49 protein-coding genes and 1 riboswitch (2 of these 50 cut by a window edge) are annotated in these 57,671 nt (G+C 38.6%); of the genes, 31 read left to right on the forward strand and 18 right to left on the reverse strand.

All coding sequences use genetic code 11. The features are described 5' to 3' along the window. From ABR854_RS19445 to ABR854_RS19460, 4 genes are all read right to left on the reverse strand, one after another. Positions 1–1,357, reverse strand: the start of a protein-coding gene (locus tag ABR854_RS19445) for a PVC-type heme-binding CxxCH protein (protein ID WP_350267515.1). Its footprint begins 1,649 nt before the window's first position; only the first 1,357 of its 3,006 coding nucleotides appear in the window; the start codon lies at positions 1,355–1,357; its stop codon lies off the left edge, out of view. 130 nt (positions 1,358–1,487) lie between these two features. Further along, positions 1,488–2,684 carry a C40 family peptidase gene (locus tag ABR854_RS19450; RefSeq protein ID WP_350267516.1) on the reverse strand — a complete coding sequence of 399 codons (1,197 nt, stop codon included), beginning with the start codon at positions 2,682–2,684 and terminating at the stop codon, positions 1,488–1,490. A gap of 187 nt (positions 2,685–2,871) precedes the next feature. Further along, positions 2,872–4,149, reverse strand: coding sequence for a methionine adenosyltransferase (metK, locus tag ABR854_RS19455; protein ID WP_350267517.1), 1,278 nt, complete (start codon positions 4,147–4,149; stop codon positions 2,872–2,874). Positions 4,150–4,226: 77 nt separating this feature from the next. Next, positions 4,227–4,332, reverse strand: a riboswitch (SAM-I-IV-variant riboswitch). Between the two features lie 141 nt (positions 4,333–4,473). Then, on the reverse strand, positions 4,474–5,487 hold the full coding sequence (locus ABR854_RS19460; RefSeq protein ID WP_350267518.1) for an ABC transporter ATP-binding protein: 1,014 nt from the start codon (positions 5,485–5,487) through the stop codon (positions 4,474–4,476). A gap of 131 nt (positions 5,488–5,618) precedes the next feature. Here ABR854_RS19460 and ABR854_RS19465 point away from each other — a divergent pair, with 131 nt between their 5' ends. The 4 genes from ABR854_RS19465 (at position 5,619) to ABR854_RS19480 (ending at position 11,017) form a co-directional block, all read left to right on the forward strand. Continuing rightward, positions 5,619–6,326 carry an NUDIX hydrolase gene (locus tag ABR854_RS19465; protein ID WP_350267519.1) on the forward strand — a complete coding sequence of 236 codons (708 nt, stop codon included), beginning with the start codon at positions 5,619–5,621 and terminating at the stop codon, positions 6,324–6,326. A 70-nt stretch (positions 6,327–6,396) separates the two neighbouring features. Next, positions 6,397–7,053 (forward strand): Uma2 family endonuclease, encoded by a 657-nt coding sequence (locus ABR854_RS19470; protein WP_350267520.1) that lies wholly within the window; start codon positions 6,397–6,399, stop codon positions 7,051–7,053. A gap of 34 nt (positions 7,054–7,087) precedes the next feature. Next, on the forward strand, positions 7,088–9,373 hold the full coding sequence (locus ABR854_RS19475; RefSeq protein WP_350267521.1) for a GH92 family glycosyl hydrolase: 2,286 nt from the start codon (positions 7,088–7,090) through the stop codon (positions 9,371–9,373). A gap of 114 nt (positions 9,374–9,487) precedes the next feature. Then, positions 9,488–11,017 (forward strand): cryptochrome/photolyase family protein, encoded by a 1,530-nt coding sequence (locus ABR854_RS19480; protein WP_350267522.1) that lies wholly within the window; start codon positions 9,488–9,490, stop codon positions 11,015–11,017. A gap of 29 nt (positions 11,018–11,046) precedes the next feature. Here the strand turns inward: ABR854_RS19480 and ABR854_RS19485 are convergent, their stop codons facing one another. Then, entirely contained in the window at positions 11,047–12,567 is a 1,521-nt protein-coding gene (locus tag ABR854_RS19485) for an AAA family ATPase (RefSeq protein ID WP_350267523.1), read from the reverse strand. Positions 12,568–12,629: 62 nt separating this feature from the next. Here ABR854_RS19485 and hemN point away from each other — a divergent pair, with 62 nt between their 5' ends. The 8 genes from hemN (at position 12,630) to ABR854_RS19525 (ending at position 18,476) form a co-directional block, all read left to right on the forward strand. Then, positions 12,630–13,997, forward strand: a complete 1,368-nt coding sequence (gene hemN, locus ABR854_RS19490) for an oxygen-independent coproporphyrinogen III oxidase (protein ID WP_350267524.1) — start codon at positions 12,630–12,632, stop codon at positions 13,995–13,997. Positions 13,998–14,211: 214 nt separating this feature from the next. Then, the gene (gene spt / locus ABR854_RS19495; RefSeq protein ID WP_350267525.1) at positions 14,212–15,426 is read left to right on the forward strand and encodes a serine palmitoyltransferase; all 1,215 of its coding nucleotides are present in this window, start codon (positions 14,212–14,214) and stop codon (positions 15,424–15,426) included. Positions 15,427–15,535: 109 nt separating this feature from the next. Further along, complete coding sequence (locus ABR854_RS19500; protein WP_350267526.1) at positions 15,536–15,994, forward strand: nuclear transport factor 2 family protein; 459 nt, start codon at positions 15,536–15,538, stop codon at positions 15,992–15,994. An 86-nt stretch (positions 15,995–16,080) separates the two neighbouring features. After that, the gene (locus tag ABR854_RS19505; protein ID WP_350267527.1) at positions 16,081–16,794 is read left to right on the forward strand and encodes an endonuclease/exonuclease/phosphatase family protein; all 714 of its coding nucleotides are present in this window, start codon (positions 16,081–16,083) and stop codon (positions 16,792–16,794) included. A 239-nt stretch (positions 16,795–17,033) separates the two neighbouring features. Then, a complete protein-coding gene (locus ABR854_RS19510; protein ID WP_350267528.1) occupies positions 17,034–17,360 on the forward strand; it encodes an ArsR/SmtB family transcription factor in 327 nt (108 codons plus the stop codon). Further along, a complete protein-coding gene (locus ABR854_RS19515) occupies positions 17,350–17,847 on the forward strand; it encodes an SRPBCC family protein (protein ID WP_350267529.1) in 498 nt (165 codons plus the stop codon). The genes ABR854_RS19510 and ABR854_RS19515 overlap by 11 nt, the downstream gene beginning before the upstream one ends. Beyond that, positions 17,844–18,053, forward strand: a complete 210-nt coding sequence (locus ABR854_RS19520; RefSeq protein WP_350267531.1) for a hypothetical protein — start codon at positions 17,844–17,846, stop codon at positions 18,051–18,053. The genes ABR854_RS19515 and ABR854_RS19520 overlap by 4 nt, the downstream gene beginning before the upstream one ends. Before the next feature lie 3 nt (positions 18,054–18,056). Beyond that, complete coding sequence (locus tag ABR854_RS19525) at positions 18,057–18,476, forward strand: DUF1801 domain-containing protein (RefSeq protein ID WP_350267532.1); 420 nt, start codon at positions 18,057–18,059, stop codon at positions 18,474–18,476. Between the two features lie 7 nt (positions 18,477–18,483). Here ABR854_RS19525 and ABR854_RS19530 read toward each other — a convergent pair whose 3' ends face one another. Further along, positions 18,484–20,751, reverse strand: coding sequence for a purple acid phosphatase family protein (locus ABR854_RS19530; protein ID WP_350267533.1), 2,268 nt, complete (start codon positions 20,749–20,751; stop codon positions 18,484–18,486). A gap of 304 nt (positions 20,752–21,055) precedes the next feature. On the opposite strand from ABR854_RS19530, the gene ABR854_RS19535 reads away from it, so the two are divergent. Next, positions 21,056–23,062 (forward strand): DNA/RNA helicase domain-containing protein, encoded by a 2,007-nt coding sequence (locus tag ABR854_RS19535; protein WP_350267534.1) that lies wholly within the window; start codon positions 21,056–21,058, stop codon positions 23,060–23,062. 321 nt (positions 23,063–23,383) lie between these two features. Here the strand turns inward: ABR854_RS19535 and ABR854_RS19540 are convergent, their stop codons facing one another. Further along, complete coding sequence (locus tag ABR854_RS19540; protein WP_350267535.1) at positions 23,384–24,334, reverse strand: alpha/beta hydrolase fold domain-containing protein; 951 nt, start codon at positions 24,332–24,334, stop codon at positions 23,384–23,386. A gap of 404 nt (positions 24,335–24,738) precedes the next feature. Here ABR854_RS19540 and ABR854_RS19545 point away from each other — a divergent pair, with 404 nt between their 5' ends. The 3 genes from ABR854_RS19545 to ABR854_RS19555 all read left to right on the forward strand — a co-directional run bounded on the left by ABR854_RS19545 (position 24,739) and on the right by ABR854_RS19555 (position 27,498). Further along, positions 24,739–26,052, forward strand: a complete 1,314-nt coding sequence (locus ABR854_RS19545; RefSeq protein WP_350267536.1) for a M20/M25/M40 family metallo-hydrolase — start codon at positions 24,739–24,741, stop codon at positions 26,050–26,052. A 132-nt stretch (positions 26,053–26,184) separates the two neighbouring features. Then, the gene (locus ABR854_RS19550; RefSeq protein ID WP_350267537.1) at positions 26,185–26,730 is read left to right on the forward strand and encodes a hypothetical protein; all 546 of its coding nucleotides are present in this window, start codon (positions 26,185–26,187) and stop codon (positions 26,728–26,730) included. A 165-nt stretch (positions 26,731–26,895) separates the two neighbouring features. Continuing rightward, positions 26,896–27,498: a hypothetical protein gene (locus ABR854_RS19555; protein ID WP_350267538.1), complete on the forward strand. Its 603-nt coding sequence runs from the start codon at positions 26,896–26,898 to the stop codon at positions 27,496–27,498. 5 nt (positions 27,499–27,503) lie between these two features. Here ABR854_RS19555 and ABR854_RS19560 read toward each other — a convergent pair whose 3' ends face one another. Further along, positions 27,504–28,427 (reverse strand): winged helix-turn-helix domain-containing protein, encoded by a 924-nt coding sequence (locus ABR854_RS19560; protein WP_350267539.1) that lies wholly within the window; start codon positions 28,425–28,427, stop codon positions 27,504–27,506. Positions 28,428–28,585: 158 nt separating this feature from the next. On the opposite strand from ABR854_RS19560, the gene ABR854_RS19565 reads away from it, so the two are divergent. The 4 genes from ABR854_RS19565 (at position 28,586) to arr (ending at position 31,962) form a co-directional block, all read left to right on the forward strand. Continuing rightward, on the forward strand, positions 28,586–29,128 hold the full coding sequence (locus tag ABR854_RS19565) for a hypothetical protein (protein ID WP_350267540.1): 543 nt from the start codon (positions 28,586–28,588) through the stop codon (positions 29,126–29,128). Positions 29,129–29,140: 12 nt separating this feature from the next. Continuing rightward, on the forward strand, positions 29,141–30,223 hold the full coding sequence (locus ABR854_RS19570) for a ligand-binding sensor domain-containing protein (RefSeq protein ID WP_350267541.1): 1,083 nt from the start codon (positions 29,141–29,143) through the stop codon (positions 30,221–30,223). Positions 30,224–30,257: 34 nt separating this feature from the next. Then, positions 30,258–31,394 carry a ligand-binding sensor domain-containing protein gene (locus tag ABR854_RS19575; RefSeq protein WP_350267542.1) on the forward strand — a complete coding sequence of 379 codons (1,137 nt, stop codon included), beginning with the start codon at positions 30,258–30,260 and terminating at the stop codon, positions 31,392–31,394. A 151-nt stretch (positions 31,395–31,545) separates the two neighbouring features. Continuing rightward, complete coding sequence (gene arr / locus ABR854_RS19580; RefSeq protein WP_350267543.1) at positions 31,546–31,962, forward strand: NAD(+)--rifampin ADP-ribosyltransferase; 417 nt, start codon at positions 31,546–31,548, stop codon at positions 31,960–31,962. A 74-nt stretch (positions 31,963–32,036) separates the two neighbouring features. Here the strand turns inward: arr and ABR854_RS19585 are convergent, their stop codons facing one another. Next, on the reverse strand, positions 32,037–33,926 hold the full coding sequence (locus ABR854_RS19585) for a peptidase U32 family protein (protein WP_350267544.1): 1,890 nt from the start codon (positions 33,924–33,926) through the stop codon (positions 32,037–32,039). Between the two features lie 165 nt (positions 33,927–34,091). On the opposite strand from ABR854_RS19585, the gene ABR854_RS19590 reads away from it, so the two are divergent. The 7 genes from ABR854_RS19590 (at position 34,092) to ABR854_RS19620 (ending at position 41,931) form a co-directional block, all read left to right on the forward strand. Continuing rightward, positions 34,092–34,337, forward strand: coding sequence for a hypothetical protein (locus ABR854_RS19590; protein WP_350267545.1), 246 nt, complete (start codon positions 34,092–34,094; stop codon positions 34,335–34,337). Positions 34,338–34,441: 104 nt separating this feature from the next. Further along, on the forward strand, positions 34,442–34,807 hold the full coding sequence (locus ABR854_RS19595) for an iron chaperone (protein ID WP_350267546.1): 366 nt from the start codon (positions 34,442–34,444) through the stop codon (positions 34,805–34,807). Positions 34,808–34,877: 70 nt separating this feature from the next. Further along, positions 34,878–35,702: an SGNH/GDSL hydrolase family protein gene (locus tag ABR854_RS19600; RefSeq protein WP_350267547.1), complete on the forward strand. Its 825-nt coding sequence runs from the start codon at positions 34,878–34,880 to the stop codon at positions 35,700–35,702. 148 nt (positions 35,703–35,850) lie between these two features. Next, a complete protein-coding gene (locus tag ABR854_RS19605) occupies positions 35,851–36,282 on the forward strand; it encodes a MarR family winged helix-turn-helix transcriptional regulator (RefSeq protein WP_350267548.1) in 432 nt (143 codons plus the stop codon). A gap of 77 nt (positions 36,283–36,359) precedes the next feature. Continuing rightward, a complete protein-coding gene (locus tag ABR854_RS19610) occupies positions 36,360–37,700 on the forward strand; it encodes a TolC family protein (protein WP_350267549.1) in 1,341 nt (446 codons plus the stop codon). A gap of 12 nt (positions 37,701–37,712) precedes the next feature. Beyond that, positions 37,713–38,768: an efflux RND transporter periplasmic adaptor subunit gene (locus tag ABR854_RS19615; RefSeq protein ID WP_350267550.1), complete on the forward strand. Its 1,056-nt coding sequence runs from the start codon at positions 37,713–37,715 to the stop codon at positions 38,766–38,768. Between the two features lie 31 nt (positions 38,769–38,799). Beyond that, positions 38,800–41,931: an efflux RND transporter permease subunit gene (locus ABR854_RS19620; RefSeq protein ID WP_350267551.1), complete on the forward strand. Its 3,132-nt coding sequence runs from the start codon at positions 38,800–38,802 to the stop codon at positions 41,929–41,931. A gap of 78 nt (positions 41,932–42,009) precedes the next feature. Here ABR854_RS19620 and ABR854_RS19625 read toward each other — a convergent pair whose 3' ends face one another. Continuing rightward, complete coding sequence (locus ABR854_RS19625; RefSeq protein ID WP_350267552.1) at positions 42,010–42,903, reverse strand: dioxygenase family protein; 894 nt, start codon at positions 42,901–42,903, stop codon at positions 42,010–42,012. Positions 42,904–43,004: 101 nt separating this feature from the next. Next, a complete protein-coding gene (locus tag ABR854_RS19630; RefSeq protein ID WP_350267553.1) occupies positions 43,005–43,868 on the reverse strand; it encodes an SDR family oxidoreductase in 864 nt (287 codons plus the stop codon). 129 nt (positions 43,869–43,997) lie between these two features. Here ABR854_RS19630 and ABR854_RS19635 point away from each other — a divergent pair, with 129 nt between their 5' ends. Further along, positions 43,998–44,393 carry a winged helix-turn-helix transcriptional regulator gene (locus ABR854_RS19635; RefSeq protein WP_350267554.1) on the forward strand — a complete coding sequence of 132 codons (396 nt, stop codon included), beginning with the start codon at positions 43,998–44,000 and terminating at the stop codon, positions 44,391–44,393. A gap of 170 nt (positions 44,394–44,563) precedes the next feature. On the opposite strand, the gene ABR854_RS19640 is transcribed toward ABR854_RS19635, so the two are convergent. The 4 genes from ABR854_RS19640 to ABR854_RS19655 form a co-directional block, all read right to left on the reverse strand. Next, positions 44,564–45,634, reverse strand: a complete 1,071-nt coding sequence (locus ABR854_RS19640) for a M48 family metallopeptidase (RefSeq protein WP_350267555.1) — start codon at positions 45,632–45,634, stop codon at positions 44,564–44,566. A gap of 150 nt (positions 45,635–45,784) precedes the next feature. Further along, positions 45,785–47,068, reverse strand: coding sequence for a YjgN family protein (locus ABR854_RS19645; protein ID WP_350267556.1), 1,284 nt, complete (start codon positions 47,066–47,068; stop codon positions 45,785–45,787). 172 nt (positions 47,069–47,240) lie between these two features. Beyond that, entirely contained in the window at positions 47,241–47,744 is a 504-nt protein-coding gene (locus tag ABR854_RS19650; RefSeq protein ID WP_350267557.1) for a hypothetical protein, read from the reverse strand. A gap of 58 nt (positions 47,745–47,802) precedes the next feature. Next, positions 47,803–48,777 carry a KpsF/GutQ family sugar-phosphate isomerase gene (locus tag ABR854_RS19655; protein WP_350267558.1) on the reverse strand — a complete coding sequence of 325 codons (975 nt, stop codon included), beginning with the start codon at positions 48,775–48,777 and terminating at the stop codon, positions 47,803–47,805. Positions 48,778–49,009: 232 nt separating this feature from the next. On the opposite strand from ABR854_RS19655, the gene ABR854_RS19660 reads away from it, so the two are divergent. From ABR854_RS19660 to ABR854_RS19670, 3 genes are all read left to right on the forward strand, one after another. Further along, positions 49,010–51,385, forward strand: a complete 2,376-nt coding sequence (locus ABR854_RS19660) for a RecQ family ATP-dependent DNA helicase (RefSeq protein ID WP_350267559.1) — start codon at positions 49,010–49,012, stop codon at positions 51,383–51,385. 198 nt (positions 51,386–51,583) lie between these two features. Beyond that, a complete protein-coding gene (gene rbp / locus ABR854_RS19665; RefSeq protein WP_350267560.1) occupies positions 51,584–51,967 on the forward strand; it encodes an RNA-binding regulator in 384 nt (127 codons plus the stop codon). Positions 51,968–52,110: 143 nt separating this feature from the next. Beyond that, positions 52,111–52,668: a Uma2 family endonuclease gene (locus ABR854_RS19670; protein WP_350267561.1), complete on the forward strand. Its 558-nt coding sequence runs from the start codon at positions 52,111–52,113 to the stop codon at positions 52,666–52,668. A 55-nt stretch (positions 52,669–52,723) separates the two neighbouring features. Here ABR854_RS19670 and ABR854_RS19675 read toward each other — a convergent pair whose 3' ends face one another. The 3 genes in view from ABR854_RS19675 to ABR854_RS19685 are tightly spaced (at most 54 nt apart) and all read right to left on the reverse strand, a layout consistent with a single transcriptional unit that may run on beyond the window. Further along, positions 52,724–53,197, reverse strand: coding sequence for a DUF4843 domain-containing protein (locus ABR854_RS19675; RefSeq protein WP_350267562.1), 474 nt, complete (start codon positions 53,195–53,197; stop codon positions 52,724–52,726). Between the two features lie 54 nt (positions 53,198–53,251). Continuing rightward, a complete protein-coding gene (locus ABR854_RS19680) occupies positions 53,252–54,715 on the reverse strand; it encodes a RagB/SusD family nutrient uptake outer membrane protein (protein WP_350267563.1) in 1,464 nt (487 codons plus the stop codon). Between the two features lie 34 nt (positions 54,716–54,749). Further along, positions 54,750–57,671: the 3' portion of a SusC/RagA family TonB-linked outer membrane protein gene (locus tag ABR854_RS19685; protein ID WP_350267564.1), read on the reverse strand. 153 nt of this gene lie beyond the right edge of the window; the window shows 2,922 of its 3,075 coding nt (coding positions 154–3,075); its start codon lies beyond the right edge, outside the window; its stop codon occupies positions 54,750–54,752.

A 57,671-nucleotide genomic window follows, 5' to 3' on the forward strand; every position in this document is an offset into this window, starting at 1 on the left:
TGGCATTTTGGAGAGCTTCAACGCAACCCTCGGCAGTTTCAAAATCAAATTTTGGCACAGAATAAGCCTCGCCTTTTGGAGCGATTCTATAAATACGTCCACGAAGTGAATCTCCCATGGCGTGCCCACCCACACCTGGGTCATACCAGTCAGCTACGAAAATCGAACCATCGGGAGCAGTCGTAATATCTGATGGGCGGAACCACTGGTCACGCTTCGAGCCATCTAAAATATTATTGATTGTTGCTGTAAAACCAGCACCATTTTTAGTAACTGGATATGAACGCACAATACTCGGCCCAGCATCGCAGTGAATAACTTGATTACGATATTTTTCGGGTAAAAGCTTTCCTTCATACACAATCATACCCGTTGGCGAGCCAGCACCTGTTTGGAGTAAATTTGGCACAACGCCTGGGTCGTTTAAGTGCCAATGACGAAGTGGAATTTCAGACTCCCAATTAGTGCGGCGTTCCTGCCAGCTTGCACCAGTCATTTCATCTTTATAGCCATAATTGCCATAGTCCATCACGTAGTTGATACGCACACCTTTGTTGCCATCATCATCATTATCTGACTGCCACATACGGCCGTAAGAATCAAGAGCTACTTCGTAGTTATTACGGAAATTATGCCCTAAAATCTCCACATTTGAGCCATCAATATCACATCTGAAAACTTTTCCTTGTTTATACGTAGAGAAAGGTCGGCCTAAATCATCGGTTAGTTCTTTACCGTTTTTATCGCTTAATGTTTGTACTTCGTTTCCACCGTTGAAATAGAGTTTTCCGTCAGGTCCAAACGTAAAAGCGTGAATGGCATGGTCGTGCTGAACTCCTTTCAAGCCAGTGAAAATAATTTCTTTTTTATCAGCTTTGCCATCATTGTTTTCATCGGTAAATAAAAATACATTTGGCGAGCAAGAAACGATTGCTTTATTGCCCAAAACCGAGATTCCGAGAGCAGAGTTGATGTCTTCGCCTTGATAAAAAACCGTGCTTTTATCGGCTTTTCCATCTTGATTAGTATCTTCCATAATCAAGATTCTATCACCCTTTTTGTTGTATGGATTCTTTGGATTTAGTTTATTTCTATAATTATATCCTTCACAAATCCAGACTCTTCCCTTGGCATCAATATCCATATTGGTTGGGTTCATCATCATTGGCTCTGACGCAAAAAGCGTTACTTCCAAATCTGGGTCGGCCAACTGGATTCCATCAATTGCGTGTTCTACTTTGCGTTTTTCGTCGTCGGTTAGCTTAGAATAACTTTCGTCAGAAAGCGTTTTCTGGGTTTGCTTACAGGCCAAAACCACAAGGAGCGTAAAGACTGAAAAAATGATTGATTTTTTCATTTTTATATAATTAGTTGAATATTTTTAAGAATGTACGAATTTATGCAATAAGTGTAAGTTTGACAAATAACTTTTACTTGTTTTAGCGTTGGCAAGGCTTCGAGCCTTGCCAACGCTTATCATGAGGAAATTATTTCTTTAACGAAACGATTCCTTTATCCGTGCCTAAAATGCGTCTGGCTCTTAAATATCGGCCTGCATTGTGGGCGTCGTAGCGTGGAGAACGCTCATCAAAACTACTGATTCTTACCATTCCCGATGAATGAATAAATTCTTTATTACCCAACCACATTCCTACGTGTACGACACGTTCTGATTTTTCGGGCGTAGCTTTTTCGCCAAAAAACAATAAATCTCCTACTTGAAGGCTATCGAAAGGCACTTCTTCACCCGCCCAAACTTGCTGCGAAGCATCACGTGGTAGTAAAATTCCGTTCGATTGATAAACCATACGAGTAAAACCGCTACAATCAACACCTTTCCACGAAGTTCCACCCCATAAATAAGGCAAACCTTGCATTCTGAAAGCAGCATTGACCAAGTTTTGTTCGGAAGCCGTGACAGACTGTTTCCATTCTTGGTGTCCGATGACTTCTTTTTTCAATATAAAAGCATTGCGACCGTCGGGGTAAATTACTTCATAAAAATCTTGTAGTGTATCTTTTACGGCCAAAACATTTCCCCAAGTAAGGTCAGAAATAGTCTGAGAATTTTCGTCGGCTTTGGCATATGAAAAACCGTAAGGTTTGGCAAACATCAAAAATTTATTGGCTTGGTAGCGGTCGAATTGGTATTGAGTAATGCGAGCGAAAGTCGATCCATCGGCCCAACCAATGTAATTATCGGGGGTTTGAATCATGTACCAATTGCGTTCACGGTCAAGCACTTTGAGTGGTGTTCCGAGCAAGGCTTGTGAAGCCAATTCGGCAGACTCTTTGGGTTGGCTACGTAAGTTTAGCACCGAAATATTAGCAACCCCACAATTACGGTTTTCGAGCAATTCGTTATCGGGCAATAGTTTTACGGCATCGAGCAATGTATAACCATTTGATTTTAAGCGATTTAATAAATCTTTCTTGGCGGCTGGCAAATTGGTTTTACCCACAATTCGGTTAGAGTCAAGTTCGGCTTGAAAAAATGCTACTCGCTTATCAGGAGCGTGTTTTTTACGCACTTGCTCGATGATGGCATAAACGGTTGGTTTGGTTGGTTGAGGAGTTGAAGTTTGAGGAACGCTTGCAGGTTTAGCAATCTGAGCCATTGTCGAGAGCGATAGCAGACAAAGCATACTCAGAATGATACCTCTATTTTGTTTGTTGAGTTTCATTCAGTTTGATAGTTTTTGCTGCGAAATTACTCATTCTTTTTCAGATTGAACAAAGTGTTTTTTGGGAATGTTTTAAACGCAAAACATAACTTAGAAACTTGTGCTACCATAAACAAAAAACGGAAGCCTTTCGACTTCCGTTCTTTTATATTTAGCCGTTGTCAGTGTTCGCACTGACTACACTTTTTTACAAACCGAATTTTGCTTTTACAGCATCAACGTAATCCAATTTTTCCCAAGTGAAAAGTTCTACTTCTTTCGTAACGGTTGTGCCATCTGGCCCTTTGAAAGTTTTAGTTACGATTTCGTTTTTACGTCCCATGTGTCCGTAAGCGGCTGTTTCTGAGTAGATTGGGTTACGTAATTTCAAACGTTGCTCGATTGCGTACGGACGCATATCGAAGATTTCGCCAACTTTTTGAGCGATTTCACCGTCAGTCAAATCAACTTTGGCAGTTCCGTAGGTATCAATAAACAAACCACATGGTTTTGCAACACCGATAGCGTAAGAAACTTGTACAAGTACTTCGTCGCAAAGACCAGCCGCTACTAAGTTTTTAGCTACGTGGCGAGTGGCATAAGCTGCCGAACGGTCAACTTTTGAAGGGTCTTTTCCAGAGAAAGCACCACCACCATGAGCACCTTTACCACCGTAGGTATCAACGATAATTTTACGACCTGTTAAACCTGTATCTCCGTGTGGTCCACCGATTACAAATTTACCAGTTGGATTGATGTGGTACGTGATTTGGTCGTTGAATAAAGCTTGTAAATCAGCTTTCAACTTAGCTTGTACACGTGGGATAACGATATTGATAACATCAGCCTTGATTTTCGCTAACATTTCTTCATCAGCAGCAAAATCATCATGCTGTGTAGAAACTACGATTGTATCAATTCTTTGTGGAACGTTATCGTCAGAATATTCGATTGTTACCTGAGATTTTGCATCTGGACGTAAATAAGGAATCAAATTTGGCTCATTATTACGGATATATGACATTTCTTGGAGAATAGTATGAGCTAAATCCAAAGCCAATGGCATGTAGTTGTCAGTTTCACGGGTGGCATAGCCAAACATCATACCTTGGTCACCAGCACCTTGAGCATTTGCTTTTGATTCAAAATCATCAGCCGTTTTACGGTCAACACCTTGATTGATGTCAGCCGATTGGTCGTGAATAGCCGAGATAATTCCGCAAGAATTTGCTTCAAACATATACTCCGACTTCGTGTAACCGATTTTACGGATTACTTCACGAGCAATAGATTGTACGTCGAGATACGTTTGTGTTTTTACTTCTCCTGCCAAAACTACTAAACCTGTCGTTACCAAAGTTTCGCAAGCTACTTTAGAAGAAGGGTCAAACGCCATAAAATTATCAATGAGGGCATCTGAGATTTGGTCCGATACTTTATCTGGGTGGCCTTCCGATACAGATTCAGAAGTGAATAAATAAGGCATAAATGCTATGTTTTGTTAATGATTTTAAAATAAATTGGCGGTTTACAAGAAATTGAAGAAGGCTTTTTTGAAGAGAAAAACAAAAACATTTTTGACTTTAGAACAGCCCGCATCTTTTGACCACCGTAGCGTTTGCGACTCGGTTGGTTTTCTAAAATTAATTAGAAATTCTTGATACCGATACAAAGTTGAGAATTTAGCTAAACAAAACCAAAAGAATAGAATAAATTTTTATCTAAATTTTATTCAACGTAAACAGAAAATATCTGCTTTGGTTTTTGAGAATAGATTTTTTATCTATTTCTCGTTACTTGAAAAGATATTTTAACTTAAAGATTTTATCTCAATTCCAATCTTCTCACCTACGTTAAGTCTATCAAAACTATACATTTTCAGAGTAGATTTATCCACTTGTAAAGCCACTTCATAGTATGCTCCCAAAAATTTGACTGACAAGATAGTAGCTATAATATCTGATTTTTCAGAAACTCGAATCTGTTCGGGACGGAGAAAAGTTCTGAGTTCTGAGTGCTGAGTGCTGATTGGTTTGCAGAACTTGCTCAAATTTTCTGTATGGTTATACAACTCAGAACTTAGAACTCCTAACTCAGAACCCAACGAAGTTTCCCCCGTAATCTCAGCCACATACTGATTGATTGGGTTTTGATAGATTTCTTCGGGCGAACCGAGTTGCAGAGCATTACCATTTTGCATGATTAGCAATTCATCGGCCATTCCGTAGGCATCAGTAACATCGTGCGTCACAAAAATACAACTGACTTCTTCGGCCTTGATGAGGTTTGAAACTTCGCTCTTCAACCTACGTTTATTCACTGCATCTAAATGACTAAAAGGCTCATCAAGTAATAACAGTTTGGGTTCTTCGGCAATGGCTTTTACTATGGTGGCTCGCTGCTGTTCACCACCCGAAACTTGTCGAGGTACATGATTTTGTACATGAGATAGGCCACTTATTTCAAGGAGTTTATCTACTCTTTCATTTCTGTAATTTTCTTCATAATAACGCAATTCATAAGCAATGTTTGCTCGAATTGACATATTTGGAAAAAGTCCGTAATCTTGCCTGACCAACTTAATATCGGGATGCCCAGCAATCAATTTTTCTGAAGGCGGCGTAATACGTTCATTATCAAGTAGAAGCGTTCCAGAGTCTGGTTCGTATAGAGCTGCAATCAAGTGCAGAAGTGTGGTTTTTCCTGAGCCGCTTTCACCTAAAATTGCTAAAACCTTACCTTTTTCGAGTGTAATTGAAATATCGTTAACTGCCTTTACTCCCTCGAAAGACTTATGTAAATGATTGATTTTTAGCAATGACATTTAGGCTTTTTTGTGCAAAAATACGAGTTTTTTAGAGAAAATACCTACTTTTGTTGTGCATGGATGGCTACTTCCTTATATTGCTGATAATTCATGACACTGACCTACAATTATAATCTATAAAACCCTGAATGTTAGAACTTTATAAACAACAGACCAAATGTTTGGTGGCCCTCGACTCCATCATTTTTGGTTTTGATGGCGAAGAATTAAAACTTTTGTTGGTAAAACGTGGTGTGCAAACTGACCACGATACTTGGTCGTTGATGGGTGGTTGGCTCAAACCCAACGAAAGCCTCGACCAAGCAGCCGAGCGAATTTTGTTTGAATTAACGGGCGTAACTGGCATTTTTTTGGAACAACTCAATGCCTTTGGCGACCCTACTCGTGACCCCGTTGAGCGTACGGTTGCAGTGGCATACTATGCGTTGGTTAATGTAAAAGACTACGAAACAAAGATTTCGGATACGCACCATGCTCAGTGGTTTTCGATGCAAGATTTACCCGAATTGCTTTTCGACCATCGAGAAATGATAAAAATTGCCATCGAACGCCTGCGTTATAAAGCCGCTTTTCACCCGATTGGCTTTGAATTAATGCCCGAAAAATTTACGATTCCGCAAATATTGAATCTCTACGAAGCAATTTATGGAAGCAATTTCGATAAACGAAATTTCAGCAGAAAAATCCTTTCGACAGGACTCTTGGTTAAGTTGAAAGAAAAACAAAAAGGTTTCTCGAAAAAAGGGGCGTTTCTTTATACACTCGACACCGAAAAATATAAAAAACACAGCGATTCATTTTTGAATTTTATTCCAAATCCAGAGGGGTTGGTTTAAGAAACTTTTACAACTTTTGTGGAATTTTGACTATTTTAGTAACGTTATTAGTTTTAAACGATAAAAGCTCATGTTTCAAGAAGATTTATTGGATAAAATAATGGACTTGCCCGATGCTCCCGACTTAGTTAGGAAAGTAGCTGACAAGCTAAATGATGAAACTCAACGCCGCCACAAGTTTTATAACGACATTGACGAGCAGATGAAAATTGAGTTTATCAATGGCGAAATCATTACGCACTCACCCGTGCGTAGAGAGCATAATGAAGCTACAGGACTGCTTTATCAATTGATAAATGTGTATGTCCGTAAGAATAAATTAGGTTTTGTTGGTTTCGAGAAAATCATGACAACTTTTACTCGTAACGACTATGAACCCGATATTGTGTTTTTTAATACCGAAAAGTCAAAATCATTCACAAAAAAACAAGTTTTATTTCCAGTACCCGATTTTATTGTAGAGGTTTTATCCGATGGCACAAAAGACAAAGACCGAGGCGTAAAATTTACTGACTATGAAAACCACAAAGTTGGCGAATATTGGATAATTGATGCCGAAAAAGAAGTTTTAGAGCAATATTTGATAGTAAATGGTCAATATGAACTAAATCTAAAATCATCAAATGGGTTCGTGAAAAGCCAAGTCATTGAAGGATTTGAGATTCCAATCAAAGCTATTTTTGATGAAGAACATAACCTTGAAGCCATGCAAAATCTCTTAAAATAAACTTTTCAACTCAACTACGATTTAAAATCTCTCAATGAAAAAATCCTTTCTTTCAATCCTACTTATTTTTGTAGGTTACATTTCTTTTGGCCAAACCCAAGAAAATTTAGTAAAATACGTCAACCCCTTGGTTGGGAGCGATTCAAAATTTGAATTCTCAAACGGCAATACCTACCCTGCTATTGCACTACCATGGGGCATGAATTTCTGGACGCCACAAACCAATAAAATGGGCGATGGCTGGTGCTATCAGTATGCCAGCAATAAAATTAGAGGCTTCAAACAAACTCACCAACCTTCACCATGGATAAATGATTACGGTGCTTTTTCGATTTTTGCTACTACCGAGAAGCTCGTTTTTGACGAAAACAAACGAGAATCTTGGTTTTCGCACAAGGCCGAAGTTTCAAAGCCGCATTACTACCGAGCCTATCTTTCAGATTATAACACGACCGTCGAAATTACGCCTACTGAGCGTGCTGCACGCTTCCGTATCACCTATCCACAAACCGATAAAGCATATTTGATTATAGATGGTTTTTTCAAGAATTCTTACATCAAAGTTTTCCCGAAAGAACGGAAAATCGTTGGCTATGCACGAAATTCTTCGGGTGGTGTACCCGAAAACTTCAAAAACTATTTTGTGATTTATGTCGATAAAGATTTTGAAGAAGTTTATGGTGTAAAGGAGGGCGAAATCATGCCGAATAATCTCGAAATCGAAAGTAAACACTCGGGTAGCATTATCCGATTTAAGACCAAAGCTAACGAGCAAGTAAACTTAAAAATTGCTTCGTCGTTTATTAGTCCAGAACAAGCAGAACTAAACCTCCAAAACGAAATTGGAGAGCAAAATTTCGACCAACTCGTAGCTAAAGCTGCTGCTTCTTGGAATTCGCAACTCAACAGAATTAAAGTTGAAGGCGGCTCAGACGACGAAATGCGTACATTTTATACGGCTCTGTACCATACAATGCTTTTTCCACGTAAGTTTTATGAGATAAATAAGGAAAATAAAATCGTGCATTACAGCCCTTACAATGGTCAAGTTGCCGATGGATATATGTTTACTGACAATGGTTTTTGGGATACTTTCCGTGCGGTTTTTCCTTTCTTTAATTTGATGTTTCCCGAAATGAATGCACAAATTATGGAGGGTTTATCTAATACTTACAAAGAAAGTGGCTGGCTACCCGAATGGGCAAGTCCGGGGCATAGAGATTGTATGGTTGGCTCAAATTCGGCTTCGATTATTGCCGATGCTTATCTGAAAGGTGTAAAAGTGCAGGAAATTGAAAAACTTTACGAAGCTATCACCAAAAATGCCAATCAAGCGGGGCCTTTGAGTTCGGTTGGGCGTTTGGGCGTGCAGTACTACAACACCCTCGGTTATGTGCCTTATGATGTAGGTATCAACGAAAACACTGCTCGAACACTCGAATATGCCTACGATGATTTTACGATTTGGAAATTAGCCAAACTTTTGAAACGCCCTCAAGCCGAAATTGATTTATACGCTAAAAGAGCCCAAAATTACCGCAATGTTTTTGACAAATCGACCAATTTTGTGCGTGGAAAGAACCAAAATGGCACTTTTCAGTCGCCGTTCAGACCCGATAAATGGGGTGATGCTTTCACCGAAGGCTGCTCTTGGCACTGGACTTGGTGTGTGTTTCATGACATTCAGGGACTTTCTGACTTGATGGGTGGTAAGAAAAATTTTGTGGCCAAATTAGACTCGGTATTTTCGGCTCCGCCAACTTTTGATTTTTCGTATTACGGTATTCAGATTCACGAGATTACCGAAATGTTGGTGATGAATATGGGGCAATATGCCCACGGAAATCAGCCGATTCAGCACATGCCGTATCTATACAATTATGCGGGCGAGCCGTGGAAAACACAATATCATGTAAGAAATATCATGAAAAAACTCTACACGCCACAACCCGACGGCCTCTGTGGTGATGAAGACAATGGACAAACCTCGGCTTGGTACGTTTTTTCCGCACTCGGAATGTACCCCGTTGCCCCAGGTACTGACCAATATGTTTTAGGTTCACCGTTATTCCAGAAAGCGACCATTAAGTTGCAAAATGGCAAGACTTTCACGATAAACGCTCCTGCCAATAACAGCGAAAATGTATATGTGAGCGGTGCGAGTCTGAACAATGTAAATTACACAAAAAATTACCTCAACTACGCCGATATTATGAAAGGAGGCTCATTTACGCTAAAAATGTCAGCTACACCAAATAAAAGTAAAGGTATCAACGAATCAGATTTTCCGTATTCGATGAGTAATGAGTTGAAGAAATAAATTTCGCAGGAATTTCAAAAATCCCATTCAAGAATTTTCTCGAATGGGATTTTTTTATTTCAAAACAAATTGGAGCTATAAGAGTTAAAACCATGAAACATTGATAAAAAACGCATGGTTCTTCGACTAATTTTGGGCGACCAGCTCAATCATAATCATTCTTGGTTTAAAGAAAAAAGCAATAATATTTTATACGTAATGATGGAAATGCGGCAGGAAACTGACTACGTTCGGCATCATATACAAAAGGTCATTGGCTTCTTTTCGGCCATGCGTTTATTTGCTCAAAACATTGAAAATCAAGGGCATGACATAATCTACTTACACCTGGACGATGAGCAAAATACACAATCGCTGACCAAAAACCTTACACAGATTATTGAGCAAAACCAAATTACGCAATTTGAATACCAAATCCCTGACGAATATCGACTTGATGAACAATTAAAAGCTTTTTCGGCTACGCTCAATATTCCTACCAAGACTTATGACACCGAACATTTCTTGAGCAAAAGAAACGAACTGGGCGATTTTTTCAAAGGAAAAAAGACTTTTCTGATGGAGAGTTTTTACCGTATGATGCGAAAAAAATACGGAATTCTGATGGATGGAAACGAGCCGCTCACAGGCCAATGGAATTACGATGCCGATAACCGCAAAAAACTCCCGAAAGGCCACCGCCCAGTCGAACCTTTGATTTTCAGCCGAGACGTTTCCGATATTTATGAACTTATACAAAACCAAGAAATAAAAACCATCGGTAGCGTAAACGCCAAGAACTTTCTTTGGCCAGTTACTCGACAAGAATCTTTACAATTATTGGAGTTTTTTGTGAGAAATTGCTTACCGAATTTTGGTACTTATGAAGATGCCATGGCGATGCAATATTGGTCGATTTATCACTCACGCTTATCGTTTTCGATGAATATAAAATTACTTTCACCTTTAGAAGTAGTTGAACGAGCAGTTGAGCATTGGCAACAAAATCAAGATGATATTTCAATTGCTCAAATTGAAGGTTTTGTGCGTCAGATTATCGGCTGGAGAGAATACATGAGGGGCATTTATTGGAACAAAATGCCTGATTTTCAGAAACTTAATTATTTTGAACACCAATTAAAACTCCCCGATTTCTTTTGGACTGGCCGCACCAAAATGAATTGCATGAAACACTCCGTTGGTCAATCATTGAATTTGGCTTATGCCCACCATATTCAGCGATTGATGGTTATTGGGAATTTTTGTTTGCTGGCAGGCATCAACCCCGATGAGATTGATGAGTGGTATTTGGGCATTTACATTGATGCCATTGAATGGGTCGAAATCACGAATACTCGTGGCATGAGCCAATATGCTGATGGCGGCATTGTTGGTTCAAAACCTTACGTTGCTTCAGCCAATTATATTGATAAAATGAGTGATTATTGCAGCTCGTGTTTTTATGATAAAAGCAAGAAAGTTGGTCATAAATCTTGTCCGCTCAATTCGTTTTACTGGCATTTTTATGAACGAAACCGAGCAAAACTGGAGCGAAATCCACGTATTGGCATGGCTTACGTAACACTCAATAAAATGCCAGAAACTCAAAGAAATGAAGTTTTAAGGCAAGCTGAAATTTATCTAAAAAGTATAGAAGAATTGTAGTCCCGTAGGAACGTCCAAACTGGATGCTCCTACACATCCATCACAGGAATATCCTCTTCTTTTATCAGGCTAATATTGGCATTTTCAATGCCCTCATTCACCAAGCGATTGGCTTGTTTTTCATAAGTTTTTTCAAAAATATTACGAGCCAGACGACCATTTCCGAAAGACGAATCTCGGTCTTCGTAGAGTTCCTTGAATAACTTATAAACCTTTTCTTGGGCATCTTCCTCTACTTTTAGTTGCACTTTGGCAGTTTGCAACAAGAAAATATCGACCAATTCTTCGGGTGTATAATCTTTGAAAGCAATGTATTTATTAAATCTCGAATGTAAACCGGGGTTTGAGTTGATAAATTCTGTCATTTTTTCTTCATAACCCGCCACAATCACCACAAAATCATCACGATTATCTTCCATAAATTTCACAATTGTATTCACGGCTTCGGGACCATACGTATCTTCGGTATTAAGGGCGTAGGCTTCGTCAATAAACAAAATTCCGCCCATTGCTTTCTGACAAACTTCACGCACTTTTAGCGAGGTTTGTCCAGTATAACCCGCCACCAAACCACTGCGGTCGGTTTCATAAAGGGTTCCTTTGCTCAAAATACCTAAGGATTTAAAAATCTTTGCCAGTAATCGTGCGATAGTTGTTTTTCCCGTACCGGGATTTCCATGAAAAACCATGTGCAGCGAGCGGTCGGGCAGCGTAATGCCTTGTTCTTTTCTGATTTTCTCAATTTTCAGCACATTTACCAAACTTTTCACTTCTTCTTTTACATTCTCCAAACCCACCAAAGCGTTTAATTCTGCCAAAAGTTCATCCAATGTTTTTTCTGTTTCGGTTGATTGTTTTGTACCTTTCACAGTTGCTTGCGAATCTTGGGTGAGCGACTGTGGTTTGTTTTCTTCCGCTTGCGGAACTATCATTTTTGACAGCCCATCGAGTCCACGTAAAATCACATGAAATGGGTTGCTCGCTTGTTGCTCGGCTTCACCAGTTTGTTCTTCTTGTGCGTAAATATCTCTTTCTCGATACAATTTCGGTTCTTTTCCTGCCAATCTATCTTGCACAACTGCGTAGAAAGCCGCAATGTATTCTTCGAGCGTATTATCAACTTTTACCTTACGTTCGGCCGTACCAAAAACGACAGAATCAGCCGTTGGGCAACGCACCGTAACGGTCTTATCATAAGGAAATTCGATGACTTCAACATCACCGTAGTTATCGCTATCAACTAATAAAATGCGTTGCGTTGTAGCCAAAAGCAACACATGTCGAGTATTCCAATAGCCATGCACCGAGGCATCAATGTATTCGTTTTCGTGAATAATGCTTGGTAAAGCCTTTAGTTCATTCCGTAGCATTAATTCAGCAAAAGGGTTCAAATCTATTTGGCGTTTGATTTGGTTGTAGGTTGGCATTGATAAAAATATTTGAATAAAATCTTTCGATAAATATAAGCGATTCTTGATTGAAACTTGCTTATTTTTTTGACCAAAGGCTGTTTTTGAGTTCTGTATCTTAGTTTCTGATTTTGGAAACATGACATTCCTCATCATTTTTCCGAAACTTGGCCTTTAGTTTTGCATGAAAATTACGTAAACGCATGGCCGATTCTTCGCTTATAAAAAAATATGATGTAGCTGGTCCCAGATACACCAGTTATCCAACTGTGCCACATTGGCAAACCGAAACTTTCGATGCTCAACAATGGCAAAATAATTTAGTCGAAACCTTTTCCGCAACTAATACAACTTCTGGCATAAGCCTCTATATTCATTTACCGTATTGCGAAAGTCTGTGTACGTTTTGTGCTTGCCACAAGCGAATCACCAAAAATCATGCGGTCGAAGAGCCTTATATTCAAGCAGTTTTGAAAGAGTGGGCTTTGTATTTGGCTATTTTTCCCGAAAAACCACAGATTGCCGAAATACATTTGGGAGGTGGAACGCCCAGTTTTTTTGCTCCCGAAACCCTCCGAACGCTTATTGAAGGCATTTTGAAAGACGCCATCGTAAGTCCCGAACACGAATTTAGTTTTGAAGGACACCCCAACAATACAAGTGCCGAACACCTCCAAACACTCTATGATTTAGGTTTCCGTAGAGTAAGTTTTGGTGTGCAAGATTATGACCCCAAAGTGCAGTTGGCTATTCACCGCATTCAGCCTTTCGAGAATGTCAAAAAAGTAACTGAACTCGCCCGTGCGATTGGCTATACATCCATCAGTCACGATTTGGTTTTTGGGTTGCCATTTCAGCAACTTTCTTCCATCGAAGACACAATTCAGAAAACGTTGACTCTGAAACCCGACCGTATTGCATTTTATTCGTACGCACACGTGCCGTGGATAAAAGGCAATGGTCAACGTGGATTTGATGAAAGTAATTTACCAAGTGGCGAAGAAAAACGAGCTTTGTATGAGCGTGGACGAGCAATTTTTGAGGCAAACAATTATGCCGAAATTGGTATGGACCATTTTTCGCTTCCGCACGATAGTTTATATAAAGCCCAAGAAAATGGCACACTTCACCGCAACTTCATGGGTTATACCACTACTCAGTCGAAAGTTTTGTTGGGACTCGGGGCATCGTCAATAAGCGATAGCTGGACGGCTTTTGCACAAAATATCAAAGAAATTGAACCTTACATCGAAAAAGTAAACGGTGGAGAGCTTCCTGTGTTCAAAGGACACATTCTCAGCAAAAAAGATTTATTTATTCGTGAACAAATTTTGAATATTATTTGTAATTTAGTAACTTCATGGAAAATTTCAGATTGGACGGCAGAAGAGAAAGAAATACTCCTCGAAAAACTGGAAAATTTCGCTGATGATAAACTCATCATTTTCAATGAGTTTGGCCTAAAAGTGTTGCCAGCAGGAAAAGCCTTTATTAGGAATATTTGTATGGCGTTTGATAAGCATTTAGTTCAAACAAATTCGACAGAAAAATTGTTTTCAAAGACAATATAAAAACCTTTACTACGTAACCCAAAAAGCCTTTACAGATTCTTGTGAGGGCTTTTTTTGTACTTTTAAGTCTGCTTTGTATTCATAAAATCCACTTTTCGGTATCTTTTAGCGAATAAGTATTTCTTTCAGATACAAACACACGTATAATTTTTTGAGGAAAGGATTCCCATCCGATTCTCAATATTGATGTCCCATCCCAAAATTCCAAATTACAATGAAAAACCAACATGCAACACAACGATTGCAGTTAAACGCTCGTATTACGGGCATGAAAAATGCGGGTATTTACCCCTATTTCCGACCAATTACGTCTGACCAAGACACCGCCGTAAGAATCAACGGTAAAGACGTTTTAATGTTTGGCTCAAATAGCTACTTGGGCTTAACCAATCACCCGTACGTACAAGACGCCGCCAAAGCCGCCATCGACAAGTATGGTACAGGCTGTGCGGGTTCGAGGTTTCTGAATGGTACGCTCGACATCCACGTTGAGCTGGAGCAGAAACTGGCAAGATTTCTGGGCAAAGAATCTGCACTGATTTTTAGTACTGGTTTTCAGGCAAATCTGGGTGTTGTGTCGTCAATTACTGGCCGACACGACTACATCATCATTGATGAAGCAGACCACGCTTCTATCTATGAAGGTACACGACTTTCGTTTTCGAAGGTGCTAAAATTTAAGCATAATAACCTTGAGAGTCTCGAACGCATCCTTGCATCACTTCCCGAAGAGGCTATCAAACTTGTGATTGTTGATGGCGTTTTTAGTATGGAAGGTGATATTGTAAAACTGCCCGCAATGATTGAGTTATGCCGCAGATACGAGGCAATGATTATGATTGATGATGCTCATGGACTGGGCGTTTTGGGCGAACAAGGCAGAGGAACTGCCGACCATTTTGGTTTGACTAACGAAACCGACTTAATCGTGGGTACATTTAGCAAATCGTTGGCTTCGTTGGGTGGCTTTGTGGCTGCTGATGCCAAAGTGATTGACCACATCAAGCATACGGCCCGTTCGCTTATTTTTAGTGCAAGTGCTACTCCTGCTTCTATTGCCAGTGCTTCCGCAGCTTTAGATGTGATGCAAAACGAATCGTGGCGAATAGATGCCCTTTGGGAGAATACTCGCTATGCGATGGACTATTTACAATATTTAGGTTTTGATATTGGTGAAACGCAATCGCCAATTATACCAATTTATATCAGAGATGATAACAAGACTTATTTGATGACTAAAATGTTGATGGAGGAACAAGTTTTTGTGAATCCAGTGGTTACGCCAGCCGTACGACCAGAAGATAGTCTAATTAGACTTTCGTTGATGGCAACGCACAGCTATGACCAAATAGAAACAGCCATCAATAAGATTTATAAGATTGCACAACAACTTGATGTGCCGCTCTACGAATATGCAACAGCCGTATAGTACATTTTTGAGTTAGTATTTTATTGCCAAAATGCTTTGAATTTTCAGGGCGTTTTGGCAATTTTGGTTTAATTCACCTCTTAAAGTTCCAACCAATAAATTACAACGCATGAAAAAGCTACTTTTCAACCTCCTTCTGCTCGCAACTGTTATTTCTTGCACAAAAAAAGAAGAAACCTCCGAAAAACAAACTGCCTCACCAAATCCAAACGAAGCTTTGGTAAAGCAATATTATGAATACTTCAATGCCCACGAATGGACAAAAATGGCAGAAATGTATGCCGATACTGCCGATTTTAAAGACCCATCGCTCGGAGCGGGAATTGTGAAGCAAACTCGCCAACAAACCAGCACAAAATATGCCGAACTAAACAAGATTTTTCCGAATCTGCACGATGAAGTGGTAGCAACGTATCTTTCGGGCGAAAAGTACATTACGGTAGAATTTATTTCGACAGGAACGGCCCCTGATGGCTCAAAGTTTGTGCTACCCATCTGCACGATTTTCACTATTGAAAATGGAAAAATCACTAAAGACTTTACTTATTATGATAATTTTGAGGAGTGACGTTATTGATTTTATAACAATACTGAAAGTTTCATGAAACTTTTGGATATTTGACAGTTGTGTCACTCTAAAAGACATCCCAATAAATGAAAATCATCACTTGGAATTGCAATATGGCTTACAGGAAAAAGGCTGAATTTATTTTGACAGAACAACCTGACATTTTAATTGTACCTGAATGCGAAAATCAAGAACGCCTTTTATTTAGACTTGACACAAAGCAACCAGCAGACATTTTTTGGTATGGCAACAACCCTCATAAAGGAATTGGAGTTTTTTCATATAGCGACTTCAAAATCAAACTGCTTGATATACACAATCCGAATTTTAAATATGTTTTACCTTTATCCGTTTACAACGACAAAATTAATTTGACAGTTTTCGCAATCTGGTCACAGAAACCCGAAAAACACGATTGTTATACAGAGCAAATTTGGAACGCTGTTCATTTTTATAGTAACTTATTAAACAATGAATATGTAATTCTTGCAGGAGATTTCAATAGCAATTCCATTTGGGACCGACCAAACAGAATTTACAACCATACAAACCTTGTTGAATATTTAAAGACTAAAGATATTTTAAGTACTTATCATCATTTCCATAATCAGACCCAAGGAAAGGAAAAAGACAAAACGCTTTTTATGCAACGTAGAATTGACAGACCATATCATATTGACTTTTGTTTTGCATCTCGAAACCTAATTGATAAATTAGAAAATGTTGAAGTTGGTACTTACGAAAAATGGACAAAACACAGCGACCATAAACCATTAATTGTAAATTTTGACATTGACTAAATGCTCGGTTAGGCTGAATTTACATCTGTAATAGAAGTATCAGTCTATGCGTCAGCCGTTGTTACAACGGCATTTGCCTATACAATACATTTATGTATAACTGAAAAAAAATTAGCCAAACTGAGGGCAAGACCTTATCTTTTCAATTTCAATCATCAGAAAAAAATCAAAACAAATTTGCGAAACCGAAAAGTTGCACATAAATTCGCAACCAATTAGTTTCGTAAACAATAAAACCTATGAGAAGAGATATTTTTCAAGCAATTGCCGACCCAACTCGCCGAGGCATTATTGCTCTAATTGCCTTACAGGCTATGACACCCAACGCCATTGCCGAAAACTTCAACACAACCCGCCAAGCGGTGTCGAAGCATTTACGTATTCTTACCGAATGTGAGCTCGTAAAGCAAGAGCATCATGGCCGAGAAATTTATTATACGCTCGAAATCGAAAAAATGAAAGAGATAGACCAATGGCTGGAGCAATACCGCAAGATTTGGGAAATTCGATTCAACCAACTTGATAATCTATTAGCAACAATAAAAAGCACAAAAAATGAAAAATGACTTACTTTTTGATTTTACTGTCGATAAAGCAGCCAAAACGGTGTTTATCACTCGGGAATTTGCCGCCGACCAAGCCTTAGTGTGGGATGTCTTTACCAAAGCAGAACTGCTCGACCAATGGGTAGCTCCCAAACCGTTTGTATCGAAAACAAAATACATGAACTTTGAGGTGGGTGGCAAAAGATTTTATGCCATGATAAGTCCAGAAGGGCAAGCTCGTTGGGCGATTCAGCAATACACATCAATTACTCCGAAAACCAATTTTAAGATGTATAATGTATTTGCCGACGAAAACGAAAACCCCGAGCAGTATGGTTCTGATTGGGACTATAATTTCAGCGAAGAAAACGGCATCACCAAAGTCAGCATCACGGTTTATAATGAATCATTCGAGCGTATGGAAAGCATACTCGAAGGCTTCAAACTTGGTTTTACGGCATCTTTACAAAATTTAGAAATCCTATTAGCAGCTTTATCGGTAAAATGATTTTTGTTTTCAAAACATCGGTAAAAACTAAGAAACAGATAAAAGCATTTAAGCCACAAATCGACCATATTTTTCCAAAAGCCAAATGGAATTTTGACCTTGAAGATTGTGACAAAATATTGCGAATTGAGAGTGAAGAAAATATTGCTCGTGAAATTCAGCAATTGCTAATTATCCATAGTTTTTACTGCGAAGAATTAGATTGACATATGGAAATTCAAGAACAAATCGTGGGCTATATTGATAGCCAACCCGAGCAAAAGCGGCACGATATGCAGGCTTTGCACCAGCTTATACTGCAAAAATTACCTGCGTGTAAACTTTGGTTTTTTGATGGTAAAAACAGCGATAATAAAACTGTTACCAATCCAACTATTGGGTATGGAGTCCATACAATCAAGTATGCGAACGGAAAAATAAATGAGTGGTTTAAGGTTGGAATGAGTACCAACACAACTGGCATTTCTGTTTATATTCTTGGTATCGAAGATAAGAAATACTTAGCCCAAACTTACGGTCAAAGGCTCGGAAAGGCAAGCATTAGTGGGTATTGTATAAAATTCAAAACTCTAAAAGACATAAATATTGATGTACTTGCAGAGGTAATTAGCACGGAATTTACTCATTAATACCCTTTCACGGACTTCGCTCATCAACCTTGGTGCGAGCATTGGTGTTAGTACACCCCTCAATGCTCGCACTAAACTTCACACCACTTTGTACTTGAAAGCCCGGCAAAAGCTCTACGTTTTTGCCGGCACTATAACGCACATTTGCTCCCGAATTGATAAGATTACTGGCCAAAATACTTTGTCCAGCTTCATATTTTAGCAATGAATTAGCCGTAATGTCGCTCGAAAGATTCCAAGTTTGCTGACAATTTTGAGTCGTTATCTGAATCAAAAAAGTATCGGCCAAACATTGAGCACCATCTTGCACAATATATTGCGTGTTATTGATGGGAGAAACCACCAAGCTTCGACTCGTAAAACCGCCATTTGGCCAAGAATAATTTCCTATCCATGAGGCATTTAGCGTAATATTCGATAAGTTGGTGGCCTGAGTGATGGTTTGTTTGAGATTTACGTCTTTCATCATCGTAAATTTATCTCTAATTACACCATCATCGGCAATCCATTTGGCATCGAGTCGGTTTGCTTCGATTTCTAAATACAACGACCCACCATTGGCAGTGTGCGAAAAAGCCATTGCATCGTGCGGATAGGTAGCCTGTGTACTCGTAGCCCAACCAGCCGAACCCGCCACCACATACATAATGCCTGTATTGGGCAAGCTCGAAGTTTTGATATACGGACAAGAATCGGGCGAACCATCATACTTACCACTCGATGAAGTTGGGTTATGAATAGCCGCATTGAAACTCGGTTCAAGCCCCGTGTGGCCTTTCATGAGTCGAGAACGCTCGTAGTTGTGGCTGTGTCCGCACAGCACCAAATCTACTTTATACTGCTCCAAAATCGGCACTACATTTTGACGGATAAATTTCAGTTCGTTTTCAGTATCTGAATTGTGGCTACCCATCGTGTAGGGTGGATGATGCCAGTACAAAATCGTCCATTTTTGAGTATTGGCGGCCAAATCGGCTTTCAACCACGTAATTTGTGGACTTATGGCATCATAGATTCGATAATTATTGGCGGTTTCGGTGCCGTAGGAATCCAAACTTATGAAATGAATATTGGCGTAATTATAGGAATAATATTCTTTGTGACCAGATGCCACCCCTCCTACTTCGGCATTGCTTGGCAAACTAAAATTGCTGTAATAAGGCGTTATATGGTCTTGCTGTGCAGTGCCTGTGGCATAATAATCATGATTGCCCGGTGTCGGAAAAAGCACTGTTTGTTTCATGATTCGGTCGTTTTGGTAGGGCTGAAAAAAGTTCGTTTGGTATTCCGAATCCAGTCCCGAACTATAAGCGTTATCGCCCAAAAGCAGCCACAAATCAATGTATTGATTGCCGATATACTCCAAAAACTTGTTTTTTACAGCTGTTTGGGTGGTCGTACCCGTTCCGCAGTCGCCTGTTACCCACACACGAGTTTTCTTTTCCGTGCCAATTGTTGGAGCAGTTATGAAATAATTTTGGGCAGTTCCTTGCAACACTTCGGTGGTCGTGCCAATGGAATAATAATATTGCGTATTGGGCGAAAGCCCCGACAGATTAACAATATGCTCGGTAGTGAGTGTGGCATCGCTTACGCTACTACTCAAACTGGCGGCATTAGTACCATAGCTGACTTTGGTGGTAGAAGCCACGTTGGTTCGCCAACGAATCTGCATACTGTTTGAAGTACCCATCTGTAAATACGGTCCACGACTAACGGTATAGCTTGAAGTAAGTAACTCGCAATCAAACGAAATATCTGAACTGGTGATGGCAGTTTGGTGAATCTCGACGGCAACGACGTTGTTTCCTACTTGAAAATTGGAGGCAGCAATACTGGTTTCGAGCCACGTATTACCATCATCGGTAGCGTTGGTTGCGAGTGTTTGGTAGTTGGGGCTGGCCGCCAAATTATCTCTAAAAACCTCTACTCCATTGACATACACCACCACGCCATCGTCTCGCTTGATGCGGAGCAGATAACTTGTAGCCAACGAAGAAATACTGACGGTTTTCCGAAAATAGGTAGTGATATATTTATTGCTGGCATTGCCACCATAGCCCACAACGGTTGCTTCGTCGCCATCACCGTAGCCGAGCTGCGAAGCCCCCGACGCCCACGAAGCATCATTGAAACCAACGCCACGCCATGCAGTGCCTTGGTCGGTGCCATTATCGAGGTATTTCCAAGTCTGACCGCTCGAAATGACTGGTGTTTGGGCAAAAACAGACATCGCCAACAAACACAAAAACAATGTAAAGTACCTCACAATCATCGGATAGAAGGTTAATAGGTTATTATACAAAGTTTATGATTTTTAGGCAGAAAAACCTACAAAAACACGCATTATTTTGGTACCTCTACCGTAAGATAAATATAATTTTGATTGCTTGGTTTGGGGTTGGGATTTTTGGAAATTGCGGAGGGGAATGAGAGTTAAGGCAAATTTTTGACTCTCTTTTTCAATAAACATGAAAAGTACAATTGATTTCCATCTATTTGAAAATAAGCAATAATTCTTCGTTTATAACTTTAGGAAATCTTATACAAAAACAATATACAGCGTAAAAAATCAAATTGTGGGAGCATTTTATCATACTACACTTCAACATCATCAGGCAACACCTACTGACCAGATAGTCGGAACTATTTCACTTGTTTACAGTGACCATCACCTTGACCAAAAACAACAGCAAACAAAAACTTGGGCAGATAGTGTTGAAATCATAAAACAATTTTTCGACGAAACTAAAGACACAATATTCGACTTAGGAAGTTGGGGAATCCTTTATGAATACAAAATTCCAAGAAGAGCAAAACGAATTGATGTTGTTCTTATTTCAAATAACTTAATTTTTGTTTTGGAAGTAAAAAACCATCAAAATAACTTTAATCTTGCTGATTCTGCACAATTAGAAGATTATTGCCTCGACTTACGGGACTTTCATTTTGAAAGTAAAGACAGAATAATTATTCCAATTCTTCTTTGCACCAATGCCCAGTCTATTTCGAATGAAATTTCAAAGTCAAATGACATAGTTCAGAACACTATATTTGCTAATTCAAAAAATTTGTCTGAAATAATTCATTCAATAACAAACCTTTTTGCTGATAGAACTGATAACATAAATTTTGAAGATTGGAACAACAGTAAATATTCTCCAACACCAACAATTATTGAGGCTGCACAAGTACTTTATGCAGGACAGAATGTTTCTGAAATTTCCAGAAGTCATGCAGGAGCAGAAAACCTAACAAGCACAACTAATGCTGTAATTGACGCAATCAAACAAGCAAAAAGAACAAAATCAAAAATAATTTGTTTCATAACCGGAGTTCCTGGTGCAGGGAAAACCCTTGCAGGTTTAAATATAGTTCACAATAGAGATTTTCAATCCGATAATAGTGAGCTTGGAGTTTTTCTCTCGGGTAACAGTCCACTTGTTAAAGTTTTATCTGAAGCATTATCAAGAGATTTTTCAAAACGGGAAGATGTGAATAAAGTAGAAGCAAAACGTAGAGTGAAAACTTTCATTCACAATGTTCATGAATTCATCGACGCATATTATTTGGATAAAACAAAAACTCCGTTTGATAGAGTTTTGATTTATGATGAAGCACAAAGAGCATGGACAAAAGAACACAAAACGAAAAAGTCAAACGGTGAAATAACAGAGTCCGAACCTGAAGTTCTTTTATCTATCATGAATCGACACGATGATTGGTCTGTTATCATAGCATTAGTAGGAGGTGGGCAAGAAATAAATACTGGCGAAGCAGGTTTGAGAGAATGGGGAAAAGCAATTGAGGATAAATTTACAAACTGGAAGGTGTATATTTCACAAGAGTTGAAACAAGGAGACCATAGCACAGGTAACTTGACATTGTTTGAAACAATACCAAAAAATGTTGAAGTTGTTGAAAATGAAAATTTACATTTAAAAGTTTCTATTCGCTCATACAAAGCACAAGAACTTTCAAAGTGGGTTGGTCTTGTTCTGGAAAATAAGAGTGAAGAAGCAAGTAAAATATTCAATGATAAGTTGAAACATTATCCAATATTTATTACAAGAAATTTAGATACAGCAAAAAATTGGTTGAAGAAAAAAGCAAGAGGAACAAGGCGAATAGGAATAGTTGCAAGCTCAGGAGGAAGAAGGTTAAAAGCCTTTGGTTATGACCCATTTTATGGACTACGTGGAGATTCAAGCCAAGACGAATTAGGAGCATGGTATTTAAATCCGACAGATGATGTTCGCTCATCAAACTTTCTTGAAATAATTGCAACAGAGTATGCAGTGCAAGGACTTGAAATAGATTGGGCAGGGATTTTCTGGGATACCGATTTACGAAGAGAAAATGGAAATTGGAGTTTCAGGCAATTTAAGGGGACAAAATGGCAAACAGTTGCAGACGAACAGAGAAAACAATTTATATTGAACAAATATCGTGTATTACTCACAAGAGCAAGAGAAGGTGCAATAATTTGGGTTCCAAACGGAGACGATAATGATAAAACAAGACTATCTATTTTTTATAACGATATATTTGACTATCTAAAATCATGTGGGCTAAAAGAAATCTAAATGACTCCCCTTAGGTTGAATCTATGTATATTTAATTTATCAGTCATTGATACAACAACATTAAACAAAAAACCAAAACCATCTAAAGCCATAGACTTAATACATTTTGTAGCCGCCGAACGGTGCGACGTTTCGCTTCAATCGGTGGAATATGAATCGCCTAACATACCGAGTAGCATAGGTACGAAACATTTTCAAACCTGTTACATTTTTCATTTATAAGCCCTAATAGATTCCATATATTTCGTCAAGAAAAGCAACAAAAATCCCTTATCATTCGTGAAAGATGATAAGGGATTTTTTATAATCTTAATCAGACGCTTACATATACTTGTCAATAAAACTAATCGTAAAATCTAATGTTTCTGGCAAAACTGACCACTCATGCCCTTGGTCTTGATAAATTTTATATTCATGCGGAACCTTCAAATCTATGAGCTTATTATTAAAAGCGGTCCCCTGAGCCATTGGAACAACCGTGTCTTTTCCACCATAAAAAACTATTGTAGGCGTAGCATTACTTTTAACCTGAAAATAAGGACTTGCATTTTTGTATTCTTCAAGATTTCCCTCAAATGGCTTACCAACGAGCTTCGTAATATCAGTATCCATACGGCCTTGTCTGATATCGGGAGTAGTTAAATCTGCTGGTGGAACAATCCCTCCAACTGCTTTTACTGCACCATTAGAATTTGAAGTATATGAATACAACAATGCCAAATGTCCACCTGCACTAATACCCATCAAGAAAAATTTGGGGTCGATGTTCAGACTACCTGCTTCACCCGAAAGCTTATTGATAATTGCTCGTATATCATCCAATTGCTCACGGTAAGTAACTCCTGATTTAAAAGTTAATCTATAATTGGCATTAACGATAGCACATCTCAAGTTTTTTTGTTTGAGGTATTCGACCATCGGTAAAATAAAACTTTTATCTCCTTCACTCCAGTTTCCACCATGAAAAAGTACAATTACAGGTACTTTTGTCTGAGCTCCACCTTCTGTTATTTTTGGTAGATACAAATCATATTTTTGAAGTTCATCTGAGCCATAAGCAATATCTTTTCTTTCTTCGTACGTATATTTTGTATTCCCTACTATCTCAGAATCTTCTTCCTTAGGAGGTGTAGTATTCTCGGGCGGTGTAGAGTTTTTGGAAGAAGACGGTGTTGTTAATGGATTCTGCAAAGGTGTTATCTCAGCTTTTTCGTTTAGGAGGTTACACGACTGCATCATAACCAAGATTCCTAATAAATATATAGTTTTCATTGTAGTAACTGTTTAAATGTATGTTGAATAAGACTTATAAGATTTAGTTTATAAATCGTTGTTATTCAATAACTTAAAAATCATATACCAGCCTACCTAATTTTATTTCTAATTGAAATTTTCTAATGATTGGGTAAAATTTTCCACAAAATGTATGATAGATAAAACCTTATTTAAGCTAAAACCTTAGTTTGAAAGGATTACACTTATGTACTATAAATTTTTGCTGAAAACTTACAGGCCGAGTCTATCGAAAGAGATTACTTTAGGACTGAATTTCTCGGTTAAGTTGAATATGTATTCAATCTTTTTAAAGCAACACCGCCATCAAAAAGCGAAATTCCTAACAACTACTTGCTGAAAAATCACTAAATTGGCGTTCACTTTCAATAAACTAAACATCTATGAAAATATCTTTAAGTATAAGCATTATTTTGTGTGTATTCTTTGCCTCGTTCGAGAACGCCTTTTCGCAAGAAGATGAAGCGGGTAAAGCAGGCAAAATTGCTCCTGAGTATCAGAAAGAAATTGCCCAATTGGCTCAAAATAAGCAAATTCAAGCAGCGTTTCAGGTTATTTTATCGGAAAACAAGCGAAACCGAGAAGACCTAATTATGCTCAACGAAATTCCTGCTCCGCCATATAAGGAAGAAAAAAGAGCGGCTCGATTTGCGGCCATGCTCAAAGAAGCAGGAGCAGATTCGGTCTGGATTGATAAAGTTGGCAATGTGATTGCCCTCCGCAAAGGTAAAAACCCTAACCGTTGCGTAGGTTTTGATGCTCACCTCGACACCGTTTTTCCCATCGAAACCGATGTAAAAGTAAAATTCAAAGGCGATACACTTTACGCCCCTGGCATTGGCGATAATACTCGTGGTTTGATTTTACTGCCTTCTATTTTAAGAGCCATGGAGGCCGCAAAAATCGAAACTCAAGCAGATGTTTTATTTATAGGAACTGTCGGTGAAGAAGGATTGGGTGATTTACGTGGCGTGAAATATCTGTTCAATGGCGAAGGCCGAAAAATAGATTCTTGGATTGCGGTCGATGGCGGAGATATTAGCCGAGTAAACACAATGGGACTTGGTTCGTACCGCTATCGAATAACCTTCCGTGGGCCGGGTGGACACTCGTGGGGAGCATTCGGTTTGGCCAATCCTCAGCATGCTTTGGGTTCGGCTATTCATTATTTCTCTACGGCAGCCGATAAATACACCAAATCGGGTGCCAGAACGAGCTACAATGTGGGGCGTATCGGTGGTGGAACATCGGTCAATTCGATTGCTTTTGAATCTTGGATGGAAATTGATATGCGTTCGGAGTTTCCCGATAACCTCAACCAAGTCGATGCTATTTTGAAGGCTTCGGTAAAAAAAGCCCTCGACGAACACAACGCCATGAAACGCATGGGGCCAGCCCTCACGGTGGATATTGTAAAAATCGGCGACCGTCCATCGGGCGAATTACCCGAAAATCTTCCGTTGATTCAAAAAACTATGGCAGTTTCTTCGTTTTTTGGCGAAACGCCACAAATAACTCGTGGTTCAACCAACTCAAATATTCCGATTTCAAAAGGTATTCCAGCCGTTACGATTGGCCGAGGCGGCAAAAGCGGAAACGCTCACTCGCTCAACGAATGGTGGTACGACTTTGAAGGACACAAAGCCATTCAAGCAGCTTTACTTACTTTAGTTGCCGAAGCTGGTTTGGCGAAATAAAATTTTAAATAGCAATCCATTCGTTGAAATTTTCAGCAAATGGATTGCCAAATTTTCCTCATAAAACACAACAATTCATTCCATACGTATTACCAACTTTTTAACAATAAATAATTTAAATCTACCATTCAAATGAAAAAACACAACATTCTCGCAGGATTATTCCTTTTATTGTCTCTCACAACTTTTGGACAAGATTTGGCAGGCCGAAAAATCATAAACGGCTCATTATCAGCAAACATCATCAGTGGAAGTGGCCAGACAATTACTGCTTTCGGAGGGTCGCTTCTCTACGGAAAAATCAAAAATGATAACACGTATTGGGCATACGGAGGAAGCATCAATGTACTTTCGAACATTGAAGAAAGCCCCAACATGGTTATGGTTGGTCCAGCCATTGAGCGAGGGAAATTCGTAAAAATTATTGATAAACTCTACCTTGCTCCTTACATTGGTGGCTCGGTGAAAGGTGTTTTTGGCGATATAAACGGATTCAACGTAAACGCCTATGCTTCGCCACTACGGTTCATGTACCATATCACGAACCAGTTTATGGTAAGTGCGGGGTTTGGTTCGGCAAGTCTGCAATTCAATAGATTAGAAAGAACAACAGTTGTCAATCTGAATGGTTCATTGACCAATAACACAAACTTTGGCGTGTTTTATACTTTTAAATAAAAACCTACCAAATTTGGCATACCTCGGTTTCGATAATCTGAGGTGTGTCAAATTACTCCGTTAAGCGAAATGTTTATTCCGTCTGTGTATATACTCTTGCCATAAAACCCTCAAAATCATACATTTACAGCATTCGGTGAGCAATAAACCACCGAAAAAACTTAGATGCTAAAAAGACACTCGGTTCTGATAGGAATCTCTGCTTCATTATTGTTGCTATCCATCGCTATGATGGTTTACCCTGGCGGCTCAGTACTCGATAAAAATTCAGTGGGTTTCGACCTAACAAAAAACTTTATCAGTAACCTTTTTGGGGCAAAAGCTTTGAATGGCTCTGACAACCCAGCCCGATTTTGGGCCGATGCAGGAATGATTTTTCTTGCGGTAAGTTTTGCGATGTTTTTTATGCGATTTTCGGAGAAAATTCCGCAAAAAAGTGCCGCCAACGTCATAAAATATGCGGGAGCAGGCGGAATGATTTTTACATTTCTAATCGTAACGCCACTACACGACATCATGGTTACGATAGCCAGTACACTATTCCTGCTCAGCATTTTTTACATCACGGTATTTGTTCTGAAATCGAAGCTACATTTCTTCAAAATTTTGTGCGTTATCGGTATGCTGAATTTTTATTTCACTTTATATCTTTTTGGTTTTGGAGACCTTGTTTATTTGCCAACCATGCAGAAAGTCACGTATTTCAGTATGATAATCTTGGTTTTACTGCTTGACTATTTTACTACGAAACAAGATTTTGCTAAATAACATTTTTATACTTCCAGTTTGTAGCCTTTTCCGTGAATATTGGTAAGTTTTACGGCAGGGTCTTGTTCCAGTTTCTTGCGGAGTTTCGAGATAAACATATCCAGACTTCGGCCTACAATTACGCCTTCGTCTTCCCAAACTTCTTTTTGTAGGCGGTTTCGGTCAACGATTTGGTTGAGATTGCTCGCAAAAATGCTCAGTAGTTTAGCCTCTTTGATGGTTAGCGGAATTTTCTCCGATTCAAAGACTAATAATAATTCTTCGGGCAAAAACTCAAACTGTCCAATTTGAATGGTGGCTTTATTTACCGAAGGTTCTTCAATAATTTCTTTCGCAAGAAGGTCTGTTTTTCTGAATCGTTGTGCAACAAAAGCGATTAGTCCAACACCAAGCAAACCAAGCCCCAACAAGTACAGATGCTTGCTAAACCAATTTGATTCTTCAAATTTTATATTGATACAATAGCGTTTGCTTGGTTGCTGACGACCTAAACATGGCACTATACTTTTTTGATTTACGCCTAAAACTGCATAACCAAAAATTACTTTTGAGGTATTACATTCGATAACATTTACGATATAATTACGTGGTAAATCATTGCTCGAAATAACTCTATCAATGATACGCACCAACGAATCGGGCTTGAACGTAAAGCCACTTTCAAACGGAATCTCAAACTCATTTTCGCCCAAACGATTGATGGGCAACACCATTGAAGTAGTATCGCCTGTGTAACGCAGCACTCGGTTGGAAATTTCACGCATAATGATTACTTCCTTTGCGGACTCAAAATCGCTCTTATCCGACTTCTCTGCCACAAACGAAACTATCGTGAAAAGCAAACAGCTTACGATGAAAAAAGGTAGAATCTTTGATTTCATAGACAAAAATAAACAATCTGTACCACAAATAATTGCTTTTACAATCATTTTACAAGTCGTTTACAGTCTATTTACAAGGCTTTTAGCAATTTTATGCTTGCAAGCCAGTAGATTTGTCGAAAATCTGAGAGTAGCGATTCGTTGTAGGATGCTACTTAGAAAGTGAACACACGTTCGAAATAAAATTAATTAAACATACAAAAATTATGAAAAAACTCATTTATGTGCTGTTCTTACCGCTGGTTGTGGTAGGTGGACTGGTATTTGCCAATCGTGAAATTAAAAATGAAACTTCTAAAAAGGCAATCTCTAAGCCCCCCACTGCCGCTGAAATAAAAGCTGCAAGGAAACAATGGGAGGCTTCGCCAGATGGTGTAATGTACAAAAAATGGGAAGCATCTCCCGCAGGTAAAAAAGTGTATGCCAGCGAAGCAAAAATAAGAAAACAGATAAGTACTTTTACTAATATTGAGGCTGTCATAACCTCTCTTTCGCTTCCTGAAGGCTCAAGAGTAGGATTCGGAGTGATGGCCAATATTAATGGTGAGGATTTTATTCTCAGTTTTGGGCCGCTAAAATCTGATGAATTTCAACAATTAAATAGCCTGAAAGTTAACGACAAAATAATTATCAAAAGTCATTTTGTATCGCATGCACCCAAATACACCTATCCAATCATATCGGGTGACTATGTAGAACGAGATAGTAAAGTAATCTATAACCGTCCGCCTCGCAAAGGTGGTTGTTAATAAAAGAAAGAAATGATGAAATACACACAAGTGTTGGCTTTGTTTATAATAGCAGCTTTTTGCACCTCCTGTAATGGGCAAGTAAAATCAAATGCCTCGAAACCAATTCCTAAAATAATCAGAAACTTTAAGCCAGTTGGGTTAGCTCCTGATTTTGATACAACATTGGTCAGCCAATATATCCGAAGTATCTTTCAGGATTCTAAAGATAATTTATGGTTTGGTACAATAGGCGATGGAGTTGTGAAATACGATGTAAAAACTTTGAAGTACTTTTCCACCCCCGATGGTTTTTATAACCAAACTGTCTATGCTATTAATGAAGATAATGATGGAAATATGTGGTTTGGAACTGACCAAGGAGTTTATAAATATGACGGAAAAACCTTCAAAAATTATAACCAAAAAGATGGTTTGAACCATGTAGATATTACTCGAAAGGGCATTCTTGTTGATAAATCGGGCAATATTTGGGTGGGTACTCACGGAGGAGTTTACCGATATGACCCCGTAGCAGATAACGAAGGCCGAAAAAGTTTTTCATTGTTTAAAGAGCTGCTTCCACCCATGAATGTTGCGGGCATTATGGAAGATAAAGATGGAAACATTTGGTTTGCGTCGTCAGATAAAGGTGTCTTTCGATATAACCCTTCAGAAGGAGAAAAAAGCCTTGTAAATTTCAATGAAACAGAAAAATTGGGAGAAAACTATGCTGGTGGTTTATCACAAGATAAAGCAGGAAATATCTGGTTTACGATGAAAAACGGCATTTGTAAATATGACCCATCGGGCAAAACTTTCACGGAGTACACTGCCAAAGATGGCTTAGGAGGCACCGAATTTTGGGGAATCTACATCGAAGAATCAGGCATTATTTGGATTACAGCACGAGGTAGCACCACCAGATTCGACCCGTCGATTCCGTTACCAAACCCGAAAGCCTTTAAGGTTTTCACGCCAGCCGATGGTCTGAATTGTTGTGTGCAAAGTATGTTTCAAGATAAAGATGGAAATATGTGGTGGGGAGCAGGGCAAGGACTTTACAGATTTAATGGCACTCGTTTCTATCAAGTCAAGCAAAATGGTCCGTGGTAAAACAAAAATATGAAAATTATAAACGCTTAAAAATATGAAAATCTATTCGCTCATAATAGCATTGTTGTTGTTGCAAGGTTGCCACAGCAAGGCTCAAAATCAGGTATCTCATCCAAAACTTATCATTCCGTCAGGTACGAATCAATACGCATTTATTAGAAGCAGCTTGCAAGATAAATCGGGCAATATGTGGTTTGCTACGTCGGGAGCAGGTGTGTATCGCTATGATGGAAAAGGCTTTGTAAATTTTACGATGAAAGACGGCCTCAATAGCAATATCGTTCAGTGCATCATGGAAGATTTTAAGGGAAATATTTGGGTTGGAACAAAAGACGGTGTTTGCAGATTTGATGGGAAGAAATTTAAAGATTTCGCTCTTCCATGGACTCGAACGCCAATTATGAGTCCGTTTTTTCGTCAAGCTGCTCCACAGAAAGGTTGTTTACCTCCGCAAAACAAAACCGTGCTAAGTATGCTACAAGATAAAATGGGCAATATTTGGTTCGGAACGCAAGATGAAGGCGTATTTCAATACAACGGTAAAACGTTTAATCATTTTTTACAAAACGAAGGCCCACTTTCCAGCGATGGTTTTCACCATGTAGCAATTTATAGTATCTATCAAGAAAAATCAGGTAATATCTGGTTTGGGTCGTATCGCTATGATGGCAAAAGTTTCAAGAATTTCCCACAAGAAGAAAACACAACGAAGGCCTCAGATACGATAGTGAAAAGTTTCAAAGATATGCTCGAACAAAAAAGTATGTATAGCTCGGCAAATATAGTTGTGGAGGATAAAAAAGGCGACCTTTGGTTTAGTCATGCCTGTCGCTATGGAATAACTAAATATGATGGCAAAACACTTACAAATTTTACAGATAAAGATGGTTTCTGCGATAATATCATTAGAGCAATGGCTGCCGATAAAGAAGGAAATATTTGGATTGGCAGTATCAGAAAAGATGCCAAAGGAATTAAGGAAGGTTGTATAAGTATCTACGATGGTAAGAATTTCAGAGCATTTCCGACTGAGAAATTGAGTAATAGTGCCATCGAAAGCCTTTTTGTAGATAAAGATAATAATATTTGGATAGGGACTCGTGAAGTTGGCCTTTACCGCTATGATGGCAAAACGCTTACGGCTTTTACCGAAAAGCCTGTCAATAACTAAGCTTTGAACGGCACAACAATTATGAAGAAGAAAACCTCACGTAGTAGTGCTACGTGAGGTTTGTTTTTTATATTTTTGCTCTAAATTTTGAGAAAGAATATTAGATTCAAGCAAAAAATAGTAAAAAAGCAGAGAACAAGTTAACAAAAATATGAAAAACGCTACAACAGAATCAAACGTCTTAGACCGTGGCCCATTTTATCACGGCACAAAAGCTGATTTACAAATCGGTGATTTACTCACGGCGGGGTTTCGGTCGAATTATAAGCCCGAAATCATCATGAACCATATTTATTTTACTGCTCTACCCAACGGAGCGGGACTTGCGGCTGCTTTAGCACAAGGCGATGGCTCGCAGCGGGTCTATATCGTTGAACCTACGGGTGATTTTGAAAATGACCCAAATGTTACTGACAAAAAATTTCCAGGAAATCCAACTCGCTCGTTTAGAAGTAAAGCACCCTTGAAAATTGTTGGAGAAGTGACCGATTGGGTCAGGCAAACACCTGAAGAAATTGCCCGATGGAAAGACGCTCTGACTAAAAATACAGGAGAAATTATTAACTAAATTTTTGGATAGCTGTCCTATAGAAAAACCGTCTGACATCAAGTATCAGACGGTTTTTCTATTGAATCGCACAATTATTTACTAAACCAACCCAATTGCTCGTCTTCGTCTTCAAATTCTAACTCGGCATCTTTTTCCCAAATTTCCATTTCGCAAGGCTTGCAATTAAACTTCAATTTGTATTCGTTTTCACCGTGTTTGAGCGTGAGCGGTTCCACCAATTTCTCGCCCATTGTTTCACGTTGGAATCTTGCACATTTGCCCAATTCATATTTCACGCAATATTTGGTGGTCATTACTCGTGCTTTGCCTGGGTCCCATTGTAGTTCAAAAGCTTTTTCGATTTCCGTTACGCCGTGTCGTTTATAAAAGGCTCTTGCCAATTTGTTCGATACGTTGTAAGTGTAATCTAATTTTTGTACTGGATACGGGTGGTCGGTTTTCTGAATCTGGAAAGTTTCTCGGTGGTATTCTTTCACCCGAATATCAACGAGTTGCTCTAAAACTTCACGTCTGATTTCGTTTACTTTCGAGATTGGTAAAAACCAGTTTCCCGAAAATTCTACCTCAATATCATCAACAATAAATGGTGTATTGCCAGTTTTAGCTAAGTTTTTCTTGATGTTCGGAATCACCGATTCAGCAGAGTTTGCCAGCACTTTCTCGGCTTGCATACTCACCGTATTTTGGTGTCCGTCTTCGTCGATAGCTTTTAGTTGAAAACCATCGGCAGTTTCGGTAAAGTATAGTTTCACACCAATTTTTCTGACTGCACTGTTTTCTTTTTCTACCATTTTGTTGAATTCTGCATCAGAGTTTCGGTAGATAAGTGTGCCAACTGGCAACGGCTTAAAAGTATTTGGAATAACAATATTATTGAAAATGATATTAATTTGAGCTCCATCGGCTTCGCCATCAGCATTGATGAAATAAAGTCCATCACCATTGTTTAGCTTTTCGTAATTCTCTATGATATAGCCATTGGCTTTTATTTCAAGCACTTTTCCGATATACTGCCCTTGCGACTTTGGACTCTCCCAGTTTCCGATTTTCTCTTTGCGTTTGTTTACAAAATAATCGGTATAGCCACGGTTGAAACTTCTGTCCATTTCTGGCTCAAAATTATAGAAAGTTCTACCCGACGAAGCTTTTTGGTACTTTTCAGTATTCGCTTCCAAGAAAGCATCTAATTTCTTTCTCAAAAACGAAGTATTGTTTTTCACATAAACAATATCTTTCAAACGTCCTTCGATTTTGAACGAACACACTCCCGCCTCAATAAGATTAGGAAGTTGGTCGCTCAAATCTAAGTCTTTGATTGACAATAAGTGACTGTTAGCAATTAGCGTTTTGCCAGTTCCGTCAATCAACTGATAAGGCAAACGGCAGTTTTGGGCACACGAACCACGATTGGCACTACGCTCGCCACCCGCAATACTCATATAACAATTTCCACTAAACGACACACACAATGCCCCCGAAACAAAAAATTCGAGTTCAATATCGGTCGCTTCGCTAATTTCACGCACTTGGTCAAGGTTTAACTCACGAGCCAAAACCGCACGTTTCATGCCTGCATCGGCCAAAAACTTGACGTGTTTTGGGTCACGGTTGTTGGCTTGCGTACTGGCATGAATCACAATTGGCGGCAAGTCCATTTCCATAATGGCCATGTCTTGCACAATGAGGGCATCAACGCCAATGTCGTAGAGTTCATGAATCAGTTTTTTGCATTGATTCAGTTCATCATCGTACAAAATTGTATTGATAACCACAAAAACCTGTGCCTTGAATAAGTGAGCATAACGCACCATTTCGGCAATATCTTCGACCGAATTGGTGGCGTTGGTTCTTGCCCCAAACTGCGGAGCTCCGATATATACAGCATCTGCCCCAGCATTGATAGCGGCCATACCTTGAATCAGGTTTTTGGCTGGTGACAGAATTTCAATTTTCTTTCTCATACGATATTTCGTATTGATAATTTTTATTTGTTTCGAAATGAAGTACAAAAGTACGAAATACTTCACAAAAAAATGGGTTAAATATGAATTTACGACTCTATTGAAGTTATTCGACGTGATATTTTTTACTACATTTGCTAAAGTCTAAACAAACTCTAAACACTTATGAAAGAAAATCCTTATTCAAAACTCTCACTCGACGAACTTAACACTAAGGTCAAAAACCTCAAGAAAGCAACATCAATTTTTACTGGTGTACTTATGGTATTAATGTTTGCGGTTATATTTCTCGCAATCCGACAAGGTTTCAGTATGATGACTTTAGTACCAACTGCCCTTTTGCCGATGCTAATCGTCAATATTATGAGCCTAAATGCCATCCAAAAAGAAATTAAATCAAGGAAAAGTTAAGTTTTAGATAAAACTCTGTCGCAAACTCCCCCTCAAATAGTCGTTTTTACACAATCGTATATCCTGATATTTACCATAAATTTGTATAAACGAAAAACAAAAAGATGGAAAAGAAAACTTATCAGAATATCGACCAATATATTGCTGATTATAGCCCAGAAGTAGGCGAAATTCTGAACCAAATTCGTAACTGTATCAAAGAAGCTGCACCCGAAGCTCAAGAAGCCATCAGTTATAATATGCCCGCTTTCAAGCAAGGAAAAGTGCTGGTTTATTTTGCAGCTTTTAAAAATCATATTGGTTTTTATGCTCTGCCGTCGGGCAATGTCGCTTTCCAAGAAGCATTATCAAAATATAAAGTCGGAAAAGGTTCTATCCAATTTCCGTTGAGTCAGCCGATGCCTTTTGAGTTAATCAAACAAATGGTGGCTTTTAGGGTCGAAGAAGTTGAAAACGGGGCGAAGAAATAATTTCGCCTCATTCTATATCTTTTTTTAGTTTTCTGAATAGCTTTGTTTTTATAAAACTATTCAACCGAAAATGAAAAAAGTATTATTTCTTAGCCTGATTATTGTCGGCTTTTTATCTTTCAAACCCAAAGAAATCACGTGGGTTGCCATCGGCGACTCAATTACGTATCTCAACGACCACCCCGAACAAACGGGAAACCGAGTAGCAAAAGGCTACATGACAAGGGTAACGGAGAAACTCCCGCACATCAAATTTATCAATCAAGGACATAATGGCTGGACTTCGGGCGGAATTGCCGAAAAAATCAATGAACTTGGCTTGGTTTCGGCCGATGTCTATTCGGTGTTTCTCGGCACAAACGATTGGTGGAGAGGTCGTCCGCTCGGCAAACTCGAAGATTATCAGAATAATACTGGTAATAATACGGTTCATGGCTCATTCAGAATCATTATTGATAAATTAAAAAGCTTGAATCCGAATGCCAAAATTATCTTAATTACGCCTCTTCAGCGTGGCGACTTTGTATATATCGCCAATGCTAAAAACAATGCTTACGGCTCTTACAAACCTAAAAATGAGCAGAATTTGGCACAATTTGCTGAAGCAGTGGTCAATATTGCGAAAATCGAAAACATTCCTGTGATTGACCTTTTCAATAAAAGTGGGATTACACAAAAAAATATGGTCAACTTCAAACGATTGAAAGACCCAAAAACTGGCGAATACAAAAACTTTAAATATCCAGCTTATATTGATGTACCTTTCAACCCCGAAAAAGACGAATACCCCTACCCTACTGAGTCAATCAATATGACTTACGATGGCCTGCACCCTGCCGATAAAGGAAATGCCGTTATTGCAAAAATGCTGGTAAAAGTAATGAAGAAGTTTTGAGTCGGATTTATCGTTACTTCCATACCTAAACAGCTTACTTTTAAGGGGGTTGAGTTGTGTCTTCAAAATTTTTCAAAAAAAATATAATCCATGAAACTTTTTTGAAACACATATAGTTGACTAATCAACTATATCAATATCAACGTTAATGGAATTAGACAAAGATTCTCTTCAATTTATATTTGCAAGCACGATTAGGGCTTTGCACAAGTTTTCTGCGGTCGAGTTTGAGAAACATGGTCTTGCTCTTTCGCCCGAACAATTTCATTTGCTTAAAATCATTTCATCAAAAGAAGACTCGATTCAGTCAGAATTAGCCGAAATTCTGCAACTTGACAAATCTGGAATTATGCGTCATATCGACCAAATGGAGACAAAAGGATTTGTTTTGCGAGTAAATGATGCCATTGACCGCCGAAAAAAATACATCATCGCAACCGAAGCTGGTGAAACAGAGCTGGAAAGATGTAAAGCAGTACTTTCACAATTTGGAGATGTGATTTTGAAAGGAATTTCGGACGCCGAAATATTGGTTTTCAGACAAGTATTATCAAAACTAAAAGAAAACGCTGAAAGATAAATTTTTTACCCAAATAGTTGACAAGTCAACTATATTAAAATCAACTTTTTATAAGAATAATTCAATTTAGATAACACATGAAAAAAACAAGTTTTTGGGTTTATGTGATTTTGCAAGTCAGTACCATTGCAGCTTTTGGGCAGCAGGCAACTACGCCTTTTTCGCTGAAAAGTTGTATTGATTTTGCACTTAAAAATCATTTAAGCAATACCATTGCCAATAACGAAATTTTGGCGGCCAAAGAAAAAGAAAAAGAAGCATTGTCGGGGTACTTGCCACAGATAAACACCAATATTACATTCGATGACAACCTCAAGCGTCAAGTTTCGGTGATTCCAGCGGGAGCCTTTAGTCCGAACGAAATTCGTGTGCAGTTTGGTAATCAATATAATACAAACGCAACCGCCCAACTCGACCAAGTGATTTATGATAAATCAATGTTGTTGGGCTTGAAAGCAGCCGAACCCAATAATCAGTTGGCAGCTCTGAGAAAAGAACAAACGCAGGATAATCTAATTTACAACACTGCAAGTGCTTACTTCCAAGTGTTGGTTTATGTAGAACAAGAAAAAATTACGCTTGAAAATGAGAAAAAATACCGTGAATTACTCGATATTTTAAAACTAAGACTCGATAAAGGTGTAATAAAGAAAACCGAATATGACCGTACGAAATCGACGTTGAATAACATTCTTTCACAAAAATCAATCATTCAAGCCAATAAAGCTGTGGCTTTGAACCGTCTGAAGAATGTAATCGGGATGTCGCTCAACGAAGATATTAGTGTTTTAGAAAACATCAATTATGAAGGTATCACGCAACTTGAAAGAGATAATTCACTTGATGTAAATGATATTTTAGATTATAAAATTCAGAGCAACAACATCCTTTTACAAGAGCTTGATGTGAAACGTAAACAAGCCGCATTTATGCCAACAGTTTCGATGTACGGTCGATATGGTGTGATGAGTTTTGGTAACGATTTTGGCAAATCATTCACCAATTGGATTGATTTTTCGTCGATTGGTTTGAAAGTAAACGTACCAATTTTTAGCGGTTATCGCAAAAATAGCCAATTGAAACAAAGCGAAATTAGCTTATTGAACGCCCGTACAAATCTGAAATTAAGTACAGAAAGCATGAACTTAGCATTTCAAAATTCAGCCTCCCTTCTACTAAAAGCACAAACTGACCTAAAAATCAACAAAGAGAATCTAACATTTGCTAAAGAAGTTTTTGAAAGCAGCAGTGTCGAATACCAAAAAGGAGTTTCGATGCTCTCCGACTTGCTCAATGCCGATTATTCTTACAAAGAAGCCCAAAGCAATTACGTGAACTCGCTCATTAATTTCTTAGGAACAAGGCTCGAATACGAAAAATCAAAAGGAAATCTAAAAAACTACATTAATCAATTTTAATAAAAAATATCAATGAAAAAGTCGCTCATTCTCACCATATCGCTCTTAGCACTGATTGGCTTCATTACATTCACGCTTGCCAAAAATAAGAAGAAAATCGAAGCAAACAAAGTAGTTGTTGACCGCTCAAAAATGCCAATTGCAGTGGCTACAACGGCAGCAGAATTTAAGGAATACGATGGTAAAGTTGTTTTACCAGCTAATCTGGAACTCAACAACGAGGCAACGATTGCCATTGGCGTACAAGGCAAAATCGAAAAGCTTTCAATCGAAGTCGGTTCGAGAGTTGCCAAAGGACAAGTAATCGGCAGCCTTGATTCAAGATTAAAAGTATTGAATTTGAAAGCTAACGAACTCACACTGAGCAAACTCGAAAGAGATTTACAACGTAACGAAGATTTATTGAAAGGTAATGCAGGTACAGAATTGAGCGTAGTAAATGGCAAATATGACATCGAAAATCTTCGTTTGCAGATGGAACAAGTGAAACAACAAATTGCTGATGGGAACATTATTTCGCCAATTAGTGGAATCGTGACTTCTCGCAAATTGATGGCGGGTGAATTTGTAAGCCCAGGAACAGTAATTGCAACCGTAGTTGATGATGTGCATTTGAAAGCCGTTGTTTTTGTAAACGAAAAAGATGTTTATCAACTTCGTTTGGGTCAGGCTGCAAACATCACGACTGATATTTTTCCGAGCAAAGCATTTACCGGAATTGTGAAATTTATCTCTCCAAAAGGCGATGAAAACCATAATTACAAAGTAGAATTACAACTGAATACCAACGCTTTACGTGCAGGAACATACGTGATGGTAGGCTTCGATTTGGGCGGAAAAGCTAAGGTTTTACAGATACCAAAACTCGCTTTGGTTGAAGGCATCAAGAACCCGTATGTGTACGTAGTGAAAAATAATACGGCAGTGATTCAGAAAATTACGGTTGGGCGTGAAATCGGTGAAAACATCGAAGTTATTGGAGGTTTACAAGCAGGTGAAGAAGTGGTAACAAGCGGCCAAATCAACTTGACCGACGGTAGCAGTATTATTAAAACATCAAATAAGTAATTAGTTACTGATTACTAAAAATATAAAAAAAATGTCAATAACCGAAATATCAATCAAACGCCCATTGCTGATTACGGTGTTTTTTGTGACCTTGATTTTGTTTGGTTTTATAAGCTATAAGCAACTAAACTACAATTTATTGCCTAAGTTTGAAGCCAACGTAATTATGGTACAAACCGTTTATCGTGGTGCATCTTCTGACGAGATTCAGAATGTAGTAACAAAACCCATCGAAGAAGCCATTTCGGCCATCGAGGGTATAGATAAAATCTCTTCGATTTCATCAGAAGGGGTTTCAATCGTGACGGTTCAGCTCAAATCTGGTATCAATACACTTGATGCTCAACGTGATGCCGAGCGAAAAATCAACCAAATTAAGTCAACTTTACCCGATGACGCCGACGACCCAGTAGTGAATCGCTTCAATACTGACGAGATTCCTGTACTTCGTATTAGTGCTTCAGCTAATATGTCGGAACCAGAATTATACGACTTAATCGACCAAAAAATCAAACCTGTTTTATCAAACGTGGCGGGTGTAGGTACGGTTAGACTCATCGGTGGAAGTGAGCGTGAAATTCAAGTAAATTTAGATAATACGAAACTACAAGCCTATAATATTTCGTCTGCACAGGTCAATCAGATGATTGCCAATAGCAATAGCTCGTTTCCTGCGGGTAGTGTTTTGAGCGAAAACAACCGTGTTTCAATTAGACTTGATGCCAAATTAGTCAAAGTAGATGAGTTACGTAATCTAATCATTCGTCAAAATGTGGATGGTAGCCGAGTTTTATTGAAAGACCTCGCCATCATCACCGACGGACAAACCGAAGCAAAAACGCTCAACCGAAATAACGGTCAGGCAGGTATTGGTATCGAGATTGTAAAACAAGCAGATGCCAATGCCGTAGATGTGAGTAAATCGGTGAAAGAGTCGTTGAAAAACATCAAAGCAACTTACACTTCCAAAGGTTTTAACTATGATATTGCAGCCGACCAATCAATTTATACGCTCGCTTCGGCTGACGCCGTTGTGCATGATTTATTCTTGGCAATTATCATCGTGGCAGCCGTGATGTTGTTCTTTTTGCACAGTTTCCGTAGCTCAATGTTTGTATTGGTGGCCATTCCTTCGGCCATGATTCCAACTTTTATCTTGATGTATGTCTTTGGTTTTTCACTCAACTTAATGACGCTCATGGGGCTTTCATTGGTGGTAGGTATCTTGGTCGATGATAGTATTGTGGTTTTGGAAAACATTTATCGCTACCTCGAAATGGGCAGAAACAAAGTTCAAGCCGCCATCGAAGGTCGTCAGGAAATTGGTTTTACAGCTCTTGCCATTACCTTGGTTGACGTGGTGGTGTTCTTACCTCTGTCAATGAGTGGTGGTTTGATTGGAAATATCTTGCGTGAATTTTCATTGGTGGTAGTTTTCTCTACACTCATGAGTTTGTTGGTTTCGTTTACGCTTACACCACTTTTGGCTTCGAGATGGGGAAAAGTTGAAGTTTTAAGTAAAAATAGCCTTTGGGGAAGAATCAACTTAGCTTTTGAACGTTTTTTAAATGGTTTACAAGCAGATTACGGCAAAATGTTGGGTTGGGCTTTAAATCATAAACGTTGGGTTTTGATAGTGATATTGGCCATGTTTGTGGGTTCGGTTTCTTTATTACCAGCGGGTTTCATCGGAACAGCTTTTGCTGGCTCGGGCGACCGTGGTGAGTTTGCAATTCAACTCGAAATGTCGCCGCAAACACCATTGGCACAAACGAACCTCATGACTAAAAAAGTGGAAGAATTACTCCTTCAAAAGCCAGAAGTGGAGAAAGTTTTTGCCAATGTCGGTACACAAACGGGTGCAATGGGTTCGGGAAGTTCTAATTCAAATATCTCAGAAATTTCGGTAACACTCGTTGATAAACAAAAACGTAAGCTTTCGACCGATGCCTTTGGAAGTATGATTAGAAATGAGGTAGCCAAAATTCCAGGAGTAAAAGTGGTGATTCGCCCGGTGAGTATCACAGGCGGTAGCGAAGCTCCGATTCAGATTGCCATCAAAGGTGTAGATATGGATAAAATCAAGAGCGTGGCCAAAGATGTAAAAGAGGTAGTGAAGAAAACTGCTGGAACTGACTACGTCGAGTTTAGTACGAAAAGCCAAAAAACTGAGATTTCGATTCAATTAAATCGTGATAAAATTTCGCAAGCGGGCTTGAGTGTACCAGAAGTTGGTGGTGCAATTCAGTTGGCTTTCAGAGGAAACGACCAATCAAAATTCAAACAAGCGGGTGAAGAATATCCAATCAATATTTCACTCGAAAAATCTGATAAACGTTCAATCGAAAATATCAGAGAATTGACGCTTCGCACGAGTCGTGGAGCAATTGTAAAATTGAAAGATATTGCCGATGTAAGCGAAATTGTCGGACAAGCAATTTTGGAACGTTCTGACCGCATGAATTCAATTAAAGTTACGGCCTCAACAGTTGGACGTGCAACGGGTACGGTTGTGGCCGATATTCAGAAAGAAGTAGCCAAACTCAAAGTGCCAGATGGTATTACTATCGAATATCAAGGAGAAGCACAACGTCAAAAAGATGCTTTCGGTAGCTTAGGATTGGCTTTCGGGTTGGGTATTTTGTTAGTTTACCTCATCATGGTAGCCCTTTATGAAAGCGTAGTTTATCCGTTTGTGGTACTTTTCTCAATTCCAGTTGCGTTGATTGGTGCCTTATTGGCCTTGGCTCTTACGATGGAATCGCTCACAATTTTTGCCATCGTTGGTTTGATTATGCTCTTAGGTTTGGTGGCAAAAAACGGTATTCTTATCGTTGACTTTACCAATCACCTGAAAGAACAAGGAATGTCAGTGGCTGAAGCACTCGTTGAAGCAGGAAAAGAGCGTTTACGCCCAATCTTGATGACAACCATTGCCATGATTGCGGGTATGTTGCCAATCGCTTTGGCATCTGGCTCAGGTGCAGAAGTGAAAAACGGGATGGCTTGGGTAATTATCGGAGGTCTGACAAGCTCGCTTTTCCTAACTTTATTCTTAGTTCCTTCGATGTATATGATTATCGAATCATTGAAAAACAGGGTTTTAAGATTGACCAATGGTAAGAAAAAGGTAAAAAAAGTAGCTGAACCTGTGCTTGATTAAAAACGGTCCGTAATGACAAAAAAGCTGCATTCATTTGGAAGTGAATGCAGCTTTTTTGTTATAGTTTATCATCAAAAATCAACTAAAAATAAAACTTCGCTCGCTGAAAGCTGGTAGGTTTGGTTTTCCTTCGTAAAAATAATTGAGTTCGTCTTTTGTATCCATCAATCCTAAGCTGTACAAAACTGGCACAAAATGGTCGGGGGTTGGAGCTGCCATTTTTCCAAGCTTGTGGCTTGTTTCATAGTTGATTACATTCGCCACATTTCGGTCATCAATTTGTTTCTTTATCCAAGCATCGTATTCGGGTTCCCAGCCAAATGGGGACATATCGCCTGTACGCATTTTCTGACCAATAATTTGTAAGTTATGAATCAACGAGCCACTTCCGATAATCAAAACACCTTTTTCACGCAATGACTTGAGTTGTTTCCCCAATTCATAATGATACTGCGGCGACTCATAATAGCTAATACTCATCTGAAAAACAGGAATATTGGCATCGGGAAACAAGTGCATAAGCATTGGCCATGCACCGTGGTCGAGTCCCCATTCGGTGGTTTCATTGATTGTTGGAATAATTTTGGTTACTTCTTTGGCTATTTCTGGAGCACCTTTTGCCTGATATTTTGGGTCGTAGTAATGCTTCGGAAAACCATAATAATCATAAATCTGCTTTTGTTCGGGCGAAATATTCACAAAAGTGCCACGAGAGCACCAGTGAGCCGAAACTACCAAAGCGGCTTTTACTTCATATTTTTTCTGTAAATCTGTGCCTAAATGATAAAGAGCATTCCAAAACGGACGCTCATCTTTTGAAAGCGGAATATCCATCGGACTGCCATGCGAAGTAAACAAAACTGGCATTCGTTTACTTTGAGTCGGAAGGGTATCTGTAAAATTTTTAAAACTGCTCAATGTTCCCACGGTAGAAAAAGCTAAAAGTGATTGGAGAAATTCTTTACGTTCCATTGGTTTCTGATTTAAGCCCTAAAACCTTGCGGGTTTCTGCAACCCACAAGGTTATGATAAATGTAAGAGTTTTCAAGCGAAACTACAATATTCAAGCCAACTTAGACTGCATAAGTAGCCTTCAAGAAAGTTTTCAAATCAGTAGTTTTACGACCTAAAAGCTGCTCTAAAGTATCATTAGCTAAGTTAAACTCATCATTTTTGACACCTGCCGCAAACAATACTGACATCAAAACTATTCCTTCGGGCAAGCCAAATTGTTTCAACATTCCTTCAAAAGCGGCTGGTTCTGGACTTGTATAAGCCACTGTTTTTCCTGTAAGACTTGAAAGTTCTTCGGCAATTTCAGCAAACGAATATGCCTCCGAGCCAGTCAGACTATACGTTTTGTTTTCATGTCCTTCGGTTGTTAAAATTGTTGCCGTTGCTTCTCCCAAATCTTGACGTGATGCAAACGCCACTTTACCCTCGCCCGCTGGAAAGAAAATCCCTGTTTCGAGTACGCCAGCACCCACAAACATCGGAACGACCTCAAAATAAAGGCTATTTTGCAAGAAAGTATAAGTCAAACCACTTGCTTTGATATAATCTTCGGTTTGATAATGGTCAGCTAAAAGTGGTTTCAGTGGTGAAGTTTCAATATCTTTCATCGTTACGCCAGTATAGAAAATGTGCTTTACACCTGCATTTTTAGCGGCATCAACTACATTTTTGTGTTGGCCAATACGGTCATTAAAATCATTCGATGAAATCAATAATAGTTTATCAATACCTTGCAATGCTGTTTTCAAGGAAGCCTCATCGAAGTAACTTCCGACTCTAATTTCTACTCCTTTTGCTTTTAAATCAGCTGCTTTATTTTCATCTCTTACCAAAACCGCAATCTCGTTGGCTGGTGTATTTTTTAATAAATTTTCAACTACTATACCACCTAATTGTCCTGTTGCACCTGTTACTAAAATCATTGTTTTAAAATATTTTTATTAATAATTTGTTTTCGATGCACAAATGTATGCTAACTTTGCTATATAAAATATATCAATATACTTTTGTATATCAGTATCAAAAAGTATAGTAATCTGATTATAAATAAGATGGAAGTATTAAAAAGTTTGGAGAATGTAAAGAAATGCCCAGTATCGTATGTGTTGGCCATTCAAGATACCCTCAATGCCTTTCAAGGCAAGTGGAAAATGCCGATTATTGGGGCATTGCTATTTGGAAAAAAACGTTTTAAAGAAATTGAGCGAGAAATAAGCAAAATAACTCCCCGAATGCTTTCTCAAGAGTTAAAAGACTTAGAGGCCAATGGAATCATCAGCAGAAGTGTGTATAACACTACTCCCGTAACGGTTGAATACGAATTGACAGAATCGGGTAAACAGTTAAATAGTGTGCTGGAAGCGATGATTGAGTGGGGTTTGCAGCATCGCCAAAGTAATATCATGGAAATATTACCTGTTTTTAAAGAACGCAAAGAGGCGGTTTGAGTTTTTGAAAAATCACCACTAAGTACACAGAGAAACACTAAGTTTCACATAGGTATTTAGTGATGATTTGATTTCTGAACTAAATGATTGTAAGTGATTATAAATATAAAGTCTGTATTTAGATTCTATATGACTGTGGAGTGCTGACTATTGACCATGGACTACCTAAATCATTTTTCTGAAATTTTCTTCCAAATCTCTTCTAATTCAACATTTTTCTGCCCTGAATGGCCTTTTGATTCCTTTGAAATATAGTCGATGCGTTCTTTGGTCATTGGATGCGAGTTCAGATAAGACGGCATCTTATCGACACCATATTTCTTTTCTTCTTCGTGTAGGCGTTCCATAAGGTTTATCATGCCTTTTGGGTCGAGTTTATTATGGTACATAATTTCGAGCCCTTCTAAATCGGCTTCTTTTTCCATGTCTCTCGTAAAACCCAATTCATAAATATTACTTGCTTGGCTCACCAAAATATTACCGATAGCATTCATATCACCCACCACAACCGAAATGACCATCGAGCCAGCCAAACCTCTTGCCAGACCTTTCAAAGAATGCCTTTCTTTTACGTGGGTTACTTCGTGCGAAAGTAAAGCTGCTAATTCTTCGGGCGTTTTCATTTTCTCCAAAATCGCATCAAAAACAACCACATTTCCACCTGGAAGAGCAAACGCATTAACTTGTTTGTCTTTTACGACCGTAAACTTGAGTGGATATTCGGTCTGAAAATCTATTTTTTTTGCAAATGCTTGTAATTCTTTGGTGCGTTCTTCATCAATTTCCATTCCTCCTACAAAACTATCATAGAACTGTTTTCCGAGTTCCACTTCGGCCTCCATCGGAATCTGTGAAGCAGCGTATTCAGCAATTTTGGGGAGTAGTAAAAAGTAAAATCCTGCCGTAATTGCCACAAAGATAGCAATCGTAATCAGCACACCACGAAAACCCGCACCAGCCAATTCGTTGGCAAATGCCCAAAAACCTTCTCGACGTTTGGGTAAATGGTTTTCTAAAGCCGCAAAAAGTGGCGAATCAATCGAAAATTCGAGATATTGGTGCGGAAACTCGCCATATTTCAGCATTGTTTTGCCTTTTCCTGTAAACGAACTATAATCAATTTGAGAAATATTCCATACAACCTGACCATTTTCGTAGTTGATAGTCAACGAATTACCAAAAACACTCACTTGAGCATCATAAGGCTGGCTGGTTTTACCATCATAATATATTGCATCCATATATACTTTTTATTCCCGTTTAAGAAAATGTCGTTGAATTAAGGTTTTTATTGAAGATTAGCGATTAAAAATTTTAAGTTTTAGATATAAAAACACTCATCCACAATCTTAAATCATATAATTCTTAATCGCTAATATTATTGCGGGGGCTTACGCCAAATCAATATCCAGCCAATCGCCAACGTCTTCACCCATGGCATCACGATAATCACTTTCGGTTTGGGTCAGAGAATCAGGGTCAAATGAACCTGCTACTTCCAAACGAGGCATTAAAAAATGTAATGTTCGGATTTCGACAAAAGGCGTAGCAATACCAAACGTAAAAATAATGAGCAGCATGTTGGTAATACTTAGCACCAATAAATCCATAAACGACATATTGAGTTTTACCCCATGCCATTGTTCGTTTTGCCACAGAAAAGTATTATCGGCATAATACTGAAATATTTCTCGCTGACGCATCAAGGCAATTGAGCCAATGATTGCAATGAAAAATAAGTAAGCAAAAATACCAAAGAAGATAAAACTAACGGAAGGATTTGAAAGCTCATTTAGATTTTCAGTATTCATCAAGTTTGTCATTCCCGCACCAAATAAGCCCATACCAACTAAAATTCCACCAAAAATAATAACAGCAAATATAAAGATGATGTATTTGAGCTTAATCAAAAACAAGTCTATCCCTTTTCCAACAAAATCAAACTCGACACTTCCAAAACGAATATTCTTAGTTACATATCTTCGTAAATCAACTTCAACCCACGACCAATAAATACCAAGTGTAAATACTGAAACAAGAATACCAATAAAGAATTTTGCAAATAATTCGCCCAATTCGCCACGATAACCAAAGAAAATACCTCGCCAGGAACTCCTCGAAAGGCGGTACTTAGCAGTTCCATGAATTGCTAAAGGATAAACCACAATCAAACCACCATACAATAGTAAAGTACCTAATACAATCTGTTCATTGGCTTTTGCAAACCAAAAACTGCCGTAAATGACAATAATAATTGCCAGCATTTTCAGATAACCGATAAACATCTCCTTGCCTGTACCATGAAATTTAAAGCGACTTCCCGCAAATTCGGTTTGTTCGTATAGATAATCAAGTTTGGCAGCTTTTGCCCAAGGATAATAGAAATTAAAGGTAATAACCTGCAAAATGGCATTGATAAGGCGAATCACGAAATACTTTGAACCTTCACCGTAAAACGATAAGGCCCACGGAGCGTGAAAGATTGGCTTTGCAGCCACTACTGGCTCTGGATTGATAGGCTCAACTACCGAACCAACTGTCTCGTGGGTTTCTTCAGCTGTACTTTCGGCAGGAGGTGTAGGTTCAGTGTTTGAGTCGTTTTTGATGGGTTGTGAAGATTGAGAGTCATCAGCAGCAGCATCTAAAGGAGTTTCGTCAGGTAAATTTTCAGTCATAAAACAAAAGGATTGATGTGAACAATGGTAAGCGTAACTGTGCGAAAATATATTTGGCGAAAAATATACATAAATTATCAATGTATCTATATTTTTCAGCGGATTTTACAAAAAAAGCCGTGATACGATAATCGTATCACGGCTTTATAAATATGTAGCTACAATAAGGTACTTAGACTTCTTTCAAATCCTCAACCTCGACACTCCCACCAGCGTACGAAAAGCTAAGTTTTCTTGCGTCATTGCTTTGTGATTGCTGCACACCTGTGAGTAAATATCCTTTAGTATCGTATTTTTTGAGACCATTTTCATCAGCAATTTCCAAAATATCTTCGGCTTGATAATAGGCATAACTTAAGCCATTTTGGCTTCCTTTAATAGAAGCAAATCGCTTTGAACCAACCGCTGATTGAATCGGCACGAAAGTTTCGTTTTCGGTCTCAACTGGTAACTCAACTAAAGCTCTACAAAGTTTATCAACTTTAGCCTTCAGTTCGTTATTAAACATATCGCCAACCATTACCATACCACCGGCTTGCCATTGACCCATGCCACCTAATTCGGCAATATTAAATTGTACTTGTCGGCCACCGTTTCTGTGTAAACCTTCTAAAAGCTGACTAATGGTGCTTTCTTGTACCTTAAACTCTTGTGCTATTGCTGCTAATGTTTTCATTTTTCCTTTGATTTTTTAGTTAATGTGAATGTTTTTGATAACTATTCTATCAAAAAAATCATGCCAGCCCTTCTTTCAATAAATCATGTAAATGCACAAAACCCAATAGTTTCTTCTGCTCTACCACTACCAACTGCGTGATGCTTTTATCTTGCATAATTGCCAAAGCACTGGCGGCATATTCTTCGGGCGAAATCACCTTTGGCGTGGCATTCATGATGTCTTTTGCTTGTAATGTTGAAAATTCCTTTTGTTTATTCAACATTCTTCTTAAATCACCATCGGTTACGATCCCCAGTAGTTCATCATTATCACCCACAACGGCCGTGGCCCCAAGTCTTTTTGAAGTCATTTCCAAAATAACTGTCTGAATATCAACATCTTTCTCAACCTTCGGTATCTCATTATGAGGATAAATATCTCTTACTTTCAAGTATAATTTTTTACCCAAACTTCCGCCAGGATGATATTTTGCAAAATCTCGACTCGTAAAATCACGGGCTTCGAGCAAGCACATCGCCAGAGCATCGCCCAAAGCTAAGGCAACGGTTGTAGAAGTAGTTGGGGCGAGATTGAGCGGACAAGCCTCACGCTCAACGTGGGCATTCAGCACAAAATCAGCATTTTTTGCTAAATACGACTCTACATTGCTTACCATCGCAATTAGTTGATTGCGGTATCTTTTTAGCAAAGGCACTAAAACTTTTATTTCGGGCGTATCGCCACTTTTCGAGATACAAAGTACAATATCATCGGCTTGAATCATGCCCAAATCGCCATGAATAGCATCGGCAGCATGCATAAATATTGCTGGCGTACCCGTCGAATTCATGGTTGCAACTATTTTTTGTCCAATAATTGCACTTTTTCCTATACCAGTTATAATTAATCTGCCTTTCGAGTAAAGAATCGTTTCGACACAGGCTTCAAAGTCTTCGTTAATATAACTTTTCAAAGAAAGAATTGCCTCTGCTTCATCTTGCAAAACTTTTTTAGCAACGCTTTGTATTTTTTTTTCTAACTTCGTATTCACTTTATTAATCCTTGATTTGACGACAAAAGTACTTGAAGTTTGGTCAGTGAGCAAAATAAAGTCTCTGAAAAGATATTTGTTTGATAAATAGATTTGATTAAATTTGGTTCAAAACAGAAAACTTAATTACGCCCAATCAGTGCAAAAATAATTCAGATAGAAGTTTAAAAAATTTACTAACTTAGCGTAATTACTTACCTATTATAATTTTCCGTACAGCAACATTGCATTTATGTTAGACGCAGCGATACAACAGACCTTAAAAGAAAAACTCAAAGAAATCTTTGGCTTTGATGCCTTTAGAGGCGAACAAGAGGCCATTATCAATAATATTGTTAGTGGTCATAACACCTTTGTGATTATGCCAACGGGGGCAGGCAAATCTCTTTGTTACCAATTACCAGCGATGGTTTTGGACGGCACTGCTATTGTGATTTCTCCGCTAATCGCTCTCATGAAAAACCAAGTTGACCAAATGACCGCATTTGGTATCAACGCTCAGTTTTTAAACTCAACCCTCAACAAGTCAGAAATGACTCGTGTAAAAAATGATGTGTTGAGCGGAGAATGCCGATTGCTTTACATTGCTCCAGAGTCATTAACGAAGGAAGACAACCTGACCTTTTTGAAGAAAGCCAAATTGTCGTTCATAGCAGTTGATGAAGCTCACTGTATTTCGGAGTGGGGACACGATTTCCGACCAGAGTACCGAAGAATCAGAGGTATTATTGATGACATTGATGAGAAACTTCCGATTATTGCCCTCACAGCAACGGCAACACCGAAGGTGCAGCAAGATATTCAGAAAAACCTCAACATGGAGGAATCTCATATCTTTAAATCTTCATTTAATCGTAAGAATCTATACTATGAAATTAGACCGAAGATTGATTCTAAAAAGCAACTCATTAAGTATATAGCCAATAATAAAGGCAAATCGGGTATTATCTATTGCTTGAGCCGTAAAAAAGTTGAAGAAATAGCAAGTTTACTCAGTGTAAATGGAGTAAAAGCATTGCCTTATCATGCAGGCTTGGATGCCGATACCCGCATGAAAAACCAAGATGCGTTTTTGAATGAAGAGTGCGATGTAATCGTAGCAACGATTGCCTTTGGAATGGGAATCGACAAGCCCGATGTGAGATTTGTGATTCATTATGATGCACCAAAATCGCTCGAAGGATATTATCAAGAAACAGGCCGTGCAGGTCGTGATGGTTTGGAAGGAAACTGCTTGATGTTTTACGCCTACGACGATATTCTGAAACTCGAAAAATTCAATAAAGATAAAACCGTTACCGAGCGAGATAATGCCCGTGCATTACTCAACGAGATGGTTTCGTATTCAAATTTAGGGGTTTGTCGCCGTCGTCAGTTGCTTAGTTATTTTGGGGAGTATTCTGATAAAGATTGCGGTTTCTGTGATAACTGTATCAAGCCTACCAAAAAAATTAAGATTGAAGATGAAGCCGTTTTGGGTCTAAAAGCGGTTCTTCAGTCGGGCGAAAGATTTGATATTCAGCACATTGCCGATATTCTGACTGCCAATACTTCAAATGCTTATATCCGTAGCCACGAACACGACAAATTGGATGTGTATGGTAAAGGAAAAGGGATGTTTGTGACTCATGACGAAGAAGACGATGATGATGAAGAGGAGGAAGAAGAAGTAGAATTAGAGATTTCGGATGATGATGACGAAGAAGAGGCAAAATCAGTAGCTGCTAAGTCGCCAAAACCAACTAAAAAAGCCGAAAAACCAGCTAAGAAATCTGATAATAAAAGAACATCTAACGATTATTGGGTTTCGGTGCTTCGCCAAATGATGGTATTGGGCTTTATCGAAAAAGATATTGAAAATGCTTACGGTGTAGTAAAGCTGACAGAAAAAGGCAAGAAATTTATCGAAGATTCTTATCCTATCACGATTTCGGAAGACCATAATTACGAAAATACTGAAAGCAGCGACGATGATGATATTTCGGCCAATAATAATTCATCGGGAGGTGGTGCATTTGATGCCGCATTATTTGAACTATTAAAGGCTCTTCGCAAGAAAATAGCGAAAGAAAAAAATGTGCCGCCGTATGTAGTATTCCAAGACCCTTCGCTCGAAGAAATGGCAACTACGTATCCGACTACTCAGCAAGATTTGGCACAAATAAATGGTGTTGGTCTCGGGAAAGTACAAAAATTCGGTAAGCCTTTTCTTGACCTAATCACTAAGTATGTAGATGATAACGACATCGAAACTACACAGGATTTAGTAGTAAAATCGGCAGTTAATAAATCGAAGATCAAGATTTATATCATTCAGCAAATCGACCGTAAGATTAACCTCGACGAAATCATAGAGGCCAAAGACCTTACGATGACCGAATTGATTGAAGAAATCGAACATATCTGTTATTCAGGCACTCGCCTCAATCTTGATTATTACATCAATCAAGTAATTGACGAAGACCGCCAAGATGAAATTTACGAATATTTTATGACAGCCGAAACCGATAATATCGGTGCAGCCCTCAAAGAGTTTGAAAGCGATGATACAACCGAAGAAGAACTTCGCTTAATGCGTATCAAGTTCTTGTCAGAAATGGCGAATTAATTCGTAAAATCATTAAAAATAACAAAGGCATAAAGTAGATTTTTGTATTTTCAGATAAATACGGCTCTACTTTATGCCTTTTTTGCATAAATTTTTTGAAAACTTTATTTTTATTTTCAAAAAAAACTGTATCTTGTAGTTAATTAGTAAAATAGATATACTTTTGTAAAAATTTATCATTCAAATCACAAAGTTACCATGAACATTTTTGTTGGAAGTCTGCCTTTTAAAATCCAAGAAAGCGAATTAAAGCAATATTTTGAAGAGTATGGCGAAGTAAGTTCTGTTAAAATTATCACTGACAAGTTTACTGGAAGAAGCAAAGGCTTTGCATTCGTAGAAATGCCTGATGATGCCTCAGCACAAAAAGCAATTGACGCATTGAACGGCTCCGATATTGGCGGACGTCCAGCAGTAGTTAATCAAGCTGAAGAGAAAAAAGAAAGAGATAACCGTGGCGGTGGCGGCGGTGGTTATAATCGTGGTGGCGGTGGAGACCGTGGCGGTTATGGCGGCGGCGGTTACAACCGTGGTGGCGGCGGTGGCGGTTATGACCGTGACAACAACCGTAACAGGTATTAATAGTAAATAGCTTTAGGCTATTAAAAAAGGAAAATTAGGGTATTTATGCTACACGCATTTAGATACTCTAATTTTCCTTTTTTTGTTTGAAATCATTGATTTAAAACAGTTATTATTTTACATTTGATAAAATTTTTAAGCTAATGGTAATCTCTGAAAATATTAATCAATTACCTCGCACACTCGATGAATTTATCCAGTGGGAGCCTAAAGACGGATTTAAGTACGAATGGTATGATGGAAAAATAATAAAGTTTGAAGGCATGAATAAAAAGCATTTAAGATTAATTCGCCTATTAAATCGCCTATTTTCAAAAACAAAGGCATACCAAGATGGCGGCGAATTAATTGCAGAACAAGATGTAAAAATCAGTGCTATTCAGTTACGAAGACCCGATTTAGCTTACTTTAGTGCTTCTCAGATTGATGAAAGTTGGAAGGATGAAGAACCAATTCCAGCGTTTGCGATTGAAATCATTTCTACTTTTGACCAAATTAATCAAGTAAAAATGAAGTTGACAGAATACTTCAAAAATGGTGTGCGTGTAGTTTGGTTAATTTATCCCGATGAGAAAATAGTAGAAATTTATACCTCTCGAAAAGCTGTCAAAATTTATTCTGATACAGATATTTGTTCTGCCTCTCCAGTTTTAGATGATTTTGAAATAAGTGTTGAAGACCTTTTCAAAAATAATATTTAACAAAAAAGAGTCTCCCAAATAAATGAGAGACTCTCCTTTTATTCAATTTAAGCAATTACAATGCAATTCTAAAACCTAATTTTTTGTAGTTTTCATTAGGTTTTACATCGTTTCCATTTCCTTCCAAAACTAATACAAGTACAACGTTAGTACCAGCAGCAGCAGGAGCTCTCAAGATATTGATTTTACAATCACCAAAGCTTGATTTTGCCGGAATCTTCACAACTCCACCTTCGAGGCTGTAGTGTACGCCTTCTTTAGCAGTTGTTTCAACTGGGTCAACCGAAAATTTGATTGACTCTTCTGTTTCACGTTGGCGGCCTACTAAATTAATTCTCCTTGTCAATGAACCTGCACCATTTGCTACTGCCTGAATAGGGAATGTTTTATTTAGAGCAGGAGCAGTAACAACTGCATCTTGAAACTCAACCAAATAAAGAGAATCGAAAACTGGTTGGTTATCTTTGAAGCACGACGACATCATGATACTTGTCACGAGTACGAGTGCTATACCAAATATTTTTTTCATATATTTTTTCGTTTAAAATGTCTAAATTTTCAAAATCATGGTTAAACTTGACTATCAATAACCAGTATTCTGTTTTAAGTTAGCGTTAGCTTGAATTTCACGAATTGGAATAGGTGCCAACATACGGAAGTCTGTAAATGCCAAACTTTGTACTGGAGCAGCCTTTGTAATATCCATACCAAGCCGTTTCATATCAAAGAAACGATGTCCTTCAAAAGCTAATTCTAAACGACGTTGCTTCATGATTTCAGTAATTAATGCTGCACCTGTTAGGCCAGTAGCAGCAGGTAAACCCGCACGTGTACGAATTACGTTAAGGTCGGTTAAAGCACCCGCAGCATTACCACTTCTTGCCAATGCTTCTGCACGGTTTAAGTACATTTCTGATACTCTGATTACTGGAATGTTATCAAGGTTTACTTGGCCACTTCTTCCTAAAAATTTAGTACACTCAATTTCGGCAGTACCACGACCAGTTGTTCCGAGTTCATATAAAGAGCGACGTACATCAACAATCGTTTTTCCATCAGCATCTTTTTCTGACTCGTAAGCATCTAATAAAGCTTTTGTTGGCACTAAATCACCAAAACCACCAGTTTGCGTACGATTACCCGAAGCAACTAAAGTAGTATATGAAGTTTGTAATGAAGTATTTACGCCAATGTTTTCGTTAGTTTGGTACTGAATCTCGAAAATAGATTCTGGGTGGTTAGCCGCACGCCATGCACTTACATACGTATCTCTTGTTTGGAAACGACCTACACTTCCTGCTGCTAAAGCATCGGTTGCGTATTTAGCAGCGTTTGTATAATCTCCACGATAAAGAGCTACACGAGAGAACATTGCTTGAGCAGCAGTTTTATTGGCAAAAGAAGCCGTTGCGGTTCTTCCCGAGCTTGTAAACTTAGCGATTGAAGCAGTTAAATCTCCATAGATTGATTCATACACATCATTGATTGAAGCACGGCTTTCCAATTTGATTTGCGTTGCATCAACAACACCTGATTTCAACAATGGAACACCGCCTTTGCTTGCTTCTTTGATTTCTACTGATGGTTCGTAGGCATATGCACGCATCAATTCAAAGTAAAGTAAACCTCTGATAAACAACGCTTGTGCTTCTACAAAATCTTTGTTTGCTTGTGTCATTTTCTCCACCTTTGGCAAGGCATCTAATACTAAATTTGCTTGGTTAATAGCAAAATAAGAGGTTTGCCAGTGAATGAAATGAGCATTGACTTGATTCTGGTATTCTGGGTTTAAACGACCAGACTTGTTTGTAGCTCTTCCATTGTCTGCTAAAGCTTCTGGGATTGCCACTAAATCTCTACCATAAAGGTTAGTAGATTGTAATCTATCGTAGATACCATTAACGGCTGCATTTACTGCATCTTCCGTAGTGAGAGCGGTTACGGAGTCAATTGAGGCACGTGGCTCTACGTCGAGTAAATCGGTACAAGACGCAAACGTCAGCACTAAGCCTAAGACTGCTATTTTAAATGAATATTTTCCTTTCATATTTCTATCAAATTATATCTTAATATTATTGAAATTATAAACCAAGTTGTAAACCAAATGTAATGGTGCGTGGCTGAGGAATTGCTCCGTTATTTCCACTACCTAAGTTGATAAACTCAGAGTCGAAACCAGTCCATTTGCTCCATGTGTAAAGGTTATAACCCTGTACATACAATCTTGCTCTATCTATTTTTACTTTTTTCAATAAATCACGTGAGAAATTATATCCAAATGTTAGCGTCTTCACACGAATAAATGAAGCATCTTCGTAGAATCTCGACCCAGCCGTGATACCAGAACCTAAAGTTTCGGCATTACCATTGAACGGACGTGGCACAGTTGTGATTTGTCCTGGAGTTGTCCAACGGTTTTCGTAGATTGAACGAAGCGTATTGAATAAACGTCCACCATTTTCAGCCATAAATGCTGATTGGTTATTAAATACAGTTCTTCCGAATTCGTAGTTTAAGAATACTTCTAAATCAAAGCCTTTGAATGAGAATGTATTAGTCAAACCGCCGTAGTATTTCGGAATTTGGCCACCGATAATTTTTGAATATGAATCTGGGTTTCCAGCCAAACGATAAATAATATTACCGTTATTATCATACCACATCGCACGTCCAGTTGCAGGGTTTACACCCGCATATTCAGCCGTATAAATTGAGTTAACAGGATATCCAATCTTAATCCAGCCATCAACCGCACGACCAGGTAAAGTGGTCAATGTATCATAAAGTTTGGTTACTTTATTGTCGATTTGCGTAAAGTTGAATGAAGTAGTCCATTTGAAACCTCTGTTGTTAGCCGATTTGTCAATGTTTACAGTTTTGATGTCAAACTCTAAACCTTTGTTTTGTAATTCACCAACGTTTTCAGAGATAGTGCTATATCCACTCAACCAAGTTACTGGACGGTCTAAGATAAGGTCTTTTGACGTACGAATAAAATATTCTAATGAACCTTGTACACGGTTATTGAATAAACCGTAATCGATAGCGAAGTTAGTTGTTATGTTTTGTTCCCAACGTAAGTTCGGATTAGCCAATTGCGTTGGAGCAATACCACTCACACCACCATAGTTGAAACCACCACCATAAAGACCTCTTGAATCGAAGTTACCGATTTGGTCAGCACCCAATGAACCATAACTTACACGAAGCTTCAATTGATTCACATAAGCGTTGTTTTTCAAGAATGCTTCTTGAGAAAGGTCCCAACCTGCCGAAATACCTGGAAAGAATCCCCAAAGATTATTCGCACCAAAACGAGAAGAACCATCATAACGAGCTGTTAAACCTAATAAATATTTTCCAGCGTAGTCATAGCTTACTCTACCAAATACACCTGCTTTTTTGAAAGCCGACCATGAAGCAAACGTTGTAATTGGATTTGCAGCCGCTCCAGCTACCGTAAATTGCGGAGTAGGAATACCTTCGGCTGATTGCTGTACGTTTTCTGATTGGTCTTTTCTATACTCTGCCCCTGCCAATGCACTAATGTTATGAACACTACTAATTTGTTTGTCATAATTTACAACGGCATTCAAGATAAAGTTGATGTTCTCAGTATTTTGGTTTTGAATTCTACCTCTTACGTTAAAAGCGTCGGCCGTACGTGGGTCTTGGAAGTTGAAGCCTTTGATAAAGCGATAATCAATACTTGCCGATGGGCGGAAAGATAATCCTTTCATGATTTTATAAGTAAGAACCGTTGAAGCAATCGCTTGATTTACACGAGACTCAATCTTGTTCAAATCACTTACCATCAAAACATTTTGGTTCAAAATACCAGCAATACCGCCATCTGCTGGCGTTCCGTAGTATGTACCATCATCTTTGTAGAATGGATTATGAGGTAAAATCAACGGTGCAGAAAAAGTTGGTGAACCTAAGAAACTACCGCCACCAGGACCACCAAATTGTCCACGTTGGATGAATGAACTCAAGTTAATTGAGTTATCAACCGTCAAGCGTGAAGTTACTTTATTACTAATTTTAGCATTGATATTTCCACCTTTGTAATCTACATTACGCACGTTCGCATCTGTGCCATTATAACTTCCTGAAAGATAAAACGTTGATTTCTCACTTCCGCCATTCAAGCTAATGCTATAATTGTTAGTTCTGCCCGAAACATAAGATTCTTTTTGCCAATCGTAAGTTGGAAGGGCGGCGATTTGGTCAGTAGTTAAAGCTGGGTCAAGACGAATCGCTCCGAGCGTAGTACGCATAGCTGCACCTGGCTCAGTTGTTGGGCTTTGGTTAATTAAAGCTTCATTTCTTACTGCAATCCATTCTTGTGTATTTAATACATCTAAATATTGTGTTGGCTCAACCATACCCGTAAAATAATCGAAGCTAACTTTTGTTGCACCCGACTTACCTTTTTTAGTAGTAATCAAAACTACACCATTGGCAGCCGCAGCACCATAGATAGCAGCCGAAGCAGCATCTTTCAAAACTTCGATTGACTCAATATCATTCGGGTTCAAATAGTTCAAAGGGTTTGAACTTGTAAATGCAGCCGAACCACTGTTAGAGTTAATTTGTACACCATCCACTACATAAAGAGGATCCGTTCCACCCTTGATAGTTCCTACCCCACGCACACGCACTTGTGCTGCACCACCAGGAGTTCCGTTTGCACCTAAGATTTGTACACCCGCCGCACGTCCTTGTAAGGCTTTATCAAATGAGTTTGTTGGCATCGTTGCAATTTCCGAACCTTTTACTGATGCTTGTGAGCCAGTCAAAGTTCGGCGAGACTGCGTTCCGTAACCAACCACAACAGCCTCTGAAAGTTCTTGAGCATCAGAAGCTAATTGAAGGTCGATGATTGTGCGATTGTTTACTCCTACTTGTTGAGAAGTAAATCCGATAAAACTGAAAATCAAGGTGGCATTGCCTGATACCGAAATTTTGTAAACACCAGAAGCGTCAGTTGTTGTACCTCT

The sequence above is a fragment of the Emticicia sp. W12TSBA100-4 genome, assembly GCF_040253585.1.
Taxonomy (GTDB): Bacteria; Bacteroidota; Bacteroidia; order Cytophagales; family Spirosomataceae; genus Emticicia.

Excerpts from the sequence above, each read along its gene's own strand:
- ABR854_RS19450 (WP_350267516.1), bottom strand. The coding sequence starts at position 2,684 with ATGAAACTCAACAAACAAAATAGAGGTATCATTCTGAGTATGCTTTGT.
- metK (WP_350267517.1), bottom strand. The coding sequence starts at position 4,149 with ATGCCTTATTTATTCACTTCTGAATCTGTATCGGAAGGCCACCCAGAT.
- ABR854_RS19460 (WP_350267518.1), bottom strand. The coding sequence starts at position 5,487 with ATGTCATTGCTAAAAATCAATCATTTACATAAGTCTTTCGAGGGAGTA.
- ABR854_RS19465 (WP_350267519.1), top strand. The coding sequence starts at position 5,619 with ATGTTAGAACTTTATAAACAACAGACCAAATGTTTGGTGGCCCTCGAC.
- ABR854_RS19470 (WP_350267520.1), top strand. The coding sequence starts at position 6,397 with ATGTTTCAAGAAGATTTATTGGATAAAATAATGGACTTGCCCGATGCT.
- ABR854_RS19475 (WP_350267521.1), top strand. The coding sequence starts at position 7,088 with ATGAAAAAATCCTTTCTTTCAATCCTACTTATTTTTGTAGGTTACATT.
- ABR854_RS19480 (WP_350267522.1), top strand. The coding sequence starts at position 9,488 with ATGGTTCTTCGACTAATTTTGGGCGACCAGCTCAATCATAATCATTCT.
- ABR854_RS19485 (WP_350267523.1), bottom strand. The coding sequence starts at position 12,567 with ATGTTTCCAAAATCAGAAACTAAGATACAGAACTCAAAAACAGCCTTT.
- hemN (WP_350267524.1), top strand. The coding sequence starts at position 12,630 with ATGGCCGATTCTTCGCTTATAAAAAAATATGATGTAGCTGGTCCCAGA.
- spt (WP_350267525.1), top strand. The coding sequence starts at position 14,212 with ATGAAAAACCAACATGCAACACAACGATTGCAGTTAAACGCTCGTATT.
- ABR854_RS19500 (WP_350267526.1), top strand. The coding sequence starts at position 15,536 with ATGAAAAAGCTACTTTTCAACCTCCTTCTGCTCGCAACTGTTATTTCT.
- ABR854_RS19505 (WP_350267527.1), top strand. The coding sequence starts at position 16,081 with ATGAAAATCATCACTTGGAATTGCAATATGGCTTACAGGAAAAAGGCT.
- ABR854_RS19510 (WP_350267528.1), top strand. The coding sequence starts at position 17,034 with ATGAGAAGAGATATTTTTCAAGCAATTGCCGACCCAACTCGCCGAGGC.
- ABR854_RS19515 (WP_350267529.1), top strand. The coding sequence starts at position 17,350 with ATGAAAAATGACTTACTTTTTGATTTTACTGTCGATAAAGCAGCCAAA.
- ABR854_RS19520 (WP_350267531.1), top strand. The coding sequence starts at position 17,844 with ATGATTTTTGTTTTCAAAACATCGGTAAAAACTAAGAAACAGATAAAA.
- ABR854_RS19525 (WP_350267532.1), top strand. The coding sequence starts at position 18,057 with ATGGAAATTCAAGAACAAATCGTGGGCTATATTGATAGCCAACCCGAG.
- ABR854_RS19530 (WP_350267533.1), bottom strand. The coding sequence starts at position 20,751 with ATGATTGTGAGGTACTTTACATTGTTTTTGTGTTTGTTGGCGATGTCT.
- ABR854_RS19540 (WP_350267535.1), bottom strand. The coding sequence starts at position 24,334 with ATGAAAACTATATATTTATTAGGAATCTTGGTTATGATGCAGTCGTGT.
- ABR854_RS19545 (WP_350267536.1), top strand. The coding sequence starts at position 24,739 with ATGAAAATATCTTTAAGTATAAGCATTATTTTGTGTGTATTCTTTGCC.
- ABR854_RS19550 (WP_350267537.1), top strand. The coding sequence starts at position 26,185 with ATGAAAAAACACAACATTCTCGCAGGATTATTCCTTTTATTGTCTCTC.
- ABR854_RS19555 (WP_350267538.1), top strand. The coding sequence starts at position 26,896 with ATGCTAAAAAGACACTCGGTTCTGATAGGAATCTCTGCTTCATTATTG.
- ABR854_RS19560 (WP_350267539.1), bottom strand. The coding sequence starts at position 28,427 with ATGATTGTAAAAGCAATTATTTGTGGTACAGATTGTTTATTTTTGTCT.
- ABR854_RS19565 (WP_350267540.1), top strand. The coding sequence starts at position 28,586 with ATGAAAAAACTCATTTATGTGCTGTTCTTACCGCTGGTTGTGGTAGGT.
- ABR854_RS19570 (WP_350267541.1), top strand. The coding sequence starts at position 29,141 with ATGATGAAATACACACAAGTGTTGGCTTTGTTTATAATAGCAGCTTTT.
- ABR854_RS19575 (WP_350267542.1), top strand. The coding sequence starts at position 30,258 with ATGAAAATCTATTCGCTCATAATAGCATTGTTGTTGTTGCAAGGTTGC.
- arr (WP_350267543.1), top strand. The coding sequence starts at position 31,546 with ATGAAAAACGCTACAACAGAATCAAACGTCTTAGACCGTGGCCCATTT.
- ABR854_RS19585 (WP_350267544.1), bottom strand. The coding sequence starts at position 33,926 with ATGAGAAAGAAAATTGAAATTCTGTCACCAGCCAAAAACCTGATTCAA.
- ABR854_RS19590 (WP_350267545.1), top strand. The coding sequence starts at position 34,092 with ATGAAAGAAAATCCTTATTCAAAACTCTCACTCGACGAACTTAACACT.
- ABR854_RS19595 (WP_350267546.1), top strand. The coding sequence starts at position 34,442 with ATGGAAAAGAAAACTTATCAGAATATCGACCAATATATTGCTGATTAT.
- ABR854_RS19600 (WP_350267547.1), top strand. The coding sequence starts at position 34,878 with ATGAAAAAAGTATTATTTCTTAGCCTGATTATTGTCGGCTTTTTATCT.
- ABR854_RS19605 (WP_350267548.1), top strand. The coding sequence starts at position 35,851 with ATGGAATTAGACAAAGATTCTCTTCAATTTATATTTGCAAGCACGATT.
- ABR854_RS19610 (WP_350267549.1), top strand. The coding sequence starts at position 36,360 with ATGAAAAAAACAAGTTTTTGGGTTTATGTGATTTTGCAAGTCAGTACC.
- ABR854_RS19615 (WP_350267550.1), top strand. The coding sequence starts at position 37,713 with ATGAAAAAGTCGCTCATTCTCACCATATCGCTCTTAGCACTGATTGGC.
- ABR854_RS19620 (WP_350267551.1), top strand. The coding sequence starts at position 38,800 with ATGTCAATAACCGAAATATCAATCAAACGCCCATTGCTGATTACGGTG.
- ABR854_RS19625 (WP_350267552.1), bottom strand. The coding sequence starts at position 42,903 with ATGGAACGTAAAGAATTTCTCCAATCACTTTTAGCTTTTTCTACCGTG.
- ABR854_RS19630 (WP_350267553.1), bottom strand. The coding sequence starts at position 43,868 with ATGATTTTAGTAACAGGTGCAACAGGACAATTAGGTGGTATAGTAGTT.
- ABR854_RS19635 (WP_350267554.1), top strand. The coding sequence starts at position 43,998 with ATGGAAGTATTAAAAAGTTTGGAGAATGTAAAGAAATGCCCAGTATCG.
- ABR854_RS19640 (WP_350267555.1), bottom strand. The coding sequence starts at position 45,634 with ATGGATGCAATATATTATGATGGTAAAACCAGCCAGCCTTATGATGCT.
- ABR854_RS19645 (WP_350267556.1), bottom strand. The coding sequence starts at position 47,068 with ATGACTGAAAATTTACCTGACGAAACTCCTTTAGATGCTGCTGCTGAT.
- ABR854_RS19650 (WP_350267557.1), bottom strand. The coding sequence starts at position 47,744 with ATGAAAACATTAGCAGCAATAGCACAAGAGTTTAAGGTACAAGAAAGC.
- ABR854_RS19660 (WP_350267559.1), top strand. The coding sequence starts at position 49,010 with ATGTTAGACGCAGCGATACAACAGACCTTAAAAGAAAAACTCAAAGAA.
- rbp (WP_350267560.1), top strand. The coding sequence starts at position 51,584 with ATGAACATTTTTGTTGGAAGTCTGCCTTTTAAAATCCAAGAAAGCGAA.
- ABR854_RS19670 (WP_350267561.1), top strand. The coding sequence starts at position 52,111 with ATGGTAATCTCTGAAAATATTAATCAATTACCTCGCACACTCGATGAA.
- ABR854_RS19675 (WP_350267562.1), bottom strand. The coding sequence starts at position 53,197 with ATGAAAAAAATATTTGGTATAGCACTCGTACTCGTGACAAGTATCATG.
- ABR854_RS19680 (WP_350267563.1), bottom strand. The coding sequence starts at position 54,715 with ATGAAAGGAAAATATTCATTTAAAATAGCAGTCTTAGGCTTAGTGCTG.